A 57671-nucleotide genomic window follows, 5' to 3' on the forward strand; every position below is an offset into this window, starting at 1 on the left:
GATGTATGCTTCAACCGTGACGGCAAGCTAGTACGTCCTAAGCGTCTACCATCCGGTCTATACCAGTTCCGTCAAGGCACAGGTCATGAGCGTTGCGTATTTGACTGTATTGAAGCGATCAATGCGGGTGCCGATCTACTATGGATCGAAACTGCAGTACCAACCGTACACGAAATCAAAGGCATGATGGATGACGTACGTAAAGTTCACCCAGATGCTAAATTGGTTTACAACAACTCTCCATCATTCAACTGGACATTAAACTTCCGCCAGCAGACTTACGATACTTGGGCTGCTGAAGGTAAAGATGTGTCTGCATACGACCGTGCTAACCTAATGAGCGCTGAGTATGACGAAACTGAGTTGTCTGCTGTAGCTGATGAACGTACACGTACATTCCAAGCTGATACATCACGTGAAGCGAACGTATTCCATCACTTGATCACTCTACCGACTTACCACACAACTGCGTTGTCTGTAGACAACCTAGCGAAAGAGTACTTCGGTGAGCAAGGTATGTTGGGCTACGTTAAGAATGTTCAGCGTGAAGAGATCCGTCAAGGTATCGCCTGTGTGAAACATCAGAACATGTCTGGTTCAGACATGGGTGATGACCACAAAGAATACTTTGCGGGTGAGAATGCGCTTAAAGCTGGCGGTGCGAAAAACACATCTAACCAGTTCGGTTAATTGTTAAGCACTTCAGACTAAAAAAGGACGCTTCGGCGTCCTTTTTTATTTCAATAAATTAGAATAACATCCTCTCCTCTTACCTTTATTTCACGCACTCGTTATTATCAATAATTCCTATTTTTTATTGGCCCTATAGATGCTTACTAATAAGTTCCACTATGCTTGGATTATTGTTCTGTCTGGCGCGATATCTCTCTTCGCTTGCTTAGGACTAGGCCGTTTTGCACTCGGTATGTTACTACCCTCTATGGGCAGCAGCCTTCAACTAAGCTATACACAGATGGGGCTTATCAGTACGGGTAATTTTATTGGCTATCTATTCGCTGTATTACTTTGTCATTACCTTATTCACAAGTTTGGCGCACGCTACTCTATATTCTTAGGTTTAATCTTAGTTGGCATAAGCATGTTCCTAATCAGCTTCAGCAGCCATTTTATGATTATCACACTTCTATATTTCATAACGGGTATAGGTAGTGGTACTGCTAACATAGCGGTTATGAGCTTAGTCGCCCATTGGTTTACTGTGCAGCATCGAGGCCGTGCAGCGGGATTTATGATCATGGGTAACGGCTTAGGCATTGTTGCTAGTGGCGCATTAATTCCTTGGCTAAATAGCACATGGCTCGACGATGGCTGGAAAGTCGGCTGGGGAGCATTTGGATTAATCATCATTCTGGCCGCATGCATCACAGCGTTTCTCTTTCGTAACAACCCAGCTAAACTAAATTTAAAACCTTATGGATATGAGTCTTCATCCTCCACCGATCCGTTGCAAGCTACTTCCAAACCCGCAGGCTTAGAATCTGATAAACAAGCAGCTAAATCCATCAGTAAATTGATCCTTCATATAGGCTCAATCTATTTCTTATTTGGTTTTACCTATGTGATCTATGCAACTTTTATCGTAACAACTCTGGTTGAGCAATATCATTTCACAGAAAGTGACGCTGGATCACTATGGATGACGATGGGCATTCTGAGTATTTTCTCAGGTGCTATTTTTGGCAGTCTATCTGATCGGTTTGGGCGCAGATTTGGCCTAATATTAGTGTTTATATTACAAACACTTGCATACTCTTTAGCGGCATCAGAAATAGGAACATTCACCCTATTTTTATCCATGGCATTATTTGGCATATCAGCCTTTAGCATTCCCGCAATCATCGCTGCAACGATCAGTGATATTTTACCTATATCCGCTGCAGGGAAAGCCTTTGGTTATGTCACCTTTTTCTTTGCTATAGGCCAAATTTCAGGGCCAACATTAGCCGGGTATTTAGCAGAACAAACCGAATCATTCACATCAAGCTACCTCCTTTGTGCTTGTGCAACGACGTTGGCTATTATATTAACAACTCTCTTTAGGCCTAAAATAACTTCCCGCTAAGTATTGCCGCTTCTACGGCAACCCTTTGCCTTAAAATAGACGAGAATCACCTTTCACATAACTTCTCTTTTAAAAAACATAGGCTTAGATAATTGGCACTGCCTTTGCTGTAGATTATGTACAGCAAACTTACGGAGAGCAGTTCTATGCATAATACACAGGCATCATTTAATGCTCAGGCGCATATTCCTATTGATGAGCCTTTGAAAAAGCACCTGCCTGCAACTAAGAGCGCTATTTCTATCCAACAGATGGATCAGTTTTATTTAACAATGCTCGAGCAGTTCTCTCCCGTTACACAAAAAAAATATTACTTAGCTCAGCAAGAGAAACAAATTCAGGCTTTGTTTAGAGTGGATGGAATTCTTGTCGCTGCTTTTTATACCGATTCAACCATCTTATGCTTCGATCAAAAAGTAGAGTCACTTATAGAAGCGATCAACTATGCACCTTTAAGCCTTGATCGTGTCAGTTTCATATTAGAGAGCCGTCTATCGGACCATGTCACACTAGAGTACTACTCTAAAAACTACCCTACGCACGGAGATTTACTTAAAGGCTCTTTATATACAAAAGCAGACTTAAAAGCGGGTTTCACAATTGATGAAACATCTTTAGAGGAGTTAATGTGTGATTGGCTACAACAGTATCAGCAATGGATGCAGGACTATCTATATTTTAACCTTGCACAAATTTCTGCTGAAGAATCAGAGATCCCAAAAACAATCACCAACGACCCTGCACCAGTAGAGGAAGATATAGTCACGACTCTTCTAGCTAATAATTACGCCATAGTTAGCTAAAAAATCGCCCACGAAGCTCAATTTTTTACACTATACAAACGCGTTTAATCCCCGCCGAGAGTGTCCTACCTATGGCCTTATTAATACCCAGAATCTCTGTTCTCGACAAATAGAACAAAGAAAACTCTTAATCAAACAAGGCACGAACAACTTCAGGTAATGGAACTGATTTCTCAATCCTGTGATCAATCCATACAACCTTTGCATGCCCTTGGCTCACAACCGCTTTATCATCATGCTGACTGAAAACCTTGTAATAGGTCATAAAACTGGATCGACCAGGATCGCTAATATAGCAATCAATCCGTAATAGATCAGGGTAAACAACAGGTCGAATAAATGAACATCCTATATCAATTACGACGGGGGCCAGCCCATTAGGATCAAGCTCCACATTCATATTATCTAAAAGCTGCACCCGCGCTTCTTCAAGATAACGCATATACATCGCATTATTAACATGCCCATAAGCATCCATATCCCCCCAACGAACAGGAATAGAACAGCTATATATTAACTTACTATTTTCCAGATCCATCCCAGCCTCACATATAGATAATTCAAAAACTCACTGTAAACTATCTAGCCGAAGAAGGAATGACAACTTCAATCAAAACCAGTAACACTATGTCATACTGCTCAGAATCTAGATAATCCACGAGCCCCAAATACACTTACCTACTACGGAGCTATACAATGCTGAATTACCTGCTTCCTATCCTAATTATTGCCATCTTGTTTTTTCTCTATAAAAACAATCAAAACTCAAAGCAGCAATTGGCCTATAACCTAGAAGCAGGAAAAACTTTTTTAGCATCTAATTTGACCAAAGAAAACGTTACACAAACCGACTCCGGCTTACAGTACGAAGTGTTAACAAAAGGTACGGGGGAGGAACATCCAAAAGCTACATCAAAAGTAAAAGTACACTACCATGGCACCTTAATTGACGGCTCAGTCTTTGATAGTTCAGTAGAACGTGGCGAACCGATTGAGTTCGGCCTAAATCAAGTAATCAAGGGCTGGACTGAAGGTGTACAGTTGATGGTTGTGGGAGAAAAAACACGCTTTTATATTCCGAGCGAACTTGCTTACGGCAATGGTTCGGCAGGTATAATCACCCCTGGATCAACGCTTGTTTTTGAAGTAGAGCTTATCGATTTTAAGTAAAAATTGAAGCTCTATATCATCCTGCTGTAATGCATAAAATCTGTGCGCTACTTTCCCAACCCGCACCTATGTGCGGGCCTCTTTTCTATAAATCTAACGATAATTGTTATAGGTTAGGTGCTTTAGTTACTGGCCGTTTATTAGCAGGATCGGCAGCGGGGTCACCAAAAAATTTCAACCCAATATAGACCCACCATGCCCTTAATACCCACATTCCATCATCTTTACATATTTGCTGTAAGAGCCGGTCAGCTGCATCGCGGTCTTTATCTTTATCCAACAAGTTCTCACGCATTAACTGATATAGAGCATCGTGAACTAGGGAGCCTCGCATAAAATCGCGGGTATCAAAGGTCGGGCCTGAAGGACCATCCCATGCATAACCCTTTTTTATCTTAAGCACTCCCTCTTTCGTTAATTCTATATAGCCAGAAGGAGATAAAACATCCTTATCAGGCATAAACGAAATAGTAGTTACATAGCTATCAACGATCTGATATTTATATCCTTTTTTATATTCGATGCATTCCATAGCACTTCCCTTATGGATAAGAAAACGATCTTAACGTTTCGGCATATTACATAACTACAGAAGCTCATGCCAAACCCCTCATTAAACCTAAAAAGCAAAACTGACGCGCCCAATTATGCCGCGTACTTTTTAATACTAGTAAAGATTGTCTAAACTAGATAGTTACTAACAAACACCTGAAGAAAGCCAAGTCACCCTACTACGTCACCCTACTACCTTAGCTTTTTAGCCTTAATCTCAACTGGCGCAATATATCCCTCACGCAGTGCTTGGAGCATATTTTTAACTTTAATTCCGCTATTTTCATTCATTAATGTATGAAGTCCAAGCGGAGAGCGAGCGCTTTTTACTTGGTTTTTCTCCCGTTCCTTTTTGAAAAAATCCAGAGCAAATTGAGAATGATTTTTCACCAACGTAATTTCAAATCCAGCACGGGTTAGTGCATCAGCATAGTGTTCACTTGAGGCTAAAAAATTCATACTTTCTCGATCAGCCCAAGGCACCGGATAACTAATCACTCCTGTTTTTTCCCGCATCACATCGTAAATAGTAAAATAGGCACCCGGTTTTAATACACGATAAACCTCTGCACATAGCTTTGCTTTATCTTCAATATTCATCCCAACATGTAACATATAAGCGCCGTTAAATGATCCACTAGCGAAGGGCATATCTAACGCACTACCTGTATATAATTTAATACGCTGATCAAGTTTCACCCATGAACAAAGGACATTACCGCTTTCAACATACTCTTCAGTTAAATCAATACCCGTAACAGGATTGTTATATCGATTAGATACATAACGACAAGCCCCTCCCAAACCACAGCCTATATCGAGCAAGTGATCCTGCTCTGAAAGCCCTAAGCAGCCTAAGATATTATCTGTAGCTTGGCGGCCACCTATATGGAATTCATCAACATTCGCCAGATCTTCGATATTAAGATCATGCAAAGACTTTCCAGAGTTAACTAACGCATTCTCAATAGATGTCAGTAAATCACCATGCGTATAATGTGTGGTGACTAGCTGTTTATCAGACATAACAACTCCCCCTTAATAGCACTGAATCAATATAGCTTTTTAGAGATCACGAGGGAAAGGGGGAGGACAATAACAGGCAGGTATAAGGCTAAAAAGTTATCTATAAACCTTAAATGGCGTTCCCCCACTCAAGGTTATAGCAATCCTTTGGTTTCATTTCACCGCTGACCATAAAAGGTATTTAGGCCAGCGGCTGATAGAGAAACAATACATCTATTCAAATTGAACAATCATCTGATTAAGCTTGCCACTAATAACAACAAGGTTGTCTGCATAACGTCTATTATTTTCCGCTTCATTTAAGCTGTTATTCGCTAAATCAGTATTTTGCGACATAACATTAACAATCTCCGCCGTTAATTGAGACTGCTGCTCTGTGGCTGAAGCTATTTGTGAACTCATCTGGCTGATACTCAAATTAGCCTCTGCTATTTCACCAATCGCTTGTTCCGCTTCATTTGCAATCTGCATAGTTTCTTCAGTTTTTTGCATATAGAGCTGAGTGCGATCCACTACATCATTGGTGGTTGCATTAAGCTTATTGGTCAATTTCTTAATATCACTCGCAGCACGCGAAGTATTTCCTGCTAAATTTCTCACCTCATCAGCAACTACCGCAAAACCTCGTCCCATCTCACCGGCTCTTGCCGCCTCAATTGACGCGTTAAGTGCTAACAAATTGGTTTGATCCGAAAACTCCTCGATGATTAACAACGCCTGTAGGATTGACTCCGTATCCCCTTTCAAGGAAACAAGCGCATCATTAGTACCTGCAACGTCACTCGAAAGTTCAGAAATATTGTTATGAGTATCTCTCATCAAGCTAATACCTTTCTGAGTCAGATCATTAGCTTGATTTGTGTATTCACGTGTATGAGCAGCATGGTCAGCCACTTCTACAAAGGAGCTCTTTAGCTGCTCCATCTGCTCTGCAGTACTGCGTGTACTAGCTTGTTGCTCAGCCACAATACAACTAAGGTTTTTTGCACTAGTGTTCATATTTGACTCTAGCTCTTTAAGTACGCCAGTTTCACGTTTAATATTCGTCAGTAGGTCAGAGAAGTAATCTTTTAAACTGTTGATAGAGATACGTAACGTTGCTACTTCACTGATTTTACTAGGCATATCCATCTGCATTTTTAAATCACCTTCAGATAAGCGACTTACATAATCAGTTGCACGATGAAGAATGGCAGCCAGACGGTATTTAATCATCGACATACAGGCGCCTGTAATAATGATCAATACAACACAGACCGCCAGTAACAGGTATACATCCTGTAAAATGTTCTGATAGTGTTCTTCCAGTGTACCTTCTAAACCTTGGAGAGACTGTTCAAGCTTGAGCACTTGCTCCTTTGCGGCCAAACTACCTTGCTGTTTTTGCTCAGTAAATTTAGCGATATTATCTAACTCTTTAGGGTAGCGCCCTGCTAAATTTTTAATAATTTGCAAAGATGCTTCACCAATATCTTCTGCCGGGCCATTACTTTCCTCGGTATCCCAACCTAATACACTAGCCAGTTCATCTTCCTCAACCTCAGCCTCTTTATAAACACCTAAACGAGGTAAAGCATAGAGTTTTTCGGCCGTCTCTTGCATGCCAACTAAATAACTTTCACTGCTCTTTAATATTGAGCTATCGCCTTTTGAGGCGCTATTTTGTCTCACATAGATGGTCGGTACTAGATAATTGATAAATTCAGCTGACAAGTTCAAATACTTTTGCTTAAGATCGATTGGAGCCTTCTCCGCTTTAGCAACATATTCCATTATTGCCGTTATCTCGGCGAACATTTCTCGCTCACTATTTACTAGCAAAAGCTCCGGATTAGATAATTTCCCCGCTTCTCGTAAAGTACTCAAAGCATTATCTCGCACCAATATCATCTGCTCCACCGCAGGGGTTTTAATGTCTGACGGCAATAAACGGTTCTGCTGTGTTTCCCCAATCAGTTCATTAATATCATTATTAATTTTACTAAGCAGTGTTGCATCACCTGTCAGCAGGTAGGTGTTTATAGGCTTTTCAATTGCGTGACGAGTACTCGCTTCATATTCGTAATAGCTCGTACTGGTCTGATAGGCATCGTTTAGACGATCAAGCGACCACACTATAGAGATAGTAAGCACAGCAAGGATAAGGAAAAGAGCAAGTGAGGTGAGCTTAGTCAGCAAAGAGATTTTCATAGATTTGTACGCCATTACAACATGTGATTAAAAAATGAACGTCCTTTTTCTACGGAAATATTAATTCCGAATGCGCGTTATTAGACTACCGACAGATGACAGAAATATGACAAAAAACAACAATTTCTTATAGCGACACACACGACTAAGCTACCGCTTAGACTCAAACAGCGATGCGATAAGTGTTTAAAAATCGTTAAGTTTGGGAGCTTTTTTGAGTGTTACGTTTATGGAGTAACGGATAATAGAGAGATCAAACAAGGTAAGGATACGCTAGGCAATGAAAGGGCGACAACCACTACCTAACGTAAAACTTAAGAAATGGCCTGAATTAGGCGTCTGCGGTCGTAGGATCTATCTCACTTTTAATTTCTGAGATGGTATTAGCCGGAAATCCACTTCGCTCCGCATGTTCATGAATTAACGCTTCATCCGCGCTGTTATAGATACAGAAGGTTTTATCTCCAACAACGTAGCTGTTTTCCCAACTGATATCTTTTTGCTCTGACTGCATAGCAGATAGCACTTCATTTGATTTTTCGGCCGCGGCACTTAACGCTGCATCATCAGCCAAACCTATATCCGGAATATCTCTCTCAATAATGAACTTAGGCATGTATAAGAACTCCATATAATGTTTTTGTTGTTATCTAGTGCATTATACTAGAACCAACTATCCCTTAAAAATGCTATGTAAACTGTAGCACTCAACTACAGATTCTGTAGTTAGGAAAACCTGATTGAGTAACGCTATGCAATATCTACAATTTTGTCCCCTTGCCAAAGCCTCCGAACTCTTATGTGAAAAATGGACACTATTAATTATCAGGGAGCTTTTAATGGGAGGGAAACGCTTTAATGATTTTCAACGGGGCATGGCATCTATCTCCCCTACCATGTTGACTAAGCGCCTAAACGAATTAACAGATAACGGGCTAGTCGTGCGTAAAAAGATATCCGGTCAACGGGGCTATGAATACTTCCTATCTGAATCGGGCAAAGAGTTAGCTCCTATCATCCAACAAATAGGTGAATGGGGAATGCGTTGGACACGGAGTCAACTACCTGATTCAGAGCTCGATATAGAGTTACTCATGCTTTATCTAGAACGCAGCATCAACCCACATAACCTACCGGGCGATAATACGATCATCTCATTTAACTTTTCTGATCAAAACCAGATGGCTAAATGGTGGATTGTTGTCAGTAACGAAGAGGTTGACGTATGTACGGTGGATCCAGGCAAAGAGGTAGATATCTGGTTCAATACAGACCTTCGCACCATGATCGAAATTTGGATGGGTTACACCACCTATAAAACAGCGATTCGTGCACAAAAGCTACAACTTGTAGGACCGAGCGCACTCACTAATAATATAAATAGTTGGATGGATAGTAGCGTTTTTGCAGAAATTCCCGCAGCCAATGAGATCTAGCCTAGTCGTTACAAGGCCCTCTACTGCTGAATAGTGACTATTTTGAATAGGTGAGAAACAAGATTTAAATAAGTAGAAGCCAAGAGGATTCGATAAGGATGGTTACCAGCCATCCTCGTTTTCTCTATCCCTTTAGTGCGAACTATCGACTGCCCCAAATTTTAGCAACCGCGCGATCACTTCCTAAGAAACCAACGATTAAACACACAAAACCAATTACGAAAAAGACCAGAATAGGGATAAGACCACCTAATTGATCAGAAGCAATGGCTGTAATACCTGACAACGTCGAAAGCACAAAAAATAAGAGTCCCATATACATCAAAATCTTACGATGAGACGCTTTATAGCTATATTCACCTTCACCGGATTCGAAAATATTTAAGATAGGCGCAAAGAGTTTTCTCAAGGTATTTTTCATAGGGCTCTCACAGATAATACAAGGGCACAGTGTAATTTTATGCGCCCTACTTGTACAGAAGATAAGCGTGACGTACCCATCGAGTATAATACAGACTCAGCTTAGGGCTAAATCATCCCTGCTACTGGTATATATTCCCATTGTGCAGCAGCCAGCCTCCTTCATGACGCCCTTGTGGGTCATGATGGGTCCAATGCATCACCCCGCCTCTGGCACTCCACTCATATTCACCAAAGAATTTGACCCTATCACCTATGCTAAGCCCATTAATTCGAGGCGCTAAATCAATATTATGAGCAACTAACAAGGTTTGTCCTGTTGATAATTCCAGAATAAATTTTTGATGGCGACTACCTTTCAAGTCATCAGCAAGAACCTTTACAACTTTTCCCGAACCTCCAATTTGTAGATCACTCTGCTTATTTTTAAAGGCCCGCGCTAAGGCTCGATCACTAGATGAGTATTCGGAGGTATTACTATTAGATAAGTTTTCCGTATTTACGGTTTCTTCTATACGTTCAATAACTTGAGGATTATCTTGAAGGTACGCATAAAAACTTACCCCAATTAAGCAAAGTAAAATTAACTTCTTCATTATTATCCTGTGGTATGAATGGTGATACTGAGTCATTTAACGCTGAAAGGAGCTATTAGCATCATCCTGTGCGAGGAGCCGTCCTATGGCGATTACGCTCATATATTAACTGAAGATGGCTAACAACATCTAGGCCCTGACGGTCCACTTTCCAGATCTTAACTTTATAGATCAACATCACATATCAACTTACAATAAACCTTAACTAACGTTTTTTGAGTGTTAGAACAACGAGAGGTTTGTTTTACGCTATACTGCGCTCTACTCTTCTTATGACAACCTATCCGAGCCTTTATGCCATTCTCAAACCTTGGTTTATCTACTCCTCTTTTACAAGCAATTAACGATCTGGGCTATACCGCGCCAACGCCAATTCAGAAACAAGCGATTCCCCTTATTTTGGCGGGAAAAGATCTAATTGCGACAGCCCAAACAGGCACAGGTAAAACCGCTGCTTTCGTTCTACCTATACTCGAAAAGCTCAATAAAGAACGCACTCTTCGAGGCAAGCGCATACGGGTACTCATTCTTACCCCAACACGGGAATTAGCCGTACAAGTGGCGGGCAATGTTGCTGAATACAGTAAACACCTTAATCTAAGCTCATTAGCCGTTTATGGTGGCGTAGATAGCGAGCCACAAAAAGAGCGTTTAATTCAAGGCGTAGATATTCTTGTCGCAACACCCGGTCGTCTGCTTGATTTAGCCCATCAGCGAGCTCTACATTTTGACGAACTGGAAGTATTAGTTTTAGACGAAGCGGATAGAATGGTCGATATGGGATTTGTGGATGATATTCATAAAATCATCGAACGCCTGCCAACAGAACGTCAAAATCTCTTATTTTCTGCGACTATGAGTGATGGTGTCCGCGCACTAGCCGACGATTTTTCTGATAGCAAAATTAGTAAACCTGCTGTTGAGATCTCAGTTTCACCAAAAACCAAAACAGCTACAACCATAAATCAGTGGCTAATCACTGTTGATAAAGACACTAAATCTGCTCTCCTGAGCCATTTAATTAAGGATCAGCAATGGGATCAAGCACTGATTTTTATTGAAAAGAAACACGGCGCAGCCAAGCTGGTCGACCAATTGGCAAAACGCGGGATTGTAGCAGAAGCAATTCATGGCGATAGAAGCCAAGCCATGCGTGAAAAAATCTTAGCGGATTTTAAGTCAGGCGCACTAAAATACTTAGTCGCTACCGGCGTTGCTGCCCGTGGTATAGATATTGGTGAATTAAGCCGTGTGGTCAATTACGACCTCCCCTTCAAACCAGAAGAATATATCCACCGTATTGGCCGAACTGGCCGTGCAGGAGCCACCGGTGAAGCTATATCTTTTGTCGCAATGGGTGACTTTAAAAATCTCTGTGCGATTGAAAGCCGTTTAGACCATATAATCGAGCGTAAAGAGATTGAAGGTTTTCCTGTAAGAAAAGTTGTACCTATTTCAATCTTAAATTATGTCCGCAAGAGCAAGCCTCCCACAGCAAAACCAAGAGAAAAGTCGGCACGAAAAACAACCTCAACCGATAGACCTGAGAATAGAAAAAACAAAGATATATGGGGTTAAGATCAACTGAAACCTGAGTTACTACAGTTAAAAAGAGTCTTAAAACCAACCTAAGGTAGATACAAAAAGAGCGCCTTTAGGCGCTCTTACTCTCTAAAACGCCAGCGATTTATTTACTCAGGCTCAAACGCCTTTAATAACGCCTCATTAGTTGGATACTCCTCCAGTAGCTCAACCAACTTTCTCGCCCCATCAACCGGTTTCAATGATGTGAGTGAACGTCTTAAGGTTCTCACTTTAGCAAGGTCCTTCCCGTCTAATAGAAGTTCTTCACGGCGGGTACTACTTTTAGCAATATCCAACGCAGGAAAAATTCGATAATTAGCTGCATCCCGTGATAAAACAATTTCCATATTCCCAGTGCCTTTAAATTCCTCAAAGATCACCTGATCCATTCGGCTTCCGGTGTCCACCAATATAGTCGCAAGTATGGTAAGCGAACCGCCATTCTCGATCTTCCTAGCTGCACCAAACAACTTTCGAGGGATCTCCAATGCTCTCGCATCAACCCCACCCGACATGGTACGACCACTGCTTTTCTGCTCCGCATTATGAACCCGTGACAACCGTGTTAGTGAATCAATAACAATCAGTACATCATGCCCTTCGCCCGCTTCTTTACGTGCTTTAGCAAGCAACTCATTGGCCACACGAACATGTTGAGCATAGCTCTCATCAGAAGAGGACGCATGCACCTCGGCGGTTACGTTACGCTTAAAGTCAGTCACCTCTTCCGGCCGCTCATCGATCAACAGTGCATAAAGTTTGATCTCTGGATAAGCGGTACCTACCGCCTGACAAATATGTTTTAACGTAGTCGTTTTACCCGATCCCGGTGGTGCGACAATTAATCCTCGTTGCCCCATACCTATAGGTGTGATCAGATCCATCGCCCTCATAGACAGTTGCTGCGAGCCCGATTCTAAGCAGATACGTGGGGATGGATGAATAGCAACACCATTTAAAAAACGTTTTTCTGGATCATTAGGAAAAAGATCCTCAACCTGAGGTTTAACGTCTTTATTCTTTTTTACCTTCAAACTTAATATTTTTCTCGTCATGGTATCGCTTTAATAACTCTGGACAATTAAGTGTGTTGATCTGTTGGTGGGTAGGCTAGCCCATTGTGACTGTACAACAACAGATGGGGTTATTTACTAAAAGATTGAACCTCTTCATGGCACAAGTAACGCCACTGACCTACATCTACATCAAGACGAATATCGCCAATCTGTTCTCGATGGAGTGAACGTACACGATTACCTACCGCCGCAAACATACGTTTTACCTGATGAAATCGGCCTTCAGTAATCGTCAAAAGCACCTCTTTAGGTGTAATGATCTCTAATAGCGCAGGTAGGGTTGGCTGTTGCTCCCCTTGTAAGTTTACGCCGTTTTTAAATTTAGAGACGACCTCAATAGAGATCTCTTTGGCCAAGTGTACACGATAAACCTTGCAACACCCTTTAGCGGGTCGCGTAATATTAAATGACCAGCGGCCATCATCCGTCATCAACACTAAGCCTGTGGTATCTACATCCAAACGGCCCACAATATGCAACTCGGATACTTTATCAACATCAAGATAGTTAAAAATAGAGGGATAGAGTTCATCTATATTAGAGCAAATAGTACCTGCAGGTTTATGTATTAATAGATAGCGGAAATCCCGAGCCTTCAGTCGACGATCATTTAACGTAACCTGATTATTTTCATGGACCTGAGTCGCCTCCTGCGTTGTAACAGTATCATTCACACGCACAGCACCCGAATGAATATGCGCGATCGCCTCAGTTTTTGTTAGCTCAGTGCTTTTGCAAACAAATTTATCAAGGCGCATTATCGACAACCGTTAACCCCACCGCTAACCAGCCCTCGGCTATTGAGTCGATAGAAAACTTAGCAACACAGCATTGGTCAAGACAAGACATATGCTCTTTAACTATCTGGTTCACCTTTGCTTTATCAAAATATAGACCTGTAAAACTGGGCATGATCTGGGTGTTCGCTTTATCATGTAAACTATATATCGCTCCCATAGCATCAATTAACAGATCCCCATCAACATAAGATGCTAGATGCAAATCGCTATTCGATATCCACTCAGATTCATTTGGGACAAAAGCCAGCTCACCTTCTCCCTCATATTTAATCACCGCAGGCCAAATAATCACTCAATATCCCCGTAAGCTATAACCCTATAAATAGCCTTTATTCTCAATAGAAAATCAGCATATAGATCATCTACCTTTATAAAGCGATACCAACTCTGTTTCGACATCAGTGGTAAATCCATCCACCAACAGTGCCCCTTTCCCATTTTTCACGTACCCATCAAGCACATAAATTTCAACGGAAAAGCTCAACCTATTATTGCCATCTAACTGGTTAAACAGAACCTCTTCCACTTTCACCCGAACATAGGTCTTAGTGGGAGGGCCTTGTTCCGCCTGTAGAGCAAGACAAGTGAAACCTTTGCCTCGTTTTCTCACATCGAGCACATCATCAAAACAGCGAGAATATTTAACAGAAAACTGTCTCTCAACCAGAAAAGCATGGATAAACCCGAAAGCCAGAACGTAGTTTTTCTCTTCGGCAACAAACTGTTTTTGATAGATAAGCTGAAGGGCTTTAGGTGGCTCACCGTTCGGCCCCACTTCCTGATCAGCGGATGACGATGCGTCGGAGCAACCCAGCAAACAAAGTAAAAATACAAACACCGTTGCTCTAAACATCATCCATCCCCTTAGCCATTAATGCCACCGGTTTTATTGCTCGGCTATTTTCTACCCAAAATTCGGAGTATGCGTAAAAATAAGTTGATAATATCCATATATAAGGCAGCTGCACTATCTACAGCATTATCATAAGTTTTAGGGATAGCATTAGCGCGCGCCCAGTCGTAACCAATATAACCGCAAAAGATAATAGCAACGATCCAATCTAAGATATCGTGATGGGTATTAAAGATGAATACCTCAATTAACTCGACCACGATGACACACAACAGTGCAATAGAAAGTCCGCCTATTATTTTCTGAAAAAAAGCAGGATACATAGAACCTAAAAGCATCATAACAAAGGTTACCATACCGGTAACTCTGATCGCTTCTAATACAATAGATGGATCATATTGGCTTACAACCATGTTAATAATGAATCCAAAGGGAACCACAACAAAGTTATAGCCAATAAAGCTCACTGTGGGGCTATCCGATTTTTTAAAAAGATAAATACCAAAAAAGCAGGAGGCAAAATAACCAATAAAAAAGACGATTGGATTAATACTGCTTATCAACTCAACGGGAACGTTTTGCACCATCCACCAGTTGATAGCAAAGCCCCAAATTAAGGTTAACCCGATAACCAAATTGTACATTGAAGCACTGATTAACTGATCATTCGTTTCCGTACGATTAAAGACACCTACGTCCATTATAATTCCCTCTATGTAAAGTTGCCGTTATGTGATAATTGTTAAGTCGTTGAACTAAAATAGAAATTAGAGAGGCTTTCACATAATTAATACGTCCAAGTCAAACACCTACGGCACATTAAATCCTCCGCCATTCAAATTCAATACCCACGGGTACGTATCACAGCCTCGGGGATCTCACCGCTCTCAAAGTATCTGGCTATATTAATCGCAACAATTTTTGATGCTGTTCGAATATTGGTAGGGGCAGAGATATGGGGAAGAACCGTTACATTGGGTGCCGTCCATAAAGCACTATCGGTAGGTAGGGGCTCAGTTTTAAAAACATCTAAAACAGCATGTTCTATATGGCCGCTTTCTAAATGTGACAGCAGCGCCTCTTCATCTATTATTGGCCCGCGCGCAAAGTTAATAATCGATGCACCTTTAGGTAAGAGACCTAAGCTTTTATCATTTAATAACTGCTGAGTATCCTTAGTTAAAGGTAGTAAGCAGATGAGTATATCCGTTTCCGCCAACAGCTGGTTAAACCCCTCTGCACCACTAAAACACTTTACACCCTCAAGCTCAGTTGAGCGCCGACTCCAACCGCTAACATTAAAACCATTTAAAACTAACTTTTCTGCTGCTGCTTTGCCTAATTGGCCTAAACCTAAGATACCTATCTTACGATCTTTTAAGTCCACTAAATCATGCTGAATCCACACTTTCCGGTCTTGCTGACAGCGATATTTAGGCATATCACGATGCAAATAAAGCGTCCATGCAAGCACAGCTTCTGCCATTGTCGAAGCTAAGTTAGGGTCGATCATTCGCACTATATCAAAATGAGCATTAGGTAACTCAGCAACAAGTCGCTCTACCCCCGCCCATACACTCTGTACCCAACGTAGGTTTGGAAACTCAGCAAGCTCTTTTGGATCGGGGTTAGCAACAATAGCAACCTCAATAGTTAAGCACTGCGTTGCGGATAGCTCTTCAAACGGTATAAGACGAGTATTCTTTAACAATGGGCCTATTTTAGCCAACCAAGACTGCTTTTCATGATTGGGAATATTGCCAACAAATGCGATACATTTCTGCATATAGATACCGTGCGAATAATAGAAGGATCAAAATGCCGCGACCAATAAGCTTATAATTTATCGGCCTAACCATTGTGCCAAATTTAAAGCCGAAAAATAACGTATCGCTCGATATAAAAGCTTTATAGGTGCCATTATCTACCTAAATACCTTAAAAGGGCCGCTAATCACGACGCTAGGATGCTGGAAGCGCTATATCTAGCGCTTTCGCTTATAGAGCGAGATACTTGCATATAAACATTCATAAAAAATGCCCAAAACTCAATTCAATAAGTTTTGGGCATTAGGTCATATATTAAGGTTAAAAAACCTTTACCGAGTTACAGACTTTTTTTACAGAAGTACCAATCAGTGCACTCATAACCTTCATTCATACGCGCATCAGCGGCCTCGGTATCTTGAGGTGGTGGCACGATCACTTGATCACCAGGCTGCCAGCCTTCAGGCGTAGCAATATTATGCTCATCCGATGCTTTTAGCGCTTTAAGTACTCGAAGGAACTCTGGAATTGAACGCCCATTACTCATTGGGTAATACACCATCGCTCGCAAAATACTATTTGGATCGATAATAAATGTTGCCCTTACCGCTGAAGTGTCAGCGGCTCCTGGATGAATCATGCCGTAGGATTTAGCTACGCTCATTGATAGATCCTCAATAATCGGGAAGTTGATCTCAACACCAAACTTCTCTTTTATATTTCGCACCCAAGCAACATGACTGAAATAGCTATCTATAGACAGACCTAGTAGATCAGCACCCTCAGCTAGAAACTCCTCATGATGTTTTGCAAACGCCATAAACTCGGTAGTACAAACCGGCGTAAAATCTGCTGGGTGTGAGAAAAGAATCAACCAACGACCTTGGTAATCCGATAAGCTTTTCTCACCATGAGTTGTTCTGGCTGTAAACGCTGGTGCTGGTTTATTAAGTTGCGGGAAAGATACAATATCTTGTTCAGAAGTTTCCATTTGAATTAGTCTCTCTTGATGTGATTAATCATAGCGCCAAACCAATATCATATATAAGTAATTTTGAATATAAGTATGATAGATATTGACTATCGTCATATTAACTCCCTAACCCAGCAAGAAAATGAACCCTTACTCCTCAATTGATAACAAGGTTAAAGATCTATTAACCCTGTTTTAACCCTACCCTTGCTATCTTGGACGGTAGTAGACGTATATGAGTGTTCATCTGCCCACAATCGCGCGAATACTTTGTTGTCTTAAGCCTCGTCTTTTATTTATTTATCAAGGAGCGTTCCACCATGAAATTCTCACGCTGCATCGGGGGGCTAGTGCTTGTAACGACTTTACTCAGTGGTTGCCAACAAGATAACGCACCAACGAGAAGTGTCTCGGTCCCTTCTGTTTCCTATATTCAGGTCGCCACAGCTACACATCAGATTGATACTAAAATGCAAGCTCGTGTGGTGGCATCTCAGATAGCGGAAGTACGCCCTCAAGTCAGCGGGATTATTCAGCAACGTCTGTTTGAAGAAGGAAGTGTTGTCGAACAAGGGCAATTGCTTTATCAAATTGACCCCGCCACTTTTCAAGCAGCTTATAACGAGGCAAAGGCAAATTTAAACAGTGCTAAAGCGTCACTAAAAACGGCACAATTAAAAGATCAGCGGTATACAAAACTGGTCAAACTTAACGGCATTTCACAGCAAGAGGCTGATGATGCCCATGCCACTTATTTAGAAGCTAAGGCCAATATAGATAAGTATCAAGCCGCCTTAGAGACAGCATCCATAAACCTTGAATACACAAGAGTTAAAGCACCTATATCGGGGCATATTGGCATATCGAGTGTTACTAAAGGCGCATTAGTCACAGCTCAACAATCCTCCGCATTGGCAACAATCCGCACCTTAAACCCTATCTATGTTGATATGACTCAAAGAAGCTCCGAGTTGTTGGAGCTACGTCAGCTAATTCGCGAAAAAGCGATCAAGCAGGGATCAACAGCAGTCACACTGACGCTAGAAAATGGTAGTGAATATGAGCACGAAGGCCAGCTTAAAATGCAAGAAGTATCAGTAGATACATCAACGGGCTCCGTCACTTTACGTGCAGAGTTTCCTAACCCTGATGGGTTGTTGCTGCCAGGGATGTTCGTTCGCACCCAAGTAAATGAAGCGGTCAACGAGAGCGCTATAGTGGTTCCTCAGCAAGGGATTTACCACGCAGCCGATGGTCAAACTTATGCTTACGTAATTGATGATAATAACCGGATAGAAAGACGTATAGTGCAGACCAGCGATGCTGTTGAGAACAAATGGGTTATCACTAGCGGTTTATCTGTGAATGACAAACTATTAATTGAAGGTTCCGGCAAAGTTCGCCCTGGTAGCGAAGTAAAACCTGTTCTTGTGGAAATGAATAACAATGGAACTATAGAAACCATCGCCCAGCCCGCCACAGATACTTCATCTGCCCAAGAGGGAGTGTAACTTATGTTTGCCCGTTTCTTTATCGACCGCCCCGTTTTCGCATGGGTTATTTCAATCGTTATTATGCTAACGGGTATAGCGTCTATTATGTCGCTCCCTATTGCACAATACCCCAGCATTGCACCACCCGTAATCAAAGTAAAAACCTCCTATACCGGTGCCGATGCGATCACCGTTGAAAACAGTGTCACACAAATATTAGAACAGCAACTGACCGGTCTTGATGGGCTCTTATACTTCTCCTCTTCCAGTACCTCTGATGGCTCGGCAGAGGTTAGTATCACCTTTGAAGAGGGCACAGACCCCGATTACGCTCAAGTACAGGTGCAAAACAAAGTCCAGCAGATTAACTCTCGCCTGCCTGATTCAGTGCAATCCGAAGGTGTGACCGTCACCAAATCAAACTCTGATTTCTTACTGGTCACCGCGCTTTATGATTCTACTGACCAAGCGAACGCCTTTGACATTTCTGATTATATCGCCTCTAACATGGAAGATAGCTTAGCCCGTATAGAAGGTGTCGGTGATACTAGAGTCTTTGGTGCACAATATGCGATGCGGATCTGGTTAGACCCAACCAAATTAGCAGCATATGAACTAATGCCTTCCGATATTGTAAGTGCCTTGAGTGCGCAGAACGTACAAGTGCCTGCAGGTAAAATTGGTGCAGTGCCTGCGCCCGCTCATCAAGAACTTAACGCGACCGTCACTGCTCAATCGATGATGTCAACGCCAGATGAGTTTCGTAATATCATCATAAAGCGTGATAGTTCCGGTGCGAATGTTCTCCTCAGTGATATTGCCCGGGTTGAGATTGGCAGTGAAAGCTACGATGTTATCCCCCGCTTGAATGGTCACCCCGCATCAGGGATCGCCATTATGCTATCACCGGGCGCTAACGCGCTTGATACTGCGACCCGCGTAAAAGAAAAAGTAGCGGAGCTACAGAAAAGTCTACCTGACGGTTATGAAGTTACTTTCCCTAGGGACAGTACCGAATTTATCAAAATATCCATTAGCGAAGTAGTGCAAACCCTTGTGGAAGCGATCGTCTTGGTCGTATTGGTGATGTGGATCTTCTTACAAAACTGGCGGGCAACATTAATCCCAGCCATAGCTGTACCGGTGGTCTTGCTCGGCACCTTTGGTGTGCTATCAGCCTTTGGCTTTTCAATTAACACCTTAACCATGTTTGGTATTGTCCTATCCATTGGCTTACTCGTGGATGATGCCATCGTAGTGGTCGAAAACGTTGAACGCTTAATGCGCGAGAAGAACCTCTCTCCGCGAGATGCCACTATAGAATCTATGTCAGAGATCAGTAGTGCGCTCGTCGGGATTGCCGTAGTCTTATCGGCAGTATTCTTACCAATGGCCTTTTTTGGCGGTTCCACTGGCGTTATCTATAAACAGTTTTCTATCGCCATTGTTTCATCAATGACGTTATCAGTGATCGTAGCTCTGACCTTAAGCCCAACGTTATGCGCAAGCCTGTTAACCAAAACAGAACACAGCAGCAACGGCAAAGGTTTTTTTGCTGGTTTTAACCGTATATTTGACCGCATGACCACCTCTTACACCGGCCATGTGCAAAGTATTATCAGCCGTAAACTACGCTGGATGCTGCTATACGGCATCATTGTGGCAATTCTTGGCGTACTGATCCTTCGTATGCCAACCGGCTTTTTGCCGCAAGAAGACCAAGGCAGCACCATGTTTCAAATTAGCTTGCCAGCAGGCGCATCGATCAAGCGTACCCGTGCGGCGGCTGAACAAGTGGAAAGCTACTTAAAAGAGGAGGAAACCGATACGGTTATACGTATGTTTTCGATCTCCGGTTTTAACTTTTCAGGTAGCGGACAAAATGCAGGTATGGGTTTTGTGTCATTAAAACCTTGGGATGACCGCCCTCGCGATGATCAAAGTGCTGATGCATTGATTCAACGCATGAATCAAAACTTATCTTCCATTCGTGATGCCAACGTTTTCGCTATGTCTCAACCAGTAATACAGGGATTAGGGCAAAGTAACGGTTTTACCTTTGAACTACAGGCAGCGGCAGGCACATCCCGTGAAGAGCTAACCGCCTTAAAGAATGAACTGTTGACCAAAGCACGGCAGAGCGAACTGCTGACAGCCATCCGAGAAGGCGCCTTGAGTGAAACCCCACAACTTAAGATTGATATCGATAACGGTAAAGCGACCACCCTTGGGGTCTCATTATCCGATGTGGCCTACACGCTAACCTCGGCTTGGGCAGGATCTTATGTGAATGACTTTATTGATGATGGCCGAGTAAAAAAAGTCTACGTAAAGGGTGATTCTGAGTTCCGCTCAAAACCTGAGGACTTGAACCAGTGGTATGTTCGCGGTCAAGATGCTGACGGTAACACCGCTATGACACCGTTCTCAGCCTTTAGCTCTGTCTCTTGGTCAAGCACCCCGCAAAGCTTATCTCGCTTTAATGGTATTGCATCTTATGAGATACAGGGGGCATCGGCCAGCGGTGTTAGTTCAGGCCAAGCGATGGCTGAGATGGAGCGTCTGACTGAAGAAGTGGGACAAGGTAAGCTCACCTATTCATGGAGCGGTTTATCTTATCAAGAGAAACTCTCTAGCGGCCAATCTACAATGCTGTACGCAATCTCTATAATGGTCGTTTTCCTCGCGCTGGCCGCCCTATATGAGAGCTGGTCTGTACCGCTATCAGTTATTCTAGTAATCCCTCTTGGCTTAGTCGGTGCAGCCTTAGCTACCACTATGCGAGGATTAGAAAACGATATTTACTTCCAAGTAGCGTTATTAACGACTATAGGTCTAGCGGCAAAAAATGCCATTCTAATTGTGGAATTTGCTGAAATATCCTATCAACGGGGCATGTCTTTAATAGATGCCGCAATACAAGCCGCTAAACTCCGTTTGCGCCCAATTATTATGACCTCCTTAGCATTTATCTTTGGTACCTTGCCCTTAGCTCTATCATCTGGCGCAGGGGCCAATAGCCGTATATCAATTGGTACAGGTATTGTTGGGGGGACATTTACAGCGACCCTATTAGGGATCTTCTTTGTACCTTTGTTCTTTGTCCTGGTCCGCAGCCTCTTCCCTAAAAGACGTCCGGTATATGCCGACGATACCAATAAAGGGGAAAATACTTATGAGTAAAGTAAGGGTAAAAACAATGCGCAACTTTAGACTGTTACCACTCGCAGGAGCTTTATTGCTCGCGGGTTGCAGCTCATTGGCTCCAGACTATACCCGTCCGGAATTACCTGTCCCCAATGCGTGGGAAAACCAACCAATTGAAGGCACCCAAGGCTTATCGACACAACAAGCAGCGCAACTGCCTTGGCAAGAATTTATTAAGGATGAGCGCCTAACCCAGATAATTGAGTTGGCACTGAACAATAACCGAAGCTTGCGCCAAACCCTTGCCGATGTTGAAGCTGCGCGCGCTACATACCGTATCCAAAGGGCTGATATCTTTCCTCAAATTGATGCAGGACTTAACGGTACCCGTAGTAAAGCCTCAGGCAGCATAAGTTCATCTTATGAAGCAGAGGTAGGATTAAGCAGCTATGAAGTTGATCTGTTTGGCAAAAACCGAAGTCTAAGTGCCGCCCAACTGGAAGCTTATTTAGCCAGCTCAGAAACAGCAAAAGCAGCACAAATTTCGCTTATTAGTGAAATAGCTAATGCTTGGCTAACCTTAGCCGCTGATAAGAGCATTTTGAGTTTAGCCCAAGAAACCCAAAATAACGCCCAGCAAGCCTTAGAGATTACTCAGAAACGTTTAAGCTTGGGCGTCGATTCTCAAATTGATCTAGCCAATGCTGAAACTATATATCACAGCGCCAACTCAGATATTGCCTTGTATACAACACAAGTCAATCAAGACCTTAACGCTTTGCGGCTGTTAGTTGGTACCCAGTTTGATAACAGCTTACTACCTAGCGCACTGCCTGATAGTAGATCCCTAGTGAGTGATGTTCCCGCAGGTTTATCCTCCTCAGTGCTGCTCCAACGCCCTGATGTCCTAGCCGCAGAGCATAATCTGAAGTCAGCTAATGCTAATATAGGGGCTGCCCGGGCAGCATTTTTCCCTTCGTTATCATTAACCACTACTGGCGGTATCGCCAGCTCAGTGTTAGCTGATATTTTTAGTGGCGGTGCTAGCTCGATATGGACGATCGCACCGAGCTTAACACTACCCATCTTCGATAACGGCGCTAATGACGCTAGTCTCGCTTACAGTGAAGCCCAACAACAAAAACAGCTTGCAGCATATGAATATGCTATTCAAACTGCGTTTTCTGAGGTCGCTGATGCTTTAGCACGCAGAGCTACGATTCAAGAACAGCTCAATGCAGAGTCAGCTCTGGTGGCCGCTGCAAACCGCAGTTACCAATTATCTCTAGCACGTTATGAGAATGGCGTGGAGAGTTTTCAAAGCACCTTAGAAGCACAACGAACTATGTATAGCGCACAGCAATCACTGATCAGCACTCGGCAAACTGATCTAGATAACCGCATCACCCTATATCGGGTGCTAGGTGGTGGATTAGCAACGAATGAATCACAAGGCGAAAGTTAAATCCTCACCTCATAGGTTTACATGTATATTTGATCTAAGTGATCAGTTTAACAGACCTACCTTTCGCCGAACTAAAGCGGCTAACCGGTGGGTTATGACTCATCGTTTTTAAAACAAAAAACGGTGAAGATGAAGGAAAAATATCGGCATGACAAATGTACTACTGGTTGAAGATGATCTTGATCTTGCCACTACCATTGTTGATTATCTCGAAATTGAATCGATTGAGTGCGATCACGCCAGCAATGGTTTAATGGGGTTAAATTTAATAGAACGTAATCATTATCAAATGATCATACTTGATATTAATATGCCTAAAATGGATGGTTTAACCTTGTGCAGCACACTGCGCGAAAAAGGTATGGATATCCCTATACTTATGCTCACTGCTCGCGATAGCCTAGAGAACAAACTACAAGGATTTGAAGCAGGTAGCGATGACTATTTAGTTAAGCCCTTCGCAATCAAAGAGTTAGTTGCACGAGTACAAGTACTCGCAAAACGCCGCAGCGGTGAAGTAAAACGTTTAATTTTAGGTGATTTAAGCCTAGATTTAACCCAACACTCAGCCCAGTTAAAACAGCACAACTTAAAACTATCCCCTATCGCATTTAAATTATTAGAAGTATTAGTGCGCGCGAGCCCACAAGCGGTGAGCCGTCAACAGATTATGCAAGCTGTATGGGGCGATGAACAACCCGATAGCAATAGCTTAAAAGTACATATCTATCACCTACGTAAACAGCTAGATACAGAGGTCAGCAATATTAGATTAGAAACTATCTCAGGTGTTGGCTTTGCGATAAAAGAGCATATTGAAGGAGCATTATCGTGAAAATCAGGCCAAGTCTCAGGCTTTACTTCTTTATCAGTGTAGTCTTGCTTGGCTCAGCCATGGCGATTGGCTTTTCCCTACTAAGTGTTAATTACTTTATTAACGGGCTCGATAAAGGCTTAAACGGCGTTATGATCGATATCGCTAAAACAACCGAAGTAGAAGATGGACACCCTGTCAATGTCATCGGCTTTAATGTTGCTAAGCGCTGGCAAGATACTCCCGATGTAATTCAGCAGCGCTTTCTCACGCCACCACAAGAAGCTAATCAACTTCAAAAACTAAAAGATCAATCGTCTATTTTTTCCATTCCTGAAAATCTTTATTTTGTCGTATTAGTTTATACAGATGAGGGGGAAAAACGATTTGTCTCAAAAAATATCCTAGAAAAAAACAGAATTGAGCACCCAGACGCTAAAGCTCCAAAAAATCGTCTCTACTGGGCACTGTTTACCGCCCTTGCTGCCATTATTATCTTTTCATTTGCCTTAGTCATGATTATGCAAAAAATCGCTAAGCCTATCGAATCCTTAAAAAACTGGGCAAAATCACTTAACCAAGACAGCGTTCAACATTCACCGCCTGATTTCAGCTACAACGAACTCAATGTGCTCGCCTCATTAGTACAGAGCAGCCTTATCTCGGCCCATCAAAGTTTAGAACGTGAGCAGAGCTTTTTGAGTTATGCCAGTCACGAACTGCGCACCCCTATTTCTGTTATTCGTAGCAATGTTGACCTACTCCAACGACTCGGTGAAAAATCCCCTCTCAGTGACAAACAACAACTCACCGTACAGCGGATACAACGAGCAGGCTTAACCATGAGCGATTTAACCGAGACATTACTTTGGTTGAGCCGTGATGATGAACACGACATGGCACCAGAGCCAATTGATCTACATGAAAAAATTAACCTTTTATGTGACGAGCTCAATTACTTACTTAATGACAAAAACGTTGACGTTCATATAGAAGGCGATACATCTCAGGTAAGTTTGGGAGCGACTGCTTGCCATATAGTATTAAGCAATCTGATTCGCAACGCTTATCAGCATACAAACTCTGGTGAAGTGATCATTAAGCAGCTAGGCAGCCGTGTCACCATCATTAACAGCAATCATACAAATGACACAACATCTTCTCTAAAAGGCTCCCCAACGAAACAGGTAGCAAAAGGTTATGGTTTAGGTCTACAACTGAGTGAGAAGATTATTCAGCGTCATGGCTGGTTTTATGAGATAGCCGATGAAAAAGGCCGTTATCAAGTCACCGTCGACTTTGGTGATAACAGAGGCGTGAACTAATTAAACAGGTTTATGATTGATCTAAGGTGTAAAACGAGCTATCGGGAAGCTGTACCCCAACAGCACTTAGCATCTATATTTTGGTGTTATTTGTTATAAATCACGGGCATTTTCCCTTTCCATTTCAGCCACGTTTCCTTATTTAAGATCAGTTCAGTCATAAACTTCCCTACATTAATACGGCTCGTCGCACCCGAGTCGAATATCGCATTTCGAATGGGTGAATCATGTACTGTATATTCCGTCACTTTATCCTCATCAACTAAGGCATCAGGTCGAACAGCAACCCATTCAATCGCTTGATGACCTTGACCTATATGAGTACGTAAATAATCCGCGGCATTCTCATTATCCACATGCGGTGGCAACAAGCCCCTTAATATGGCGACCACTATACGTTGACTTAATTGCGGTTTTTCAGGGATATCTTGATTACTGACTCCTGTACTATTCATAAGAATAACTTTAACGGCATCCGCAGGTTCACTGTCAATTATCGCGCTACAGATACATTGCAGAGTATCGGTTACTAATAAACGAGGCTTACCAAATAGTCCTTTAAAAGATAGGTTGTGCCCAAGGCATGAAACAACCGCTGTACAGCCTTTAGTGTGTGTAGCCATTTCAGAACGATCAAGGTCATGAACCGATGCCTTAATTTTGTATAAATTTGGATGGTCAGCTAAGGCTCCTAAAGAACGAACGATAGCGCGCACCTCTACACCTTGTCTCAGTAACAAATCAACAACATGCTGGCCTGTGGCACCGTTAGCACCGACAACTAAAACGAGCATTTAAATCTCCTTTAAACATTCCCATAAGAAAGGCCACTTAAGCGATATTAAGGGGGCTTTGTAGGAGGCCAACCTTGGGCCACATAAGAGAGAAAATACCTGAAAGGTGTGCTTTCCACCACCTTTTCGCTCACGGAATGAACGCCTATAGAAAGCGATATTAAGAGGTTTTTGTAGGAAGCCAACCTTTGGCCGAAGAGATGTTTCAGCTGAGATAAAAAAATCCCGCACTGCGAATGTAACGCAGGCGGGATTTATATGCGGCGATTAGGCTAAATCAAAACGATCCGCATTCATTACTTTGGTCCATGCAGCAACAAAGTCCTGCACAAATTTCTCTTGATTATCATCCTGGGCATAAACTTCTGCATAAGAGCGAAGAATAGAGTTAGAACCAAAAACAAGATCAACCCGCGTTGCTGTCCATTTCACTGTATTCGTCTTACGATCCCGAATTTCATACAGATTTTCACCACTAGGCTTCCAGCTGTAATTCATATCCGTAAGGTTGACGAAGAAGTCATTGGTTAATGCCCCTTCTCGCTCCGTAAACACACCATGCTTAGTACCACCATAGTTAGTACCCATCATACGCATTCCGCCCACCAGCACTGTCATCTCAGGAGCGGTCAAACCCATAAGCTGTGTACGATCTAGCATTAACTCTTCGGCACTAACAACGTAATCACGTTTCAACCAGTTACGGAAACCATCATGCAGCGGCTCAAGCACATCAAAAGAGTCCGCGTCAGTCATCTCCTCAGTGGCATCGCCGCGTCCAGCTGTAAATGGTATATCTACTTCAAAGCCTGCAGCTTTTGCAGCCTGCTCAACGCCCAGATTACCCGCTAGAACAATCACATCTGCAACGCTCGCACCGGTCTCTGTCGCAATAGTTTCGAGCACACTCAATACACTTGCCAACCGTTCAGGTTCATTGCCTTGCCAATCTTTTTGCGGCGCTAGTCGAATACGTGCGCCATTAGCACCACCACGCTTGTCTGAACCTCGGAAGGTTCGAGCACTATCCCATGCGGTAGTCACTAGATCGCTTACACTCAAACCACTGGCCGCTATTTTAGATTTTACGACTTGAACATCATAATCAGTGTTACCTGCTGGAATAGGATCTTGCCAGATTAGATCTTCCTGAGGTACATCAGGGCCAATATAACGAACCTTTGGCCCCATATCTCGGTGAGTCAGTTTAAACCATGCCCGAGCAAACACGTCAGAGAAGTAAGCTGGATCTTTATGGAATTTTTCAGAAATTTTCCGATATTCGGGATCCATTTTCATGGCCATATCAGCATCGGTCATTATAGGATTGTAACGGGTCGATAAGTCTTCAACATCTACCGGCTTATCTTCATCCTTAATATTGATAGGTTCCCACTGCCAAGCCCCCGCTGGGCTCTTTTTAAGTTCCCATTCATAGTTAAGCAGCAGATCAAAATAACCGTTATCCCATTGGGTAGGATGGGTTGTCCACGCGCCTTCAATGCCGCTGGTCACTGTGTCGCGGCCAATACCACGCTTAGTTTTATTCAACCAACCTAGACCTTGATCTTCAAGTTCAGCCCCTTCAGGGTCAGCCTCAAGTAGTCCCGCATCACCATTACCGTGGCACTTACCTACAGTGTGACCACCTGCCGTTAATGCAACAGTTTCTTCATCATTCATGGCCATACGCTCAAAGGTAACACGTATATCATTAGCCGTTTTAAGTGGATCCGGATGACCATCTACACCTTCAGGGTTAACGTAAATCAATCCCATCATTACAGCGGCAAGCGGGTTTTCTAAATCACGCTCTCCAGAGTAACGACTCCCTTCACTGCCACTTGGCGCAAGCCACTCTTTTTCTGCCCCCCAGTAGGTATCTTTTTCTGGGTGCCAAATATCTTCACGTCCAAACGCAAAGCCAAAGGTTTTTAAACCCATAGATTCATAAGCCATTGTCCCTGCATAGGCGATCAGATCAGCCCAGCTAAGCTTGTTGCCATATTTCTTTTTGATCGGCCAAAGTATGCGACGTGCCTTATCTAAATTTGCGTTATCTGGCCAAGAGTTAATCGGCGCAAAACGCTGGTTACCAGTGCCAGCACCACCTCGACCATCGGCTATACGATAGGTACCTGCCGAATGCCAAGACATACGAATCATCAAGCCTCCATAGTGCCCCCAGTCCGCAGGCCACCACTCTTGACTATCCGTCATTAATGCATGCATATCTTTTTTCAGTGCTTCTACATCGAGGCTTTTAACCGCTTCTTGATAGTTAAATTGTTCGCCCATTGGGTTTGTTTTGCTATCGTGCTGATGCAAAATGTCCAAGTTCAAAGCTTTTGGCCACCACTCCATATTGGTCATACTGCTCTCTGTGGCACCACCGTGCATTACAGGGCATTTATTATTAGACATAACTCAATCTCCGGTTTATCGCGTGATAAGTAAGTTTTAGCGGTACGGTATTAAACGCTACTGACACAACACTATTGACCACTTTGAGCTTTATATGAAAATGTTTATCCCTATTCGATCCATAGGTTTTCACTATCAAGCTTAATAAGTGACTATTTAGACAAGCGCTAATTGATATATTGCTAATATGTATAGCACACAGAAAGGAAATATGACGGAAAGGCTTGGGATATATAATCTTTTATTGCGGCTCGTCGCTACCGGCTTTTACTTTTGTTATTTTAAGAGAATCTAAGGGTTAGGTCTTGCATTGTACGCATTACCTCTGGAAGTTAAGCGATATAACGCACCTAAAAATTCGATTCTTAACGATCGAGACATAATACAGGCGCCTTGCGAAAGGCTATCAAAAATAACAGTAAACCAACTTAAAAAATATGGGCTTAGTTAGGTATTAGTCACCAATATGCACGATGCAAGACCTGACCCCGTTCGTTGCTTTTCTGTGTGCCGAAGCGCCAGCGTAGGCGCGTCCGGCAACAGCCGCTTGTTAACCTCTTAGTTCAAGATCTTCCCGAATTACCTCTGGATGGCGAAAGGCAATCTCGATCAGCGCTTTTGCTGGACCAGAGGGTTTACGTCGACCTTGCTCCCACTCCTGCAGAGTACGCGGAGAGATATGCAGTACCTCAGCAAACTCTATCTGAGTCAGGCCAGTTTTGCCGCGGGCCTCTGCAACCTCGTTAGGCTCAACACGACTAATTCGTGCAGCTTTTCCGGCTTTCATTTCTTTAACAGATTGGAGCAACTTGTTGCCAAGTTCCTCTGCACTCAGAGTCTCGTTAATCATTTTCCAGTACCTCACGAATCGACTTTAGGATATACGCGGGTATGTTTTCCTTAACGGCCTTTTTGTAGATCACCAATAACCAGATCTCACCATTAGCCAACCGGTAAAGTAGATGACTCGCACTCCACCACGCTTCCCTGAACCCGCTACCGACCATCGAACCTTTCGACACCCGCCGCTACCAGGAATAGGATCGCCAATCTCTGGGTTGGCTGCCAACCAAGAGAAGAAGGCGCTTCGCTCCTCTTCGGTCCAGATTTTTCTGGCATCCGCTTCGAATGTAGGGGTTTCGATGATAGTAAACATGACAACCAATATACGTCATTGACGGAGTTTTGCAAGTGAGATGACTTGAAGGATTAAGGAACTTAAGAGTCAAAGGAACTTAAAGGTCAGGTCTTGCATTGTGCGCATTACCTCTGGAAGTTAAGCGATATAACGCACCTAAAAATTCGATTCTTAGCGATCGTGACAGAATACACACGCCTTGTGAAAGGCTATCAAAAATAACAATAAATCAACTTAAAAATATGGGCCTAGTTAGGTATTAGTCACCAATATGCAAGACCCGACCCCGTTGTGTGCTTCATTGCGGCTCGTCGCTACCGGCTTTTACTTTTGTTATTTTAACAAGTGAAGTTCAGTTGAACGCTAGTTAGTTTTCATTTTCGCCAGATAGTAAAAACTTTCGTAAATCTCGCTCTTGCCTTAACACGTGAAGAATATAAACTAAATCCTTATCAACTTTGTAGAAAACGCGGCAAGGGTTTACGACTAATTCTCGATAATTTAAAGTCGAAATCTCTTCAGGGATTCGGCCTGAGTCAGGAAATTGTTCGAGCCTTTCCACCTTATTGAAAACTTTTTCTACTAATTGCCTCGCAGCGAACGGATGACTCACTGCAATATACTCAGCTATATGGTTCAGATCATCTAGTGCCGGCTCAGTCCAAATTATTTGAGCCATTTACTCATCTTCTCTTTGGCTTGTGACATATCCACTGTTCGACCTTCACGGATAGCCTGCTCGCCTTTCGCGATACCTTCTAGGATTTTCATCCGTTCTACCATTAACTCGTAATCAGCTACGTCAAGCAAATAGGCTGATGGCTGACCATGCTCAGTTATAAGAATAGGTTCTTTTGACTCATGCAGATCAGCGAGCAGCTTTGTTGCTTGCCGCTTTAACGTCGTGACAACTTCGGTTCTCATAGTAACACCTTAGATTAAAATGTATCACTATAGTATCACTCCATTTCAAAGAAAACTAACATTTGTATATACGGGTCCTGTATATCTACCCCACTGCTATTGGTTAACAACAGATGTAATTATTTGAAAAGGAAGGAGAAACTAAAGAATCGAAGCACACTCTTCCGTGACAAAACGAGCATGCGCATTAACAATTGATCTACATTACCCTATAAAAAGGTGCTGTATATCTACCCATGCCAGACATCCACCTGTCTGATTTATAACTATTTTTAACCTAAGCTAGGTGGCAATACAAGACCTTCGCTCACAGGGTGAGCGCCTACATCGGGGTCTTTCATTTCTTACGAAAGTCCGTAACCATATAGGTCATCTTTATACGCATTTTATTGAGTAATTACATGGCCGGTATAGCAACAGGTACAGGCTGCTGGCGGTAAAACTGGCAGAGTAGCCTGTATACCTCAGGCATGTGCGCCTTCATATTTTTTGGATCTTCAAAGAAGGTTTCGCTGCATACGGCAAAAAACTCAGCGGGGTCTGTTAAAGCATAATCGTCTAAAGGGAGCGGACGGTGTTTTTTATAATCATGCTGTAAACGATCCCAGGCGGCGGTAAAAATGTCATGCCACTCTCCTGCTCGCATATTCGGATGCATAGGTGGGGCGCCATTAGCACCATCCCGCAGCATATCCAGTTTATGAGCTAACTCATGAATCACCACATTGCTTGCCTTAGTATGATTCACATGAGCACCGCTTTCACAAATAGAAGCCCATGACAAAATCACAGGCCCCTTGGACCACGCTTCGCCACTTAAGCCCGGACTTTTAGAATGAACCACCCCATCATCACTACGATAAGGACGGTTAGGGATAAAATCCCCCTCGTAAAGGATAAGGGTATACCAGTGATCGTACCAATCTAGGCCTAAGTGCAATATAGGCACACAAGCCATTGTGGCAACTTTTAAACACATTTCATTAGTAAACTGGAAATCACCACCCGATACAAAGTCCTTACGCACTAAAAAGCGGAATGCCATATCCCTTAACGCATCCCGTTCAGCACCTTGATAGCGTTCCATCACTGGCCAATCAGCGATGGCTGACTCCCACTGCTGCGTGGTAAAGCCCATTTTTTTAACGCGTCGGTTTTCCAACCAGTTATGGATTCGTTTAAACATGGTAAACTCGTTTACAGGCGGGCATCGTTATTGTCCGATAAATGGCGAATACACCGAGTGATATAAACGCCATAGTATAACGAAGCATTACGAAGAGGTAGCTAGGTTTATAGTGCCAGCTTCGCTTTTACAGTGAGCTGCACCGCCTGATCACATGCATGTGCTAACTCAACACCCTTCTTTATAAAGTGGCGAGAGAAATAGTCGTTATGCTCATCATGCTCATGAAAGTGATGGGGCGTAAGTACTGCGGTTAAAACAGGCACTTCTGTTTCTAATTGAACTTGCATTAGCCCGCTACAAACCGCTTGTGCAACAAAGTCATGGCGATAAATACCGCCATCCACCACCAATCCGCTACAGGCAATCGCTGCGTACTGGCCACTTTTCGCCAGCAGTTTTGCTTGCAAGGGTATTTCAAACGCACCAGGTACAGCGATCACCTCGATCAGTGATACATCATACCCACGTGAAGTTAACTCTTTTTTAAATCCATCCAGACAATTGAGAACGATCTCTTCATGCCAAGTCGCATGTAGAAACGCAATTCGTTGTGTTGCAGGAGTGAAATTCGTTGAGCTCTGATTCATTACAAAATCCTATAAATAGAAAGTGAATCAGGGCGAACGGACAGGAAAATACGCCACATAGAGCGACACTACACCACTAAGATAAGCGGCGTAGTTTAATATTTTGTCTGACACGTTCCCTATCATCCGGACTATAACCGTCGGCTCTGGAATCACACCAGATCTGCTGACCCTAAAAGAAAGCTCTTAAAGGCGCTCGCGGGCTTAGAAATACTTCTTTACCGCCGGTGGGGAGTTTCACCCCGCCCCGAGAACGAAATCGAAATTATTCGACGGCAGCGAATATACTGCCTTTTACCGTATATTGTCAAAATCTGATATTTACAGCCGGGCACTAACCTTGTGGGTTATCACTTATTTGCTTACCAGCAGACACTCCATCATCGGTAAAAGCAGATTAAGCTTTCTGAGCGGCCCTTAACATCCATGCTGTTTTCTCATGAATACGCATACGATCAGAAACTAAAGAAGCGGTAGACTCATCATCTGCAGCTTGCGCAATTTTTAACACTTTACGTGCAGTTTTGATCACTTGCTCATGGCCTTTTGTTAACAAGGCAACCATTTCCGCTGACGAGGGAACACCCTCAACCTCTTCGATTGAACTCAGTTTTGAAAACTCTTTGTAGGTTCCCGGCGCAGCAACATCGAGTGTTCGGATACGTTCTGCAATATCATCTACAGCAATAGCTAGTTCTGTGTAGTGCTCCTCAAACATCAAATGTAATTCACGAAACTGTAAACCTGTCACATTCCAATGAAAGTTATGGGTTTGCAAATACAATGTATAAGAGTCAGCTAAAAGCCGCTTTAAGCCATCTGCAATTTTTAATCGATCTTTTTTGTTTATACCAATATCAATACCAGTCATTTTATTTCCTTACGCTTAACGTCATTATGAATTACAAGGTTCACATAAGTGACCACAACACAGCTAAGGTCATACTGAACCTATTCTTAGACCCCTCAATTGATGCTTATTAGCAATCAAATTAAGCCTTTGATAAAACGATTATTATTGCCACCAGCACACCACCACCTAATGCAACAAAACTATACTTTTTATGCTCTTGCTCTGCCCTAGGTAAGAGATGTGTAGCACCTACATAAATTAGCGCACCTGCTGATAAGGATAGCAGAGCTCCTAAAATAGGTTCATTGATCTCACTTATAAATGGGTATGAAACTAGCATTCCCAAAGGCGTAGTAAGCGCAGCTGCCAATAAAGCAAGCATCATTGCTTTGCGATCACTAAAGCCTCCTCGGATTAATAAAAGATATGTGATTATTCCTTCCGGAAACTCATGTAAAACCATACCTGCTGTTGCGAGAAAGCCAGTAAAAATACTCACTGTAAAAACAATAGAGTAAATAAATCCATCAATAAACGAATGGAAACCAATCCCTATCATAGGAACAAGTCCAATCCCATACTGCTCTTTTTCAGGATCTTTATGACAAACAAAAGCGGTGATAAAACGGTTAAATAGATGCAATCCAAAATACCCAACTAACAGATAGATAGCGCTGTTAGGGTTCATGGATAAAGCTTTAGGAATTATATGAAGAAATGAGGCCGAGATAAGTACACCCGCGGCAAAACACATAAAGTAGGTAGTGTTGCGCTGCCCCCAATTGACATATTTACGTATGGTATAGATACCAACGGAAGTTACTATCGCTGCCAAGGCACTCGTGGCAAACGCTGTCCAAAATGTATTACCCATTAACGCCCCCTATTTAGAGCACCGCCCCCTTCCCTGTCCTTGTCCTTGTCCTCGACCATTGCCTCTGCCATCACCTCTTCCATTCCCTAAGCCTTTACCTTGGGCCCCTCCTCGTTCAACACAGCGCTGAAACGCAGGGAGATGGTTTTCTTTTGACGCTCTCTGCAACCGTTTTAAAACCGCTTGAACATCAGGGTAGTCGGTCGTTGCTTCAAGCAGTCTGTCATACATCTCGGCATTTTCAATTTCATCCTCAACGCCCAACATACATGCATCAAGGATCGATGATGGTATTTCAATACGTGTATCCCAGTCATCTTCAGGGACGGCAATATTGTATTTAGCAAACAAAGGTAGCAAAGCCTCAACATGACGACCTTCAGCCTCTACAATATTAATAAAGGGTCGTATCTCTCCAAATGTATTAATAACGGCACGATAAGTTGCTCGCGCTTTATACTCATCATTGATTGCTTCGACCAAAGCATTCTTTAATTTTTCAGACATGACTCCCTCTCCTCTCGCAAGAGTAGATGGGATTGATCTAGGGTATAAACGCAATCGTTTAATAAAGATTTACCCTTTCTTTTCCATCCACACCACCGATATATTAGATAATATTAATATATAGGCAGTTAATGATAAAAACAAGCCACCTTCCGTTTCTGTAAGGGCTTAAACCACTGCCCACCAATACATTACCCAGCGAAGTGCCTACTACCCAGTAATCCGAATCGCTTCAGCAACGAGTGCCCCATCGTACTGACCACCACTAGGTTAATGATTAAGTCAAAAGGTACGACAACAAATTTAGAACCCGAAAAATAATAATTCTTATCTTTTAGTCCACAACTACCCTGTTATTTAGTCTGCAGACTTGAGCTTAACAAGGTTGTAGATCTGCCAAATCCCTAACGGGAAAAAAACAAAGAGGATGAGAATAGCGCTATTAATATAGTTTATTAGGGAAACTCTCTTTTCCGCGAATCTATTTAGCTCTCGTAACGACAGTATAGGTAGAAAGACTAAGGGAATAGCGAAGAGACTAAAGCCCATCAATGCCCCCATAACAAAATCAGCGGTTGTTGACGTGGGTGAGTCCGTAGCCATAGTGCCTAAAAATAATGCCATAAAAGCACCCATGCCAGTCCCTAATACCATCTCGATATAGAGAGTTATTTTTAGATATTTAATTCTTCGTTCCATAAAGATTCCACTGATAAAGAGTTTACTGCCGCCCAACGAACACATAAACCGAATCCGCTAAAGCACACTTAAGATACTACCTATTGATACGACTTATTTATTGTTCCAATGCTTTATCGAAGGCATTAATAAAAGCACTATAGTCTTCATATTGCGGCATATGGCCTAGTCCTTCCAATTCAAAAAGGGTGGCACCATTAATCATGTTTTTAGTGTGTTTTCCCAGTTGTTGGTATTCACCCAACTTATAGGTAACGCCCGCTTTCAACCAGCCCCGACCCGGCCCTGTTTTATCTCTCGTTCCGATAATCAAAAACGTTTCATTCTCTATTTGTGGCAACCTAGCCACTATATTTTCTGAGAAGATAGGGCCATAAGTTAAGGCATTATTCCACGCAATAAGACTCCAATCCGGCCCTGCCAGCATCCCTTTTAAAGGCACCAACAACTGCTCATATTCACTGGACCATTTACCGTCATAGTAATTCTTTTTTTGGTAGTTCCGAGCCTTATCTAGCGTCTTATTCAGCTCATTTTTATAGAAGAAATCAACATCTTTAAACTCTGCATATTGACCATAGTTTTCTAAACCAATAGGGTTGATCAAAATCAGTTTGTTAACTGAAGCACTATAATTAACTGCAAACGTAACGGCTAACATCCCACCCATTGAGTGACCAACAAGATCAAACTTTTTAATACCTAAGCTATCGAGCAAAGATTTAGTATTGAGTCCAAGCTGACCGAAACTGTATTGGTAATAATCAGGTTTAGATGATTTACCAAAACCAATTTGATCCGGAATAATGACACGATAATTTTTCTTTAGAAGGTCTTTTGCCACCCGCTCCCAGTAGTAACCAGAAAAGTTTTTACCATGCAGTAAAACAATGACTTTTTCAGCGTCCTTATTCCCCACATCCATGTAACGCATTTTTAGGGTTTGATTTTGAGAGTTAAACTTAAATGTGCTGACCTCAAATGGATATTCAAACCCATCAAGTTCTTTATTATAAATAACCGTTTGTGCAGCAAATGCCGGTAATGTTAAGACAAAAATAGAAACGAAGATTAGAAGATATTTTTTCATACAGCCCCATAGGTTATATTGTTATCTACATTAAGATTTAAAACAGCGTCTACCCTGCTCCTGTGCCTTATTTCGTCAATACACAACAAGCCTTCCAGTATCTGTTTAGGTCGCAGGTTTTTACAATAAAGCGGGCTAGTCCCCGAGTGTACCTATACCTCGTGCTTCTCCGGTAACTAAGCCTATCTCCTTCAAATCAAATAAACCAAGTCTCTGCTCCTGATGGGGATGATCACACTTTTTATATTCGACGTGCTTACCCTGTTGTTCGACAAAAACACCTGAACTGTTTGGCCGAAAAACATGCAGATCTTGATGCACCGTATAAGTTAAATCCCCCCGCGTAAAAGAAAGTTCTGAGGTACTCCCTTTAGCGTAAGATAAAACGCCTAATTGATAGTTAGCATTCAGATCAGCGTAATTAGATGCAAATACCAATTCAAGATGATCTTTATCTCCATAGCGATAAGTTAACTCACCGACGGTTGGACTAAACCCTTTAGTTAAACATAGAGAGATCACTTTATTATCACTCGCACACGAGAAATAAACCTCTTCTAGATCAGTACACAGATCAGGCTCCCCCGCGATAGATTGATTCATCATCACTAAAAAAGCACATGCGACTATCTTGGTTTGCATTTAAAACTCCCTATTAAGATCCATATCCGTAGGTATATGTACCGACAAGCATCGTTACCTAAGCCCACTATCAATAATGGGTCATAGCCTAGCTTAAGTAGTTCGCTTAATACCTTGATTAGGCTCACAGAACAACGAACTAAGCAGAATGCTCTGCGTTCAGCCTACCTCAACCTTTCAGGTCTCTGATTTTTTGAGACAGCGTCCTCTTGGCTCATCCCCTTCATGCAATACAACATCAGAATGCAGGAATTCTGCGGCCTCAGCAGACCCTTTGACTTTGATGCCACTGCGCGCCAACATTTCCGTTTCAAACTCAGTTAGCACGCTTTCTCTTATCCCCACCTCTCGCCATTTAGATAAAGGTCTACAACCTTTTGCTATACCTCGAGCCAGCGCCAAAGCATCCAATAAGGCTTGATTAGCACCTTGACCTTTAAATGGGCTCATCGGATGAGCGGCATCGCCAATCAGTGTTGCCTGCCCCGCTTCCGCCAGCCGCTCGGGGGTTAGCAGTGCTCGGTCATACACGGGATAGCCCGAAACCAGTGATGGTTGGGTTGCAGCTAAAATCTGAGGTATAGGTTTATGCCACTGTGTTCTGCGACATGCTTCATCTTTAAGCGCTTGTGCACCTTGTTCACTCAACGCTTTAGCCTCCGCTTCAGACATTGGGAAGCTAAGCTGCCACATCACTGACTCTGAATCATAGGGCATCATGTAGATCCGCTCATTACCATTAGCCGTTTGAAATACTGTAGCCCCATCAAGTAGCCCAGACTCAAGACCATTTAGATCAGCTAAAGGGCAAATACCTAAAATGACAATACAGCCAAGGTAACGTAAAGGCGTAACCTCTTCATCCATGATTAACTGACGTACGGCACTGCGAATACCATCCGCACCAACGACAAGGTCAGCTTGAACCTGTTTCATCGATCCACCGACGTTAAAACTCAGGTTAACCTTTTCATCCTCAAACGTTTGAACATCGACTAGCTGATGCCCCCACTGCACCACATCGTGGCTACCGAGCTGATCCAGCAACGCTAAACGTAATGATTGTCGTGCAATATGAATATTGGTCCGTTTTGGCGATTTATGTGTAGTAAATTCCATCCACTTTCTTATCCCCCATTCACCTACCACTTTTCCTGTGGTCGTATGAACTAAGTGTCGTGTGGAAACTACACCCTCGTTTAAAGAAAACAGCCCTAGCCCTTCAATCGCTTTACTCGCTTGTTGCAAGGTAAGCCCATATCCCTGAGATCGAGCATCAAAGCAGTTATCACGTTCATAAAGGGTAAATGGAATCCCACGCTGTAGGCAGGCCACTGCTAGCGCAACACCGCCGATACCGCCACCAATGATGGCAAGGTGCGGATAGTTTTCACTATCGACCGAGGGGGGATGAGCAGAAGGCAGTAACCCTGAACCACCACAGTTTACGCAGTCTTCAAGATGGCCTTTAGGACGAACAGGCGCCATCGACGGTTCAGCATTCGTTTTTTCAAACGCATCCAACGCCCTTTGGTAACTTAGCCGTACTTTTTTACGTAGCCGTCGGCGTCGCTTACCGCGTCCCTGACATTCCAGACAAACCGTCCAGCTACTCTCTTCGTTTTCCACTGTGTAAACGTCTTATATAGTGAATGTGATGTTAACTGCTCGGTTATCAGAGATAAGAGAATGAGGGACTATCCCTTTTTAACTTCAGCCTTTTTATCTTCTGCTTTTTTAACACGTATTCTATTGTGCCCTACCGTTTTGTTGTTCAAGTTACTCATAGCGGCTTTTGCTTCGCCCGGCTTTGGCATCTCAACAAAAGCAAAACCTTTGGATGTACCGCCATCGCTATCAATAACTAAGTTACAGGATTGGACCGCACCGAACTCTTGAAACAAGCTCTTTAGTTCATCTTCAGTGGTTAAACGATCTAAGTTACGTACTAATAATTTCATATCTATTCCGATCAAGGGTTATTCGTTAAAGGTAGACGCCGTTTATTTATATGGACACTGAGCGGTGTTAATTAACCCCCGCTAACAAACACAGAAGTGACCTCCTACGCTAACTTATTCATATTGTTGGTATTCTTTTATCTTCAAACTTAACCTGTCAGCTAAATAGCGATTAGCCTCCCCTAAAGCCTCTAAAATAACCATGGCTTCATTTTTGTACTTGGCTATTTTCTCTTTACTCCAATGCTGGGGCGGTGCTTGCAGATTAGTAATTCGATCCGACAGTTTAACCATCCAAATCTCTTTAGGCTCTTTTCTGATCCGGTTCAAACTATCACTCATTTGCGCCTCTTTAGTGGGAAGCGTTTTATCTTTAGAGAGCGCCATAACGCCCTTAGCGACATCAAGGCCAAAGGCTGCTTCAATATCAGCAAATGAGGTCTCTGTGTCTTCAATAGTGTCATGCAATAAAGCACAAACGACTAATAGATCTGGCTGCTCAATAGGCTCATGAGCCACGGCAGCCATCGCTTCCATGGCAACAAGACCAATGTGATTAATATAAGCTATCTCTTTGCCGGGAATCTGTTGCCCATTATGCGCTACAGAAGCGTAGTTCCATGCTTTAATGTACCTATCTTGATTCCACAAACTCATTAAACCGTCCTTTATACTAAACTCGTATTCTTATACAACGTCGTGGAAGAACTAAGCGGGTTTTCTCAACGCGTTGACTGCTTCTTTATAACAGTAAGCCGAGTATACACCTTATTGAATAAGCCTCGGGCATTGCTTTTGCTTAGATAACCGACCATAAAGCCGGTAATTGTACTTTTTCCTTCATAATCGGTTAGGATTAACGCCTACTATCTTAAAACAACTGTACATTTCCCAGTTATAGAAGACGATTAATGACAAGCTCTCGCATTAGCTCATTTATTTTTACGTTGCTGTTTCTATGCTTTTGGTTGCTCCCCAATACGACTTTTGCTTCTATTCCTGTACAACTTATTCAAGGCGATTCAGTAAAACTTGAACAGTTTAAAATAGGCTACTTTGTCGATACGACAGAGAAAATGCCTTTTGAAAAAGTAAAACAGCAAACTTTTCAAACAACAGAAAACCGCGTTTCATTAGGTACAAACAAAAGGACGGCTTGGCTTAAAATCAACCTTGAAAATGCCAACAGCACGGCAACAAATATTTATCTTCATCATCCCTACGCTTATCACAACAAGGCGGTTGAACTTTATGAAGTAGTTGATGGAAAGTTGATCCGTGAACGCCAGCTTCGTTTAGATGATAAAGAAACACTTCACTGGATGTATCGAGGCAGCGCTGTATTTGAGATCGCATTACAACCACAGCAACACAAAACTATCTATATCAAAAACCTTGTCTATTCACACCAATGGCTCGCATTGAACCTATATGACAAGAATCAATCAAAAAGGGCCTTACTAAGCCAGTTTACAGACATTGCTCTACTCGTAGGCATGTTGCTGGCGCTTATTATTTATAACTTTTTATTGTTCTTTTCATCCCGTTTAAAAGAGCATCTTTTTTATGCCTGTTATCTCGTGTGTGGCGGCTATTGGATCGCACTCTCCTATGGACTCTTCGCAGACCTGTTTGAAGCCTACGGTTCAAGTACTTTTCAAGGACATTTAGCCTTAGGGGGCATACCTATATTCTTACTTCTATTCATGATGACAATTTTTGAAACCAAGAAAAACTACCCTATTGAACACTGGGCGTTATTGGCGACCCTTAGTTTATTAATAGGTGATTTTTTCTATGGCTTAATTGATATTGTAGGCTCCCTCAAGAACGCTACTACTCTAGCCTCTATCATGATGGCGATCACACTGTCAGTCACTATTTCAATGCTTATTCGAAAACACCCCCTTGCCCTTTTCTTTTTATTAGGTCACGGGCTGTTTGTCATATTTAGCACTTTAGCCGTCTTGTTTTATAAAGGTTCCCTAGAGTTCAATTACATTAATAGCCACGGTGTTGGCATTGGTATAATGCTCGAAGCACTGGTACTCTCGCTGATTATTGCCTACCGTATTCGCACCATTGAAAGCTTAAAAGCCAACCAAATCGACCTCCAAATATTGGCCTCCACTGATCCATTAACTAAGCTATTTAATCGTCGTCATTTTAATATCGCTGCCAATCATCTGTTAGAAAAAATAAAACTCTCACGACAACCTGCCTCCATTGCGATTATCGACATAGATCACTTTAAAAAAATCAATGACACTTATGGGCACGCCCTAGGTGATAAAGCGATTAAATCTGTTGCCAATATGATCAAGGGACAATGCCGCAATGAAGATATATTAGCTCGTTATGGCGGCGAAGAGTTTGTAATTCTTATGCCCGGAACTTCATTAAAAGAGAGCTATAATGTCGTTGAACGTATTCGAAAAGCACTAGAAAACTCATCCATTACAATCGATAAAAACCAATTAATTAACTTTACAATTAGTGTGGGTGTTGCAGAAATAAACCTTGATAAACCTAATTTACAAAACACAATTGATCAAGCAGATAAAGCGCTGTATAGAGCTAAAGATAATGGCCGAAATCAGTCCCAACTATTTGCAGAATGATAGCGCAGCTCGAACCTAGCTTTATCCACTTTTTGTACCACACTGAGCTAATATTTCATGAAGCTTAAAGCATATTTCTATTGAAGTAATTGGCCTTTTCTAGCTCGACAACATTAGCTCCAACATTAGGTACCGCAGGAAACAAAGCGGCTAAGCCTTCAACTATTTTGCGAGATAAATTAGATTTTTGCTCATCGCTTCTGCCTTCCATTATATGGGAAAAAACATGGATAAAATCTTCGATTTTATTCCCTGTAGAGTATTTTTTATACGCATTAACCCTTACTTTTATATCATTTTCATTAAACAACTCTGTCGACTGTGCAGCCGAGTGTACTTGCTCAATAATCTCTTCTTCAGAGTGCAATATAAAAATACTTTCAGAACAATCTACTAAAAAATGCGGCATTAGCTTTCCTTCTCTCTATTTACGCTTCAAACACTAACCCAGCGCTTTAATGCCTTAGGCGTAGAATTGATGAACTGATTTAATCTAATTTAAGGACTTCAGATACCCGTTGTTGCAGACTAGGAAGTAGCTCGGTTTCAAACCAAGGATTTCGCCTAAGCCAAATATTATTTCGTGGGCTTGGGTGAGGAAGAGGAACAACCTCAGGCCAATAGGTTTTCCACGCTCGCTCCCGCTCCGTAAGTGATAATGATTTCCCGCTAAAATGATAAGCTTGCGCGTATTGCCCCACAACCAACGTAAGTTCAAGCTGAGTCAGGTGAGCCAAAAGCAAGTCACGCCAAGCGGGCGCACATTCGGGGCGCGGCGGAAGATCTCCGGATTTTCCCGTACCCGGAAAGCAGAAACCCATAGGTAAAATAGCTACGCATTTAGGATCATAAAACAGCTCCCGCGATATACCCATCCAATCACGTAGCCGATCACCACTTGCATCGTCAAAAGGTATACCTGCTTCATGGGCTTTTCTGCCCGGCGCTTGCCCCACTATCAATATTTTCGCCTGAGGATCTATCTGTAAAATAGGCTTCGGCTCATAAGGCAGATTCTCTGCGCAGCGTGTGCAGGCACGAACCTCATCTAACAACGATGTAAATAAAGTCATACAGCCCCTCCTAAATATAATGCCTTGCTACACTCAGTCTAACACTCAATCCAGCTGGGGCAGCGCGTAAGCGAACCTTTAAAAAAAACCGGTGGGATATTATCTATTGAGAAAACAAAAAAGCCCGACATAATAGCCGGGCTTTTAGCTTTTTAAGTAGCGATTTCTAGTAGCGCATACTTAAACATGTCCATTACGTCAGCCAGTCCTCTCTAAACAGCAGCCACCGCTAAACTAGGCGTTAGAATACCTTCAGAAAAGCGCTCATCCCTCCCCTTCATTGATAGCAGCTTCTGGACCACGAGCATTTTTACGGTTGCGGAACAGATCAAACACAGGTGGAACAATCAGTACAATCAACGCCACAGAGATGATCGCCAGTGTAAGCGGCCGCTCCCATAGGAATGCCAAACTACCATCAGAGATCATTAATGCTCGGCTTAGATTCGTTTCCATCAACCCACCTAGAATATAACCTAATAGCATAGGTGCCATCGGAAACTCTAGTAATTTAAGGAAGAGCGCAATAAGCGTAATAACCACCATCATATGAATATCGAAGGTATTAAAGCTGACCAGATAAACCCCTGTAATGGAGAAGAACAAGATCATGGGTATCAAAATTGGCCGAGGGATAATCAATAATTTAGAAATATACGGAATCAGCGGCAGGTTAAGAACCAACAAGACCAAATTACCGAAATACATTGAGATAATGACTGACCAGAAAACATCAGGGTTATCCAAAAACAACCGTGGTCCCGGCTGAATACCATAAGCGATCAACGCCCCCAGCATAATTGCGGTAGTGCCTGAACCAGGAATCCCTAACGTCAGCAACGGTACAAAAGAGCCCGTGGAAGCCGCATTATTAGCCGATTCTGGCGCTGCTACGCCCCGTAAAGAGCCCTTACCAAACTTCAATTTTTCTTTTACCGAAGCTAAGTTACGCTCTAGGCCATAAGCTAAAAATGACGCTATGGTAGCACCCGCACCCGGTAAAACCCCGACCAGAAAACCAAATACGGATGAACGAGCAATTGTGGGAGCAACCTCTTTTATCTCCTCTTTACTGAGCTTCATACTGCCCAGTTTACTCATATCGACCTGCTGTTCCTCCTTCCGATGTTCGCCTTTTAAGACCGTCATGATCACTTCCGTCAACGCAAATGTCGCCATCGCTAACAATAAGAAGCTAATACCATCAATTAGATCAAGACTACCAAAAGTAAAACGGGTCGCGCCGGACATTGTATCTGTACCTACCGTCGCAATCATCAAGCCAAACACTGTCATTATCAGTGCTTTAATCACCTGCCCTTTACCTGAAAAAGCGGCGACAGCAGTAAGCCCCAAAATCATCAAGGCAAAATAGTCGGTCGATTGAAAACTAAGGGAAACTTTTGCTAACGCCGGTGCCGCAAAGAGTAGCGCAAGTGCCCCTATAGTCCCCCCTGAAAAAGAGGAATACGCCGCCAACGCCAACGCTTTACCTGCCTGATTTTTCTGTGCTAAAGGGTAACCATCAAATGCAGTCACTACCGTACTGGCACAACCCGGCGCGTTAATAAGTATAGAGGAGGTAGAACCACCGAATACCGCACCATAGTAGACCCCCGCCATCAGGATAATGCCCGATGAAGGATCCAAACCATAGGTAATCGGGATCATTAAAGCCACGGCAGAGATAGGACCTAAGCCTGGCAGCATACCGATAAAGGTGCCCGCAAAACAGCCGACAACCACCATCATTAAATTAAAAGGCATAACCGCTGTGGATAGCCCGGTAAAAATTCCGTCTAACATCGCCTTAGCCTCCAAAAATTTGCATATACAACTGACCAGGTGCCAGATAGATATCCAGCAATTTGGCCAAGATAAACCAAATACTCACCGCAAATGGGACCGACACTAGCAACAACATTTTGATGCGCCGCTCACCCAACATCCAGAAGCCAGCTATCAAAAACAGCATGGTCGCCAACATAAAACCGGTCCACTCCAGTGCAAGACCAAAGCAAACAATCAACAGCAACAATTTGGCTACCAAAGCAAAGTCATAGCCATTAAGGCTCAAACGATTTTCGACGGATCGTTTTGCCGTAAGTAACAATCCCACTGATAATACAGCGCCTAAGATCGCTAATGCATAAGGTACAGTGCGTGCCGTGAAGGGTTCAAACTCATCCCCCGGCAACATATCTATACTGCCGGCATAATAGCCGTAAAGAACCGATAGGCAGAGAAATACCAAACCACCAATATGGTCTTTAGTTAACATCATAAAAGACTCCCAGACAGAGGCACTCTGTCGGATAAAACAAAAAGCTCCGGGCTTTCAACAATGATAATCTGCTACCCGTAGAGATTACCTGACCCGGAGAAGAGCTAAGAAATATTCCCTATAGCAGACACAAGCGCTGGTCTCACTTGGCCTGCTTATATGATCCAAGCTTTTAGGTTTTACTTAAGAAAACCTAATTCGCGCATCAGAGCACCCACCTCTTTTTCTTGCTGCTCTAAAAAAGTAACGAACTCATCATCAGGTTTAAAAAGCTCAACCCAACCATTACGGGCACGTACATTTTCCCAAGCATCAGTGTCATACATTTTTTTCAGAGTCGTCACAAACTCCGCTTTTTCTGTATCACTGATACCAGGCGCCGCAAAGAAACCACGCCAATTAACAAAGCTAGCGTCATAACCTAGCTCTTTAAGTGTCGGCACATCTGGAGCTGCTTCATTACGCTCTTCACCTGTCATTACCAAGATCCGAATTTCACCCGAATCGGCTAAGGTTAAGGCTTCACTAAAACCGGTAGATAGAATAGATATTTCACCAGAAAGCAGACCGGCCATCGCCTTACCACCCGCATCATAAGCCACATAACGTACTTGGCGAGCATCACCACCAGACGCTTTAAAAGCCATAGCAGCAACTAAATGATCCATGCTGCCACGGGCTGAGCCACCCCCAATTTTCACAGAACGAGGCTTCTCGTTAAATTCAGCCACTACATCGTTAAAACTGTTGTATTTAGAATCCTTCCTGACAACAAAAGCACCAAAATCGCCTACAGTTGCAGCAATTGGTGTTAAGTCTCGGAATGATTGAGGAAACACCTTAGACAGTGAACGAATCACAATTGGAGTCGAGTTCACCATAAGTGTGTCATGCTTCTGATTAGCTGTTTCAATAAGATGGGCAATCGCTTTACCGCCACCGCCACCTGACATATTTTCATAAGAGATGCTGTCGACTAAACCCGCTTTACTCAACGCCTCACCAACGCCTCGCGCGGTACCATCCCAACCACCCCCGGCACCACCGGGTACCAAAAAGTGGATCGACTCCATAGCTGCTACATGAAAGGATGCGCCTGCAGTCAAACAGGTAGTTAACACCGCCGCTATTAAGGTTTTCTTATTCGCCGTTTTACCAAACATTGTGATTCCTCGCTCGTTAACGCTCATTTTTATAGTGCGATCCACAATAGTTTCCTGTTACTTTTTAATAAAGTTTATGGATTTAAAGGCTTTTTAAGACATAAAAAATATTTTGTTCATAATGTTCACGAGCCAAGCTAAAGCAGATTGATTACTATCTAAGCACGGGAAAAAAGAGAAAAGCTCCGACAACAATTATTAAGTACGAGTGCGTACCATGAAGCTTCCGCAACTTAAATTGAAACAGCGAATGATCCTGATACTTGGGATTATGGCGCTCATACAGACCGGCTTTATTGGTCTATTTGCCCTTCACTATCTAGAGCGTTCGCTCGATGAACAGATTGCTCAACGCGCCTTAGATGTAGCTAAAACAATTGCGGTAATGCCCCATGTTGCTGAGGCGGTCGAACAGAAAAACAGCACCTATTTACAGCCTCTTAGTCTGTCTTTAGCCAAAACAACAGGAGCACGTTTTGTTGTCATCGGTGATAATAAAGGCATACGCCTAGCACATCCGATACCAGAGAAGATTGGCTATTCCATGTCTGACGATGATGGGGATAGTGGCTCCCAAGCACTGATTCAAGGACATGGATATATAGCTAAAGCGGTGGGGTCACTCGGTTGGTCCATGCGAGGAAAAACCCCTATTATCAATCCAGAAGGTAATATTGTAGGCATTATCTCTGTTGGCTACGATCTTGACCGAGTTAATCAGATTATCAACCGTTATCGGCTCACACTTATCTTAGTTATTCTCTGCTCTTTTATGCTCAGCGCAGTCATTGCCGTCTGGTTCGCTAGCCATTTTAAAAGCGCTATATTTGGACTCGAACCCGAACAAATAGCCCGGTTGTTTGATGAACAACGCGCCACACTAGAATCTGTCCGAGAAGGCATTATTGCCATCAACAACGCCAGTGAAATCACCACCATCAATCAGGCTGCTATTGAAACCTTAGGGCTCCCTAAAGATATCAACCTGATCGGCCGTAAAGTTGATGAGATCCTGCCAGACAGTTCAATGCTGAGCGTACTAAAAAGCGGTGAGCCTCAATTTGATAGCGAGGTCTGGCGAGGTGATCACTGTATTATAGCCAACCGCCTCCCCTTAAAACAGGGCGATACAATCATCGGTGCAGTATCCAGTTTTCGACGCAAAGATGAGCTGGATATGATCAGCCAAAAACTGACTAGGATTCAACAATATGCGGACACTTTACGCAGTCAGTCCCATGAGTATTCCAACAAACTACACACCATCGCCGGACTTATTCAAATTGGCGCAACCGATCAAGCTTTACAGCTAATAGGGCAAGAAACCCAAAGCCATCAAGCGTTAATCAAACTACTGATGAAAGCGGTACCCGATCCAGTATTAGCAGGATGCTTATTAGGCAAATATAATAGGGCACGGGAGATGGGACTAGCCTTAGTCATTGACCCTGAAAGTGAAATGACCAGTCTGCCCGATAAACTCCCCCGAGAGCAATTAGTCAGCATCCTCGGAAACCTGATCGATAATGCTCTGGAAGCGACTCTAAACTATCGCGCTGGCGAAGGTAAAGTACAGCTCTCGATGACCGATCTAGGGAACGATCTAATTTTTGAAATTGAAGATCAAGGCCCAGGTATCCCACTAGAACAGCAGGATAAAATTTTCGAAAAAGGCGTCAGCAGCAAAAGTAACGATGGCCACGGTTATGGACTACACTTGGTGAAAAACTTACTTGATAAGCTTAATGGAACAATCACCATCGAGAGCAGTTCTGATGGTGGCAGCCGCTTTACCGTCTATATCCCTAAAAATAAAAAATAGTACGGATTGAATAACTGATGATAAAAGTAATCATTGCCGAAGATGATCCACAAATTGCCGAAATTCAGCGGCGCTTTCTCGAACGAATTGAGGGGTTTGAACTGATCGGTATCGCCCATCGCCTAACCGATGCGGAAGATCTCATCGAGATCATGCAACCTGACCTTTTACTACTGGATATCCAGTTCCCAACGGGCACAGGATTTGACCTTCTTCGCAAAATCCGTGCAGGCAACAATGCTATCGATGTAATCATGATCACCGCCGCAAAAGAGGTCGATACCCTTAGGGAAGCTCTTCATGGCGGTGTGTTTGATTATATTCTTAAACCGCTAGTCTTCGAACGGCTACAGGAAACGCTACACAACTACCAACAACACCTAGAAAAACTACGTGCCCTAGAAACCTTAGCCCAATGCGATGTCGATCGAGTACTACCTCGCAGCAACACTCAAGATTCCACTACACAGGAAAACATACGCTTACCTAAAGGAATTGATGCGATCACTCTAGATAATGTGAATAAGGTATTTGCCGAACGAGACGGTACACTAAACGCCGAAGAGGTCGGTGAAATTATCGGGGCCAGCCGTACCACCGCCCGTCGTTATTTGGAATATCTGGTTAGTTGCACCGAACTATCTGCAGAGGTCAGCTACGGCACAGTTGGACGTCCAGAGAGACGCTATCAAAGATGTCACTCTTAACCTCCAGACCTTGACCTTAGAGCACTGCTGCCTCAGATAAAATAGCATCTACAACACATAGTCAGCTCACCTCTAAAGGCTTAGTTTTCAAGTGAACGACGTATGAGCTGTTTTGTTTCTGACACATTGGCTATATCCAGTAATGCTGAGGCTTGTAGCCACTCCTGCTCTGCTTGCTCCTGCATACCGTTTTTTTCAAAAGCAAAGGCAAGCATGCCTCGATAAAGGCCATGTACTCTTTGAACGCCTGCATCATCTGGATCTGAGGGGTTATGAATTCTATCAAGTACTATCGCAGAAAAGGGGAATTTAAAATCCCAAAACTCTTGGTCTGCCTGAAAAATCGATTTACTGGAATTTGATGTACTCTCGACAAGGTTTTGGAAATGGTGAGCCGCTAAGAAATATTGACCATTACCTAGCGCCTCTTTAGCTGAGGTTTCCTCTTCTAGTTCATAAACTACTTTGATTAAATCAACAAAAGTAGAGCTCGCCCTTTTTGACATAAAAAGCATTGCAGAGCCGCCAATTATGATGCCCACAAGAAGACAAGTTATATATTTAAAGGCCTCTTTCATTTTTATTATTTCTCTTCTAAAAACATTGTTATCACAGATAAAACTTAGCGCCTAAGCAAAACTAACAGCTTCTTATATGTTTAATGACTCACCGTTTTCGAGAAAACATTGATAACAACTACACCCAAGATAATTAAGAGCATTCCTATTATTGCGGGCAGATCGGGCACCTGCTTGTAGACAACAGCACTTATTGATGCAATTAGACATATCCCCATACCGGCCCAAATAGCGTAAGCGATACCTATAGGAATAGTTTTAAGTACTATAGATAGGCAATAAAATGCAATGGCATAACCCACTACACAAATAGCTGTAAACGTAAAATTAGAAAAACCATTAGATGCTTTAAGTGCAAGTGTTGCTATCACTTCAGCAGCAATAGCTATTGCTAAATACCAGTAACCCATACTCAACCTTCTATAAAAAATAACGCTTTGCTCACCACAACGTCAGGGGGGCCCTACTTGCTTCGTGTTTTAATCACAAAACACCCAAATACTTACTTTCTCTTTTAAGGCTTTCTCACAAACCAACAACAATTTATCGAGCGGCTGAGTGAAGGCGTCATGTTCAGACAGTAACGCTTTGACCTGATCGGTTTCATCCATCAAAAAAACCAACTCGTCAATATTAAACTTTGTATCGCTGTAGTAATCCTCAAGCCTTGTGAATAGAGGAAACTCTGTTGCGGTAAGGCCTAGCTGAGTAAAAAGCAGTCGATGAAGCTCAAAATCAAATGACGCATCACTATTTTGATAGGATGCCTCTTTCTGATTATCACCTATGTGGAAATCTAGCGCCATTTTTAGCCTCGTTAAACATAATGCAAGAATAGGTGAGATTTTGACGTACTTAAGGGTCAACTAGTAACTAACATGCACGATGCAAGACCAGCCCCTTAGATTCCTACTTAGGCTCCTAAATTAGAAAACTGGAGGCTCATAACGCCCACCTCAGCCGATGCTTTGCCGTCAGCGGGATGGCTTGTTATATTTCAATTCGATCACCATGGCTCGGTGGAGTTGATGTTACTGTAAATACCAAATCAATTTCGTGTTGGTTGCTTAATTGATGCCTTGAACCTGCGGGAATATGAATACCCTCATTTGGGTTTAACCTGAAGATTTCCCCCTCAAGTTCCATAGTTGCAATACCGGATAATATAAAAAAGAATTGCTCTGCTTTAGTGTGGAAATGGCGAGACTCAGAACAACCAGAGGGAACTCTTTCTTGGATTACACTTAAGCTTTCAGTTTTTACAAGGTGCCAACCGTCACATTGATTTCCCCAAGTATAGTGTTCGGCTAATTGAGTGCTAATGACTGCCAAGAGAGCTCCTTGAAATATAATAGTTGTATATATGGAGGGCCGTGTATCTACCTATACTAGGCATACATCTATATGATTTATAAATATTTTTAACCTAAGCCTAGTATAAATACAAGCCCCCTTTTTTTACTCCCCATCCGTAAAAGCAGCATAGATAAGGGTGAATAATAATGAATGAGTTACAAGCTTCCATGCTTAGTCTTTCATTATGCGCCTGTCGTGATTGAGTCTTTCGCTATAACCTTTCGCTCACCGGGTGAGCGAAGGGTTAATAGAGAGTGATAGAAGCATTAAGTTATTTAATAGCATCTATCCCAGTAATTAAAAACTCATGCTAATATCACCTAAAAATGACAATTTATCGATTCTAAAACAACGTACCCGCCGCGCCAATTCTGTCTTTATATTAGTGGTTTCGGTAGATCAGAAAATTTTATTCAACCTATTTTCATAAATATGGACTACCAAGGACTCAATAAAAGAGACACTAATGACTATTATAATAAATGGCGCACTCACCCTTGTTTTGACCATAATGCTCGCTTGTATCTCTCCTTATTCATCTGCCACAGAACATGAAACAGATACTCTCGAAGAGGTCATGACACGCCTGAAGAGTGCCTATGGAGAATATTCTAATCAAAATAGAGAACCTATATCCATACCTGAAACCATAGTAAGCCAATACCAAGCCCTAAAAAGTACTCCAGATCCGTCACCGGAAAAACTAGACGCATTTATCCGTGAAACAGAGCAGAACATAGCGAACTTTCACACGGCAGCGGAATTCCAGCATAAATCAGATAACATGGCCTATGTCTATGAGATGAGGCTATTAAAACGGGGTATTAAATATGGGCTGCCTGACACTGTCCTCGCAATAGACAATACATACTTCGACATCATCGAAAATCCAGCCTTTACGGGTGCGGACATTCTCGCGTATGAAAAGCGTTACTATGCAGCCATGCAAGACCATACCAAAGACATCTTTAAAGTACTTGATGACGTAAGTAAGTTATATGATATAGGCCATACATTAAGCCGCCGCGTAAACGAGCTAAGTGAGACTGAACGGTTAGACATAGCTGAAAGCATCACTGAATTTGACGCGACGGTAAACAAGTCCCATGAACTATTAAAAAACAAAAAATGGTCTCTCGCCAGCTCTAATATTCAGTTAGGATTAACCTTAGGTAATCGCCTTGATGTTAAAATAGACAGCATAATAGACAACCGCCATAATCAAAAAAAAGCGCTGGTTGAGCGACACCACAGGTTAAAGGCAGAATGGGAAACACTGGACTCCCACATCGAAAAGCTAACAGATAAAATTGATCGGTATGAAGACAAGTTAGACTCATCATGCACCCAGACCATTGTCGACTATTCTTGTGCCGACCGTTGTCCAAAGATCCGTAAACTAGATATTATCTTTAAATATTACAAAGACGAGCCTGATTTTCAGTGTTTGTCACAATGTAGCCATGCGGAGCGCGAAGCTCAAGCGGATTACGACCGCGAAACTGAAGACTGCGAAAACGACCAACACCGAATAATATCTAAAGCCAATGATCTGATCGAAGAAAAAAACAACTTATCTTACCGCTACAACCAAATTTTAGATGAACTAAGGTCTATAGAATCTAAATTAAGTACAGAATAAAGTATCAGCAAGCAACGAACCTAAACCGCCCACATTTACAGGCTCATCTCAATGAAATATACAGGTAACATTGTTTTAACCCTGACCTCTCTATTTGTGCTGGCCGCCTGCGTTCCTGTTATTAGTAAAATGTATAATGGGCCAGAGGTCTCAGGTGTAGTTTTACGCTTATCAGATCTAACGCCCATCGACGGGGCCATCATTTCTTACGATGGCGTTAAACCATCCGCAACAGCAACCCAGTCGTCAATAACGAACGCGCAAGGGCATTTCATACTAATTCCCACCAAAGCATTGAATGTAGAGATGCGCATGCCGGCGTATACACCACTGTCCGTCCCTATTTACACTCAACATTCAACCTACGGGCACTCCACAGATATAGCCGTCGCCCAATGGAAAGGAAGAGAATATGAAAAATACGATATTGGCACTATCATTCTTGACGAGGAACCCAAAGTATACGCCCCGCCATTAACTGAAGATGGAGTCGACCTTAAGGTATTAGAAAAGGCGGTAGAGCCTCAGGGGTTGTTTAGCCTATGCAACGTAGATGATGCCGGCGGCGCAATCAATAAATTAAATATCGTCCGAAAACTTGCGCATAAAATTGTCCACGCTAAACAAGATCCCGCACAAGAAAAACAGGTAGCCGCTTATATCCAAGAGATGAAAAATAGTACCAGACATAGCTGGTCGTATTTTGCTCACGACTGCAGCCAAATCATCTCATCCATAGAACTCGAACACATTAAGAGGCGCGTATTTGAGGAGCTAGATAGCCTTTAGTAATGGACTGGCACACGGCTGAACCGCCCCTAATCAAATGACGAACTCGCCAGCCCCCTCACCTTTTCTTGTTATCAATTTACAGCGTTTTAGCATTCACTCACCCAAACACCCACATCCATTTTTGACTCAGCCGTGCCCGCGTATGACCCCGATATGGGCGGCACCGCTTCAGCTAAACGCGATACGGCCACGGGAATATGATCCGTGCCTACAATATCACCTATGGTTGGGTCAAAGCCCTTCCAGCCGCCACCCGGCAGATAGACTTCGGCCCACGCATGGGTCGAACCCACCTGATCAGACATCAACGGCGCATGCAGATAGCCACTGACAAATCGCGCCGCAAACCCTAGGCACTTAACCGCTTCCATAAAGAGTAAAGCAAAATCACGACAAGAGCCCGACCCAAGGGATAAGGTCTCCTCGGCGGATTGCACACCCGGCTCCTCTCTCACTTTGTAAACCAAGGTATTATGGATAGTCTCCGTCAACCGCTGCAATAAGGTATAGGTTTGTACCGCCTCGCCTCCACGCCAAACACTAAATAACCAGTTATTTAATAGCGTTCGGGTATTTTCATCGGGCAGCACTCGGTAAGGTGACAGCAGAAACTGATCGCTTTCGTGATATGAAAAAGGATAATTAATCGCATAATCCGCCACCAAAAAATCTAAGGGGGATTCATTATATTGCTGAATCACCACCTCGCTTTCGATCGTCAACTGTTGCGCTGGGTTGCTGAAATTGGCAATCGCTACTGAGTTACCTTCCACATCGCGATGCCAATAGATTTTTGCATCGGGTGTAATCTGCAACGAGAAAGACTCTATACGTAGCTCATGATCTTCTCGGGGTCGCAGTAACAACTGGTGCGCGCCCAAAGTCACGGTATCCGTATAGTTATAATAGGTACGATGAATGATTTTATAACGTTTCATAATGCCCCTAAAGTGAAAGTTCAAACTTACATAAGAGAACCTTGCAGCCAACCTAAAAGATCATATAAAACTCACAGATCTAAACAAGATCTACATCGATTCACAGACAACCCATAGTGTGAATTAAGGTTTGATGCTTTTTGTGGCCAAGACGCATGCCTTACAAATACACGCAGTATTGAGGTGCGATGCAGACACTTGGCTTACCAACTCATGGGGAAACTCTATTTGGCTATCAGAACACCAGCAAGAGAGAGCCTCACCACTTGAGTTGAGATGTCCACAATGATTATCTTTGCCACACAGAGGGCATTTATCGGATGGGCACAGGTCTTCTTGATTCAACGTAAGCAACCCCAATGAAGTCGTCGCATTAAACAATAAGTTTAACCCATTAATCGCCACCATGATCCATTAATCTTTCAGATCAATCCTATCGCCGCCAAAGCCACATATAAGTACCCATGGGGTTACATCGCGTAGATGCTTTAATCATAGAACAAAACCAGACCAGCGGATGAATCTCAATGCGAGTCAACCGAGACAAGAAACTGCGAAAATAGCTGTTCAACTACTTCAATCGAGCTATTAAGCCGATGATCACCGGAAATGAGATGCAATGAGCAATCCACGGCTTTGGCAAAGCGAATCGAGTTTTCGACGGGAATAACATCATCCGACCAACCATGCACAACTTCCACATACCCATGGGGATGATAGTTTTGCTGCTGATAGTCCTCGTCCTCCATATAGAGTGCAGGAGCCAATAAGAAAACACCTTTGGCATTCACCTGTTCTGAAGCAACCAATGACACATAACCCCCCATACTAGAACCGACCAACACAAACGCTTCGCCGGTTTCACCCAGTACACTAAGCAAGCGTTCAACTCTCAGGTCAGGGTCTAAAATATCGGAATAATCAATACTATCGACAGCGTAACCTTTCTGTTGAGCGATACCCGCCAATCGTTTGATTTTACTGCCCCATGGCCCACTCTCTTTACCATGTGAAAAATAAACTTTCATAGACACTTATCCCTTTTATCCTGTGAAGTGATGCGGGTAGCACGCTGTTAAAGACCACACAGTATCATGATATGGCCAGCTATATGGGTCAAACACAATGGAAATACTCATCAGTCCAAGATAAGTATTTTCTAATAATTTTTCGCTCTGGCACCCTGTCAGACATAAAGGATGGGCTCCCACGGTCACGTCGTTTAATTCTAGATATGGTATTCGCCCTTCTTCCTGTTACCTAGCCCTCCTTTCTGTGACCTAGTCCTGCTTTGGTGATGCCTAGGTACAATGATCGCCCCTATTGATCATCGAGCATGGAAAGTGAAGATAAAAAGTTAAAATCCACAAATCCACGCATTTAACGCACATTTATGTAACAAAAGAAGCACAACGCTAGTGCAAAGGGACTCGCCCACAGCCAATTTATAGCCTGTCACTCGACGTTCTTTCCTTCTATTGAGCTATAAATGCTCGCTAGATAGGCATAATATCGTAAAAATACGTTTATTTTATTCCTATTACGAATTTTATATTCTTGTGGAACAAGATTTGCTTATAGATAGTGCTTACTGGGTACTCCTTTTGGAATTAGCTATGACACTATTTAATAAACTTTTTGGTAAATCACAGAATACAACTTCGGATACCCAAGCATCTATTACCTATGCGCCAGATTCCCAGACCATCGACATTCCTCGCTTCTCAGATGATGAGAAGCGTTTCTATCGCGCATTACAACTGATTAGTAGCCAAACAGCACAACTATCCCGGCAAATATTCAGAGCATTAGAAGCACAAGAAAACTTTCTCTCAGAGATTAACCAACGTGCCACAAAATTAGACACCGAACTCAATGTCGCCAACGATTACTTAAACAGCTCTAACACTAAAGTAAGCTCTCTCCAACAACAGATTAAAACAGAAGTAGATGAAGTAAACAGCTCAATTAGCCTATCACTAGATGAGATAAGCAGCTCCCTTGCTGATAAATCTAGCAATGTAAACGAGGTGCTTAATGGTATTCTTAAGATAGGGAAAGGGATTAACCTTTTAGCACTTAATGCCTCAATTGAGGCTGCTCGAGCCGGTGAACATGGTCGCGGATTTGCCGTTGTTGCCGATGAAGTAAGACGCCTAGCAAACGTGACTACAGAGCAAGCCAATCAAGCAGCCGAACAGCTCGACTTTTCTCAAGTGAATGCTGAACTAAGTAATATCAGCGCAGCCAATACTGAAAAATTGGACAATTTCGTCCAAGTCACCCAATCAGCGACAGAGCAATTAACCGAGCTATTTAACTCTATAGCAACACAACTCAGTGCCGTCATGGAGAATACTGCGGTCATCTTTGAAACCCTAGAAATGAGCAACGGCTCAATGCAGCGCATCAGCAATAAAAACCAGCTGATTAATCACGTTGTTGAAGATATGTCGAAAGGGTTAGATCAAGTCGATATTCATAGTACTGATATCCATCTAGCCTCTAAAGCGATCAATCAAACGCTAAATAAATTACACTTAGTTGCCGATGCCGGACATGACCAATTAGACGACGTACTCCGTCGAGGCAAACTACGCGTCGCCATTGAACCTAGTTTTGTTGGTTTATCATTCCGTGAAAAACTGGGGGAACCGCTTAAAGGCTTAGATGTTGATTATGCACTCGCATTTGCCCGCTATCTCGGGGTCGAATGCGAATTTATCGAAGCACCCTGGGATATGTGTACAGAACTACTAACATCAGGCAAAAAGTTCGGCCAACCACCCGCCGACATTGTTATCAGCGCCTTACCGCCCTCCGCCGAATATGACAATGTTGCCTATTCTGAAGCGTATACCTACTTACCTTGGGTATTGGCCCGTCGTAAAGGCGACGATCGAATCAACAGTATCCAAGATCTACAAGATAAAGTTGTCGGTGTGATCAACGACCCTGCAGCCCTAATGATTTTAGAGGATCTAGGCGTCCGCTGGAGTAGTAACGAGAAAAAACCGGGGGGCAGCATCACGCTGAATAACCTAATCGCCTACTCCGATCAATCTCGCATACACCACTGCCTTGCCGATGGTATTGTCGATGCCTTTGGTATTGATCTACCCATCTATTACTGGGCATGTAAAAACCCAGCAAGCCCTTGGTACGATAAAATTGAAATAATACCGGGCAACTTAGCGCCCCGACCATTTTTTTATACTATGGTCGTTAATAGTAGCGCCTCTAGCTATCGCTTATTAGCCCAAGCAAACCGTTTCATCCATTGGTTTAAGCAACAAAGAGAACGCACCGCGATTGAACAGACATGGCAAGGTACCGCTCTCAATGGCGACGGCTCCTATCGCGACGAACCCGGTAATCTATTAGGCGAATCCGAGCTAAAAGCACGTTATGAGGCCCACTGTCACAAATTCAATTTAGAAC

59 protein-coding genes, 1 pseudogene and 1 riboswitch (1 of these 61 running past the window's edge) are annotated in these 57671 nt (G+C 42.9%); of the genes and pseudogenes, 17 read left to right on the plus strand and 43 right to left on the minus strand.

Annotation, left to right across the window (positions count from 1 at the left end; genetic code table 11):
* From Q4492_RS12230 to Q4492_RS12240, 3 genes and pseudogenes are all read left to right on the plus strand, one after another.
* Window positions 1-690, plus strand: a pseudogene (locus tag Q4492_RS12230) (isocitrate lyase); the annotation flags it as partial.
* A gap of 139 nt (window positions 691-829) precedes the next feature.
* Entirely contained in the window at window positions 830-2083 is a 1254-nt protein-coding gene (locus tag Q4492_RS12235; RefSeq protein WP_303418303.1) for an MFS transporter, read from the plus strand.
* A gap of 146 nt (window positions 2084-2229) precedes the next feature.
* Window positions 2230-2886, plus strand: a complete 657-nt coding sequence (locus Q4492_RS12240; RefSeq protein WP_303418305.1) for a hypothetical protein — start codon at window positions 2230-2232, stop codon at window positions 2884-2886.
* Window positions 2887-3013: 127 nt separating this feature from the next.
* On the opposite strand, the gene Q4492_RS12245 is transcribed toward Q4492_RS12240, so the two are convergent.
* Window positions 3014-3424 carry a thioesterase family protein gene (locus Q4492_RS12245; RefSeq protein ID WP_303418307.1) on the minus strand — a complete coding sequence of 137 codons (411 nt, stop codon included), beginning with the start codon at window positions 3422-3424 and terminating at the stop codon, window positions 3014-3016.
* Between the two features lie 158 nt (window positions 3425-3582).
* Between Q4492_RS12245 and Q4492_RS12250 the strand changes: the two genes are divergently transcribed.
* Window positions 3583-4056: an FKBP-type peptidyl-prolyl cis-trans isomerase gene (locus tag Q4492_RS12250; RefSeq protein ID WP_303418309.1), complete on the plus strand. Its 474-nt coding sequence runs from the start codon at window positions 3583-3585 to the stop codon at window positions 4054-4056.
* Between the two features lie 106 nt (window positions 4057-4162).
* Here Q4492_RS12250 and Q4492_RS12255 read toward each other — a convergent pair whose 3' ends face one another.
* The 4 genes from Q4492_RS12255 to Q4492_RS12270 form a co-directional block, all read right to left on the minus strand.
* A complete protein-coding gene (locus tag Q4492_RS12255) occupies window positions 4163-4588 on the minus strand; it encodes a DUF1353 domain-containing protein (RefSeq protein WP_303418311.1) in 426 nt (141 codons plus the stop codon).
* A gap of 212 nt (window positions 4589-4800) precedes the next feature.
* A complete protein-coding gene (locus Q4492_RS12260; RefSeq protein ID WP_303418312.1) occupies window positions 4801-5634 on the minus strand; it encodes a class I SAM-dependent methyltransferase in 834 nt (277 codons plus the stop codon).
* A 213-nt stretch (window positions 5635-5847) separates the two neighbouring features.
* Window positions 5848-7824 carry a methyl-accepting chemotaxis protein gene (locus tag Q4492_RS12265; RefSeq protein WP_303418314.1) on the minus strand — a complete coding sequence of 659 codons (1977 nt, stop codon included), beginning with the start codon at window positions 7822-7824 and terminating at the stop codon, window positions 5848-5850.
* 331 nt (window positions 7825-8155) lie between these two features.
* Complete coding sequence (locus Q4492_RS12270; protein WP_067865613.1) at window positions 8156-8440, minus strand: DUF4242 domain-containing protein; 285 nt, start codon at window positions 8438-8440, stop codon at window positions 8156-8158.
* Window positions 8441-8576: 136 nt separating this feature from the next.
* Between Q4492_RS12270 and Q4492_RS12275 the strand changes: the two genes are divergently transcribed.
* On the plus strand, window positions 8577-9260 hold the full coding sequence (locus tag Q4492_RS12275) for a helix-turn-helix domain-containing protein (protein ID WP_303418559.1): 684 nt from the start codon (window positions 8577-8579) through the stop codon (window positions 9258-9260).
* A gap of 142 nt (window positions 9261-9402) precedes the next feature.
* On the opposite strand, the gene Q4492_RS12280 is transcribed toward Q4492_RS12275, so the two are convergent.
* Together Q4492_RS12280 and Q4492_RS12285 are read right to left on the minus strand one after the other, a co-directional pair.
* Window positions 9403-9681, minus strand: a complete 279-nt coding sequence (locus Q4492_RS12280) for a hypothetical protein (RefSeq protein WP_303418318.1) — start codon at window positions 9679-9681, stop codon at window positions 9403-9405.
* 121 nt (window positions 9682-9802) lie between these two features.
* Window positions 9803-10276 (minus strand): DUF3465 domain-containing protein, encoded by a 474-nt coding sequence (locus tag Q4492_RS12285; protein WP_303418319.1) that lies wholly within the window; start codon window positions 10274-10276, stop codon window positions 9803-9805.
* 294 nt (window positions 10277-10570) lie between these two features.
* Here Q4492_RS12285 and Q4492_RS12290 point away from each other — a divergent pair, with 294 nt between their 5' ends.
* Window positions 10571-11854 (plus strand): DEAD/DEAH box helicase, encoded by a 1284-nt coding sequence (locus Q4492_RS12290; RefSeq protein WP_303418321.1) that lies wholly within the window; start codon window positions 10571-10573, stop codon window positions 11852-11854.
* Window positions 11855-11967: 113 nt separating this feature from the next.
* Here Q4492_RS12290 and rho read toward each other — a convergent pair whose 3' ends face one another.
* The 7 genes from rho to Q4492_RS12325 form a co-directional block, all read right to left on the minus strand.
* Window positions 11968-12915 (minus strand): transcription termination factor Rho, encoded by a 948-nt coding sequence (gene rho / locus Q4492_RS12295; RefSeq protein WP_303418323.1) that lies wholly within the window; start codon window positions 12913-12915, stop codon window positions 11968-11970.
* Between the two features lie 89 nt (window positions 12916-13004).
* The gene (locus Q4492_RS12300; protein WP_303418326.1) at window positions 13005-13694 is read right to left on the minus strand and encodes a pseudouridine synthase; all 690 of its coding nucleotides are present in this window, start codon (window positions 13692-13694) and stop codon (window positions 13005-13007) included.
* Entirely contained in the window at window positions 13684-14028 is a 345-nt protein-coding gene (locus Q4492_RS12305) for a DUF4144 family protein (RefSeq protein WP_303418328.1), read from the minus strand. The genes Q4492_RS12300 and Q4492_RS12305 overlap by 11 nt, the downstream gene beginning before the upstream one ends.
* Window positions 14029-14094: 66 nt before the next feature.
* Complete coding sequence (locus Q4492_RS12310) at window positions 14095-14589, minus strand: hypothetical protein (protein WP_303418330.1); 495 nt, start codon at window positions 14587-14589, stop codon at window positions 14095-14097.
* A 44-nt stretch (window positions 14590-14633) separates the two neighbouring features.
* Window positions 14634-15290, minus strand: coding sequence for a Bax inhibitor-1 family protein (locus tag Q4492_RS12315; protein WP_303418332.1), 657 nt, complete (start codon window positions 15288-15290; stop codon window positions 14634-14636).
* A gap of 140 nt (window positions 15291-15430) precedes the next feature.
* Window positions 15431-16375: a glyoxylate/hydroxypyruvate reductase A gene (locus Q4492_RS12320; RefSeq protein WP_303418335.1), complete on the minus strand. Its 945-nt coding sequence runs from the start codon at window positions 16373-16375 to the stop codon at window positions 15431-15433.
* Between the two features lie 320 nt (window positions 16376-16695).
* Entirely contained in the window at window positions 16696-17346 is a 651-nt protein-coding gene (locus tag Q4492_RS12325) for a peroxiredoxin (protein WP_303418336.1), read from the minus strand.
* 302 nt (window positions 17347-17648) lie between these two features.
* On the opposite strand from Q4492_RS12325, the gene Q4492_RS12330 reads away from it, so the two are divergent.
* The 5 genes from Q4492_RS12330 (at window position 17649) to Q4492_RS12350 (ending at window position 25572) form a co-directional block, all read left to right on the plus strand.
* Window positions 17649-18839, plus strand: coding sequence for an efflux RND transporter periplasmic adaptor subunit (locus tag Q4492_RS12330; protein WP_303418338.1), 1191 nt, complete (start codon window positions 17649-17651; stop codon window positions 18837-18839).
* 3 nt (window positions 18840-18842) lie between these two features.
* Window positions 18843-22004, plus strand: a complete 3162-nt coding sequence (locus tag Q4492_RS12335; protein ID WP_303418340.1) for an efflux RND transporter permease subunit — start codon at window positions 18843-18845, stop codon at window positions 22002-22004.
* Window positions 21997-23433: an efflux transporter outer membrane subunit gene (locus tag Q4492_RS12340; RefSeq protein ID WP_303418343.1), complete on the plus strand. Its 1437-nt coding sequence runs from the start codon at window positions 21997-21999 to the stop codon at window positions 23431-23433. Before Q4492_RS12335 ends, Q4492_RS12340 begins: the two co-directional genes overlap by 8 nt.
* 148 nt (window positions 23434-23581) lie before the next feature.
* Window positions 23582-24268 carry a response regulator transcription factor gene (locus Q4492_RS12345; RefSeq protein ID WP_303418345.1) on the plus strand — a complete coding sequence of 229 codons (687 nt, stop codon included), beginning with the start codon at window positions 23582-23584 and terminating at the stop codon, window positions 24266-24268.
* A complete protein-coding gene (locus tag Q4492_RS12350; RefSeq protein ID WP_303418346.1) occupies window positions 24265-25572 on the plus strand; it encodes a HAMP domain-containing sensor histidine kinase in 1308 nt (435 codons plus the stop codon). The genes Q4492_RS12345 and Q4492_RS12350 overlap by 4 nt, the downstream gene beginning before the upstream one ends.
* A gap of 86 nt (window positions 25573-25658) precedes the next feature.
* Here the strand turns inward: Q4492_RS12350 and Q4492_RS12355 are convergent, their stop codons facing one another.
* The 17 genes from Q4492_RS12355 to Q4492_RS12435 all read right to left on the minus strand — a co-directional run bounded on the left by Q4492_RS12355 (window position 25659) and on the right by Q4492_RS12435 (window position 39911).
* Window positions 25659-26366: an NAD(P)-dependent oxidoreductase gene (locus Q4492_RS12355; RefSeq protein ID WP_303418347.1), complete on the minus strand. Its 708-nt coding sequence runs from the start codon at window positions 26364-26366 to the stop codon at window positions 25659-25661.
* 267 nt (window positions 26367-26633) lie between these two features.
* A complete protein-coding gene (katG, locus tag Q4492_RS12360) occupies window positions 26634-28790 on the minus strand; it encodes a catalase/peroxidase HPI (RefSeq protein WP_303418349.1) in 2157 nt (718 codons plus the stop codon).
* 550 nt (window positions 28791-29340) lie between these two features.
* A complete protein-coding gene (locus Q4492_RS12365; protein ID WP_067865650.1) occupies window positions 29341-29640 on the minus strand; it encodes a DNA-binding transcriptional regulator in 300 nt (99 codons plus the stop codon).
* Between the two features lie 69 nt (window positions 29641-29709).
* Window positions 29710-29946 (minus strand): transcriptional regulator, encoded by a 237-nt coding sequence (locus Q4492_RS12370; protein WP_303418352.1) that lies wholly within the window; start codon window positions 29944-29946, stop codon window positions 29710-29712.
* Window positions 29947-30295: 349 nt separating this feature from the next.
* Window positions 30296-30607 carry a type II toxin-antitoxin system RelE/ParE family toxin gene (locus tag Q4492_RS12375; RefSeq protein WP_067865644.1) on the minus strand — a complete coding sequence of 104 codons (312 nt, stop codon included), beginning with the start codon at window positions 30605-30607 and terminating at the stop codon, window positions 30296-30298.
* Entirely contained in the window at window positions 30595-30852 is a 258-nt protein-coding gene (locus Q4492_RS12380; RefSeq protein WP_067865658.1) for a type II toxin-antitoxin system Phd/YefM family antitoxin, read from the minus strand. The genes Q4492_RS12375 and Q4492_RS12380 overlap by 13 nt, the downstream gene beginning before the upstream one ends.
* A 397-nt stretch (window positions 30853-31249) precedes the next feature.
* Window positions 31250-32038, minus strand: a complete 789-nt coding sequence (locus Q4492_RS12385; RefSeq protein WP_303418358.1) for a zinc-dependent peptidase — start codon at window positions 32036-32038, stop codon at window positions 31250-31252.
* 107 nt (window positions 32039-32145) lie between these two features.
* A complete protein-coding gene (locus Q4492_RS12390) occupies window positions 32146-32628 on the minus strand; it encodes a 6,7-dimethyl-8-ribityllumazine synthase (protein ID WP_303418360.1) in 483 nt (160 codons plus the stop codon).
* 110 nt (window positions 32629-32738) lie between these two features.
* Window positions 32739-32887: riboswitch (FMN riboswitch) on the minus strand.
* Between the two features lie 138 nt (window positions 32888-33025).
* Complete coding sequence (locus Q4492_RS12395; protein WP_303418362.1) at window positions 33026-33499, minus strand: Dps family protein; 474 nt, start codon at window positions 33497-33499, stop codon at window positions 33026-33028.
* Between the two features lie 121 nt (window positions 33500-33620).
* Complete coding sequence (locus tag Q4492_RS12400; protein ID WP_303418364.1) at window positions 33621-34355, minus strand: ZIP family metal transporter; 735 nt, start codon at window positions 34353-34355, stop codon at window positions 33621-33623.
* 9 nt (window positions 34356-34364) lie between these two features.
* Window positions 34365-34862 (minus strand): DUF2202 domain-containing protein, encoded by a 498-nt coding sequence (locus Q4492_RS12405; RefSeq protein WP_303418366.1) that lies wholly within the window; start codon window positions 34860-34862, stop codon window positions 34365-34367.
* 357 nt (window positions 34863-35219) lie between these two features.
* The gene (locus Q4492_RS12410) at window positions 35220-35561 is read right to left on the minus strand and encodes a hypothetical protein (RefSeq protein WP_303418368.1); all 342 of its coding nucleotides are present in this window, start codon (window positions 35559-35561) and stop codon (window positions 35220-35222) included.
* Between the two features lie 97 nt (window positions 35562-35658).
* Entirely contained in the window at window positions 35659-36651 is a 993-nt protein-coding gene (locus Q4492_RS12415; protein WP_303418370.1) for an alpha/beta fold hydrolase, read from the minus strand.
* A gap of 135 nt (window positions 36652-36786) precedes the next feature.
* Window positions 36787-37293: a hypothetical protein gene (locus tag Q4492_RS12420; protein ID WP_303418372.1), complete on the minus strand. Its 507-nt coding sequence runs from the start codon at window positions 37291-37293 to the stop codon at window positions 36787-36789.
* Between the two features lie 177 nt (window positions 37294-37470).
* Window positions 37471-38922, minus strand: a complete 1452-nt coding sequence (locus Q4492_RS12425; protein WP_303418374.1) for an NAD(P)/FAD-dependent oxidoreductase — start codon at window positions 38920-38922, stop codon at window positions 37471-37473.
* Between the two features lie 68 nt (window positions 38923-38990).
* Entirely contained in the window at window positions 38991-39254 is a 264-nt protein-coding gene (locus Q4492_RS12430) for an RNA-binding protein (protein WP_303418376.1), read from the minus strand.
* Between the two features lie 114 nt (window positions 39255-39368).
* On the minus strand, window positions 39369-39911 hold the full coding sequence (locus Q4492_RS12435; RefSeq protein ID WP_303418378.1) for an HD domain-containing protein: 543 nt from the start codon (window positions 39909-39911) through the stop codon (window positions 39369-39371).
* Window positions 39912-40165: 254 nt separating this feature from the next.
* On the opposite strand from Q4492_RS12435, the gene Q4492_RS12440 reads away from it, so the two are divergent.
* A complete protein-coding gene (locus Q4492_RS12440; protein ID WP_303418380.1) occupies window positions 40166-41875 on the plus strand; it encodes a diguanylate cyclase in 1710 nt (569 codons plus the stop codon).
* 64 nt (window positions 41876-41939) lie between these two features.
* Here the strand turns inward: Q4492_RS12440 and Q4492_RS12445 are convergent, their stop codons facing one another.
* The 5 genes from Q4492_RS12445 to Q4492_RS12465 all read right to left on the minus strand — a co-directional run bounded on the left by Q4492_RS12445 (window position 41940) and on the right by Q4492_RS12465 (window position 46395).
* A complete protein-coding gene (locus Q4492_RS12445) occupies window positions 41940-42284 on the minus strand; it encodes a 5-carboxymethyl-2-hydroxymuconate Delta-isomerase (RefSeq protein WP_303418382.1) in 345 nt (114 codons plus the stop codon).
* A gap of 79 nt (window positions 42285-42363) precedes the next feature.
* The gene (locus Q4492_RS12450) at window positions 42364-42948 is read right to left on the minus strand and encodes a uracil-DNA glycosylase family protein (protein ID WP_303418384.1); all 585 of its coding nucleotides are present in this window, start codon (window positions 42946-42948) and stop codon (window positions 42364-42366) included.
* 264 nt (window positions 42949-43212) lie between these two features.
* Window positions 43213-44754, minus strand: a complete 1542-nt coding sequence (locus Q4492_RS12455; RefSeq protein ID WP_303418386.1) for a tripartite tricarboxylate transporter permease — start codon at window positions 44752-44754, stop codon at window positions 43213-43215.
* A 4-nt stretch (window positions 44755-44758) separates the two neighbouring features.
* Entirely contained in the window at window positions 44759-45232 is a 474-nt protein-coding gene (locus Q4492_RS12460) for a tripartite tricarboxylate transporter TctB family protein (protein ID WP_303418388.1), read from the minus strand.
* A 179-nt stretch (window positions 45233-45411) separates the two neighbouring features.
* Complete coding sequence (locus Q4492_RS12465) at window positions 45412-46395, minus strand: tripartite tricarboxylate transporter substrate binding protein (RefSeq protein WP_303418391.1); 984 nt, start codon at window positions 46393-46395, stop codon at window positions 45412-45414.
* A gap of 217 nt (window positions 46396-46612) precedes the next feature.
* Here Q4492_RS12465 and Q4492_RS12470 point away from each other — a divergent pair, with 217 nt between their 5' ends.
* Both Q4492_RS12470 and Q4492_RS12475 read left to right on the plus strand, forming a co-directional pair.
* The gene (locus Q4492_RS12470; protein WP_303418392.1) at window positions 46613-48217 is read left to right on the plus strand and encodes a sensor histidine kinase; all 1605 of its coding nucleotides are present in this window, start codon (window positions 46613-46615) and stop codon (window positions 48215-48217) included.
* Between the two features lie 17 nt (window positions 48218-48234).
* Complete coding sequence (locus Q4492_RS12475; RefSeq protein ID WP_303418394.1) at window positions 48235-48924, plus strand: response regulator; 690 nt, start codon at window positions 48235-48237, stop codon at window positions 48922-48924.
* 80 nt (window positions 48925-49004) lie between these two features.
* On the opposite strand, the gene Q4492_RS12480 is transcribed toward Q4492_RS12475, so the two are convergent.
* The 4 genes from Q4492_RS12480 to Q4492_RS12495 form a co-directional block, all read right to left on the minus strand.
* Window positions 49005-49430: a hypothetical protein gene (locus tag Q4492_RS12480; RefSeq protein WP_303418396.1), complete on the minus strand. Its 426-nt coding sequence runs from the start codon at window positions 49428-49430 to the stop codon at window positions 49005-49007.
* A gap of 152 nt (window positions 49431-49582) precedes the next feature.
* A complete protein-coding gene (locus tag Q4492_RS12485) occupies window positions 49583-49912 on the minus strand; it encodes a multidrug efflux SMR transporter (protein ID WP_303418398.1) in 330 nt (109 codons plus the stop codon).
* Between the two features lie 69 nt (window positions 49913-49981).
* Window positions 49982-50308 (minus strand): hypothetical protein, encoded by a 327-nt coding sequence (locus Q4492_RS12490; RefSeq protein WP_303418400.1) that lies wholly within the window; start codon window positions 50306-50308, stop codon window positions 49982-49984.
* Between the two features lie 184 nt (window positions 50309-50492).
* Entirely contained in the window at window positions 50493-50834 is a 342-nt protein-coding gene (locus Q4492_RS12495; RefSeq protein WP_303418401.1) for a cupin domain-containing protein, read from the minus strand.
* A 490-nt stretch (window positions 50835-51324) separates the two neighbouring features.
* Between Q4492_RS12495 and Q4492_RS12500 the strand changes: the two genes are divergently transcribed.
* Together Q4492_RS12500 and Q4492_RS12505 are read left to right on the plus strand one after the other, a co-directional pair.
* Window positions 51325-52500 carry a hypothetical protein gene (locus tag Q4492_RS12500; protein ID WP_303418403.1) on the plus strand — a complete coding sequence of 392 codons (1176 nt, stop codon included), beginning with the start codon at window positions 51325-51327 and terminating at the stop codon, window positions 52498-52500.
* A gap of 51 nt (window positions 52501-52551) precedes the next feature.
* Window positions 52552-53289, plus strand: coding sequence for a hypothetical protein (locus tag Q4492_RS12505; RefSeq protein ID WP_303418405.1), 738 nt, complete (start codon window positions 52552-52554; stop codon window positions 53287-53289).
* A gap of 89 nt (window positions 53290-53378) precedes the next feature.
* Here Q4492_RS12505 and Q4492_RS12510 read toward each other — a convergent pair whose 3' ends face one another.
* The 3 genes from Q4492_RS12510 to Q4492_RS12520 all read right to left on the minus strand — a co-directional run bounded on the left by Q4492_RS12510 (window position 53379) and on the right by Q4492_RS12520 (window position 55258).
* On the minus strand, window positions 53379-54230 hold the full coding sequence (locus Q4492_RS12510) for a transglutaminase family protein (RefSeq protein ID WP_303418407.1): 852 nt from the start codon (window positions 54228-54230) through the stop codon (window positions 53379-53381).
* Between the two features lie 123 nt (window positions 54231-54353).
* Entirely contained in the window at window positions 54354-54638 is a 285-nt protein-coding gene (locus tag Q4492_RS12515) for a cysteine-rich CWC family protein (protein WP_303418409.1), read from the minus strand.
* A gap of 116 nt (window positions 54639-54754) precedes the next feature.
* On the minus strand, window positions 54755-55258 hold the full coding sequence (locus Q4492_RS12520; protein ID WP_303418411.1) for an alpha/beta hydrolase: 504 nt from the start codon (window positions 55256-55258) through the stop codon (window positions 54755-54757).
* Between the two features lie 588 nt (window positions 55259-55846).
* Here Q4492_RS12520 and Q4492_RS12525 point away from each other — a divergent pair.
* Window positions 55847-57671, plus strand: the 5' portion of a protein-coding gene (locus Q4492_RS12525; RefSeq protein ID WP_303418413.1) for a methyl-accepting chemotaxis protein. 23 nt of this gene lie beyond the right edge of the window; 1825 of the gene's 1848 nt are visible here — the first part of the coding sequence; it begins with the start codon at window positions 55847-55849; its stop codon lies off the right edge, out of view.

Origin of the sequence: Neptuniibacter sp. 1_MG-2023 (genome assembly GCF_030547185.1) — a bacterium.
Lineage (GTDB): Bacteria > Pseudomonadota > Gammaproteobacteria > Pseudomonadales > Balneatricaceae > Neptuniibacter.

Bases quoted from the DNA above. Each gene is read 5' to 3' on its own strand.
- Q4492_RS12235 (WP_303418303.1), top strand. From the start codon at position 830: ATGCTTACTAATAAGTTCCACTATGCTTGGATTATTGTTCTGTCTGGC.
- Q4492_RS12240 (WP_303418305.1), top strand. From the start codon at position 2,230: ATGCATAATACACAGGCATCATTTAATGCTCAGGCGCATATTCCTATT.
- Q4492_RS12245 (WP_303418307.1), bottom strand. From the start codon at position 3,424: ATGGATCTGGAAAATAGTAAGTTAATATATAGCTGTTCTATTCCTGTT.
- Q4492_RS12250 (WP_303418309.1), top strand. From the start codon at position 3,583: ATGCTGAATTACCTGCTTCCTATCCTAATTATTGCCATCTTGTTTTTT.
- Q4492_RS12255 (WP_303418311.1), bottom strand. From the start codon at position 4,588: ATGGAATGCATCGAATATAAAAAAGGATATAAATATCAGATCGTTGAT.
- Q4492_RS12260 (WP_303418312.1), bottom strand. From the start codon at position 5,634: ATGTCTGATAAACAGCTAGTCACCACACATTATACGCATGGTGATTTA.
- Q4492_RS12265 (WP_303418314.1), bottom strand. From the start codon at position 7,824: ATGAAAATCTCTTTGCTGACTAAGCTCACCTCACTTGCTCTTTTCCTT.
- Q4492_RS12270 (WP_067865613.1), bottom strand. From the start codon at position 8,440: ATGCCTAAGTTCATTATTGAGAGAGATATTCCGGATATAGGTTTGGCT.
- Q4492_RS12275 (WP_303418559.1), top strand. From the start codon at position 8,577: ATGCAATATCTACAATTTTGTCCCCTTGCCAAAGCCTCCGAACTCTTA.
- Q4492_RS12280 (WP_303418318.1), bottom strand. From the start codon at position 9,681: ATGAAAAATACCTTGAGAAAACTCTTTGCGCCTATCTTAAATATTTTC.
- Q4492_RS12285 (WP_303418319.1), bottom strand. From the start codon at position 10,276: ATGAAGAAGTTAATTTTACTTTGCTTAATTGGGGTAAGTTTTTATGCG.
- Q4492_RS12290 (WP_303418321.1), top strand. From the start codon at position 10,571: ATGCCATTCTCAAACCTTGGTTTATCTACTCCTCTTTTACAAGCAATT.
- rho (WP_303418323.1), bottom strand. From the start codon at position 12,915: ATGACGAGAAAAATATTAAGTTTGAAGGTAAAAAAGAATAAAGACGTT.
- Q4492_RS12300 (WP_303418326.1), bottom strand. From the start codon at position 13,694: ATGCGCCTTGATAAATTTGTTTGCAAAAGCACTGAGCTAACAAAAACT.
- Q4492_RS12310 (WP_303418330.1), bottom strand. From the start codon at position 14,589: ATGTTTAGAGCAACGGTGTTTGTATTTTTACTTTGTTTGCTGGGTTGC.
- Q4492_RS12315 (WP_303418332.1), bottom strand. From the start codon at position 15,290: ATGGACGTAGGTGTCTTTAATCGTACGGAAACGAATGATCAGTTAATC.
- Q4492_RS12320 (WP_303418335.1), bottom strand. From the start codon at position 16,375: ATGCAGAAATGTATCGCATTTGTTGGCAATATTCCCAATCATGAAAAG.
- Q4492_RS12325 (WP_303418336.1), bottom strand. From the start codon at position 17,346: ATGGAAACTTCTGAACAAGATATTGTATCTTTCCCGCAACTTAATAAA.
- Q4492_RS12330 (WP_303418338.1), top strand. From the start codon at position 17,649: ATGAAATTCTCACGCTGCATCGGGGGGCTAGTGCTTGTAACGACTTTA.
- Q4492_RS12335 (WP_303418340.1), top strand. From the start codon at position 18,843: ATGTTTGCCCGTTTCTTTATCGACCGCCCCGTTTTCGCATGGGTTATT.
- Q4492_RS12340 (WP_303418343.1), top strand. From the start codon at position 21,997: ATGAGTAAAGTAAGGGTAAAAACAATGCGCAACTTTAGACTGTTACCA.
- Q4492_RS12345 (WP_303418345.1), top strand. From the start codon at position 23,582: ATGACAAATGTACTACTGGTTGAAGATGATCTTGATCTTGCCACTACC.
- Q4492_RS12355 (WP_303418347.1), bottom strand. From the start codon at position 26,366: ATGCTCGTTTTAGTTGTCGGTGCTAACGGTGCCACAGGCCAGCATGTT.
- katG (WP_303418349.1), bottom strand. From the start codon at position 28,790: ATGTCTAATAATAAATGCCCTGTAATGCACGGTGGTGCCACAGAGAGC.
- Q4492_RS12365 (WP_067865650.1), bottom strand. From the start codon at position 29,640: ATGATTAACGAGACTCTGAGTGCAGAGGAACTTGGCAACAAGTTGCTC.
- Q4492_RS12370 (WP_303418352.1), bottom strand. From the start codon at position 29,946: ATGTTTACTATCATCGAAACCCCTACATTCGAAGCGGATGCCAGAAAA.
- Q4492_RS12375 (WP_067865644.1), bottom strand. From the start codon at position 30,607: ATGGCTCAAATAATTTGGACTGAGCCGGCACTAGATGATCTGAACCAT.
- Q4492_RS12380 (WP_067865658.1), bottom strand. From the start codon at position 30,852: ATGAGAACCGAAGTTGTCACGACGTTAAAGCGGCAAGCAACAAAGCTG.
- Q4492_RS12385 (WP_303418358.1), bottom strand. From the start codon at position 32,038: ATGTTTAAACGAATCCATAACTGGTTGGAAAACCGACGCGTTAAAAAA.
- Q4492_RS12390 (WP_303418360.1), bottom strand. From the start codon at position 32,628: ATGAATCAGAGCTCAACGAATTTCACTCCTGCAACACAACGAATTGCG.
- Q4492_RS12395 (WP_303418362.1), bottom strand. From the start codon at position 33,499: ATGACTGGTATTGATATTGGTATAAACAAAAAAGATCGATTAAAAATT.
- Q4492_RS12400 (WP_303418364.1), bottom strand. From the start codon at position 34,355: ATGGGTAATACATTTTGGACAGCGTTTGCCACGAGTGCCTTGGCAGCG.
- Q4492_RS12405 (WP_303418366.1), bottom strand. From the start codon at position 34,862: ATGTCTGAAAAATTAAAGAATGCTTTGGTCGAAGCAATCAATGATGAG.
- Q4492_RS12410 (WP_303418368.1), bottom strand. From the start codon at position 35,561: ATGGAACGAAGAATTAAATATCTAAAAATAACTCTCTATATCGAGATG.
- Q4492_RS12415 (WP_303418370.1), bottom strand. From the start codon at position 36,651: ATGAAAAAATATCTTCTAATCTTCGTTTCTATTTTTGTCTTAACATTA.
- Q4492_RS12420 (WP_303418372.1), bottom strand. From the start codon at position 37,293: ATGCAAACCAAGATAGTCGCATGTGCTTTTTTAGTGATGATGAATCAA.
- Q4492_RS12430 (WP_303418376.1), bottom strand. From the start codon at position 39,254: ATGAAATTATTAGTACGTAACTTAGATCGTTTAACCACTGAAGATGAA.
- Q4492_RS12435 (WP_303418378.1), bottom strand. From the start codon at position 39,911: ATGAGTTTGTGGAATCAAGATAGGTACATTAAAGCATGGAACTACGCT.
- Q4492_RS12440 (WP_303418380.1), top strand. From the start codon at position 40,166: ATGACAAGCTCTCGCATTAGCTCATTTATTTTTACGTTGCTGTTTCTA.
- Q4492_RS12445 (WP_303418382.1), bottom strand. From the start codon at position 42,284: ATGCCGCATTTTTTAGTAGATTGTTCTGAAAGTATTTTTATATTGCAC.
- Q4492_RS12450 (WP_303418384.1), bottom strand. From the start codon at position 42,948: ATGACTTTATTTACATCGTTGTTAGATGAGGTTCGTGCCTGCACACGC.
- Q4492_RS12455 (WP_303418386.1), bottom strand. From the start codon at position 44,754: ATGTTAGACGGAATTTTTACCGGGCTATCCACAGCGGTTATGCCTTTT.
- Q4492_RS12460 (WP_303418388.1), bottom strand. From the start codon at position 45,232: ATGATGTTAACTAAAGACCATATTGGTGGTTTGGTATTTCTCTGCCTA.
- Q4492_RS12465 (WP_303418391.1), bottom strand. From the start codon at position 46,395: ATGTTTGGTAAAACGGCGAATAAGAAAACCTTAATAGCGGCGGTGTTA.
- Q4492_RS12470 (WP_303418392.1), top strand. From the start codon at position 46,613: ATGAAGCTTCCGCAACTTAAATTGAAACAGCGAATGATCCTGATACTT.
- Q4492_RS12475 (WP_303418394.1), top strand. From the start codon at position 48,235: ATGATAAAAGTAATCATTGCCGAAGATGATCCACAAATTGCCGAAATT.
- Q4492_RS12480 (WP_303418396.1), bottom strand. From the start codon at position 49,430: ATGTCAAAAAGGGCGAGCTCTACTTTTGTTGATTTAATCAAAGTAGTT.
- Q4492_RS12485 (WP_303418398.1), bottom strand. From the start codon at position 49,912: ATGGGTTACTGGTATTTAGCAATAGCTATTGCTGCTGAAGTGATAGCA.
- Q4492_RS12490 (WP_303418400.1), bottom strand. From the start codon at position 50,308: ATGGCGCTAGATTTCCACATAGGTGATAATCAGAAAGAGGCATCCTAT.
- Q4492_RS12500 (WP_303418403.1), top strand. From the start codon at position 51,325: ATGACTATTATAATAAATGGCGCACTCACCCTTGTTTTGACCATAATG.
- Q4492_RS12505 (WP_303418405.1), top strand. From the start codon at position 52,552: ATGAAATATACAGGTAACATTGTTTTAACCCTGACCTCTCTATTTGTG.
- Q4492_RS12510 (WP_303418407.1), bottom strand. From the start codon at position 54,230: ATGAAACGTTATAAAATCATTCATCGTACCTATTATAACTATACGGAT.
- Q4492_RS12515 (WP_303418409.1), bottom strand. From the start codon at position 54,638: ATGGTGGCGATTAATGGGTTAAACTTATTGTTTAATGCGACGACTTCA.
- Q4492_RS12520 (WP_303418411.1), bottom strand. From the start codon at position 55,258: ATGAAAGTTTATTTTTCACATGGTAAAGAGAGTGGGCCATGGGGCAGT.